We start from the raw sequence: 57,671 nt of genomic DNA, 5'->3' as shown, positions 1-57,671 counted from the left end.
ACCGTTAAGCTCGATCCCGACCGATTGCTCGCTCTGGGACTGACCGCCGCGGAAGTTTCCGACCTTGTGAGAAACCGCAACATCACTCAACCCGGCGGTCGTGCGACGCTCGGTGGATCCGAGCAAGTCATTCGTACCGTGGGAAGCGTTCCGGACGTCGCGGCCCTGAAGGAGATGCGCCTCGCCTTCAGCGACGGCCGCAGCGTCAAGCTGTCCGAAATCGCAACCGTCGAGCGCTCATGGGCCGAACCGCGACAGAGGTCCCGGTTCAATGATCGGGAAGTCGTTGGCTTCAGCGTCTACCGCGCCGTCGGGACCGGAGAGTTTGCAGTGACCCGAGCCGTCAGGAAGCGAATGGCCGAATTCGGCGCTGGGCACGCTGGCGTTCGGATCCTGGAAGTGACGTCCTCGACCGATGCGGTCATCGAGGGATACGACGCCGCCATCGAGGCGCTCCTGTTGGGAGCGTTGCTCGCAGTTCTGGTCGTATGGATCTTCCTGCGGGATATTCGGGCGACCTTGATCTCGAGTGCTGCGCTACCGTTGTCGTTGATGCCGACCTTCGCGGTGATGTATGCGCTGAACCAATCGCTGAACAACATCACTCTTCTGGCGATTGCCCTGGTCGTCGGCATTCTTGTCGACGACGCCATCGTGGAAATCGAGAACATCGTCCGGCATATTCGGCAGTCCGGAAAGACCGTTTACGAGGCCGCCATCGATGCGGCCGACGAGATTGGCCTGGCCGTGGTTGCGACGACGTTCGCCATCATCGTGGTTTTCGCGCCGGTCGGCCTGATGCCGGGCATTCCAGGGCAGTTCTTCAAGGCTTTCTCGATCGCCGTTTGCAGTTCTGTCTTCTTCTCTCTCGTGGTCGCTCGCCTGCTTACGCCATTGATGGCGGCCTTTCTCCTGAAGACGACCGGAAAAGAGCATCCCGAGCCGGCGTGGGTGCGGTACTATGCCTTGGTGTTGACCTGGACGCTGCGCTATCGATGGATCACCATCGTCGCCGGTGTCATAGTCTTCGTCGCGTCATTATCTCTCATTCCGTCCCTTCCGACCGACTTCATGCCAGCGGCCGATCGAAGCCGCACGATCCTCAGCGTAGAGTTGGTGCCGGGTGCGACGTTGCAGGAAACGGACGCTGCCACGCAAAGGGTCGCGTTCCTGCTGAGGGCGAGACCAGAAGTCGCTTCCGTCTATGCCGCCGTCGGAACCGAGACCTCGACGCTTTCCGGCCCGGGAGACCTGTCGACCTCGGTAGGAGAGGTCAGAAGATCGACCGTTACGATCAATCTCGTTCCGAGAGCCGAGCGAACCCTCTCCCAACAGGCGTTCGAAGCCTCGATCGGCCGTCAACTGTCGATCATTCCGGGCGTCCGGATCCGCCTCGGCGAGGACGGGTCCTCCGGCGCGAAAATCCAGGTATCCTTGTTGAGCGATGATGCCGCAGCACTTGCCGATGCGGCACGCCGATTGGCCCAGGATATGCGCGCAACTCCTGGATTCCAACGCGCGAGAGTCACAAGCAGTTTCGCCAAGCCTGAGCTCCGGATAACGCCTAAGGCGGACAAGGCCGCTCTCCTCGGAGTTTCCACGACTGCGATCGCCAAGACTGTCAATGTCGCCACCGTAGGCGATATCGACCAGAACCTGTCGAAGTTCTGCCTGGGCGCGCGGCAGATTCCGGTTCGCATTTTGCTGAACGACGCTGCTCGCTCCGACATGGCTGGCCTGTCGATGCTGCAGGTGCCGACCTTCGAGAAGCCGGTGCCTCTGTCGTCTGTCGCCGACATCAGCTTCGGCTCAGGTCCGCTCCAGATCGAGCGGACCGATCGCACCAGAAGCGAGACGGTCGAAGCGGAATTAAGTGGCTTGACGGTCGGCGAGGCGGAAGACCTGGTCGCCCGGATGCCTTCGATCAAGCGGCTGCCGGCAGGGGTATTTTACAAGCTTGCGGGCGATTCCGAACGCATGCAGGAGCTGTTCGACGGGTTCAAGCTCGCGGTCGGGTCGGCCATCGTTCTGCTCTTCGTCGTCCTCGCGCTGCTCTTCAACGGGTTCGTTCAGCCGGTAACCATTCTCACCGCGCTGCCGCTGTCGGTCGGAGGGGCTCTCGGCTCGTTGCTGATGACGCAAATGTCGATCTCCCTGCCGGTCATGATCGGGCTGCTCATGCTCATGGGAATTGCGGCGAAGAACTCGATTCTTCTCGTCGAGTACGCGATCGTCGCCAGACGCGATGGCGGCGTTGATCGCACGCAGGCTTTGTTGGACGCGGCCCGGAAACGAGCTCGGCCGATCGTCATGACCACGATAGCGATGAGCGCCGGCATGCTGCCCATAGCTTTGGGCATGGGAGCGGATGCCGAGAGGAGGGCGCCTATGGCGATCGCCGTGATCGGGGGATTGTTCAGCTCGACCCTTCTCAGTCTGATGTACGTGCCTGCCTTTTACACGGTGATGGACGATCTCCAGCGTTGGTTGGGAAAGGTCTTTCAGGCAGACGTTGCGCGAACCGGTGAGGTCGTTCGAAGCGCGCCGTGACGTCGCGGCGTGCCGGCTTCGTGCATCAAGCGATCAAGCGCATCCGCGTCAAGGCGAGGATGCCGATCTCGCCACCGCGTTGCGGCGATCCAAACCCGGCGGACTGCTTGCAGAGCTATGGGCGTGAACGGCTTGCATCCATTTGCGCGCTTGGAATATGAAGTGGGTGCTGCTTATAGTGCCGCACTCGACAAGGCAGCCATTTTGCGGTGCAACGCCGGGAGGAAGGAACTGATGTCGACGGCCCTGCGCATCGCTCATGGCGCTTTCGGCAGGGTCGCTCTGCTCGACATGGATCGTTCGCTGGTCCGCCACGCTCATCATCATTGCCACGTCCTGCTCAAGGTCGAGGGGGCCGATACGCAGTTCATGGTCGGCGACCAGGTCACGCCGCTGACGGACACCGCCGCTGTGCTGGTCGACGGCTGGAAGCCGCATGCCTATGTGCATGACGTCAACCGTCCGCGCACCCTGATCATGGCGCTCTATATCGAGCCGGAATGGCTGAAGGAGTTCCGCCCCGGTTGGGCCGCGAGCGGCGCGCCCGGCTTCTTCGAGCGGCCCTCGGGCGAGGTGTCGCCGCGCATCCGCCAGCTCACGCTGCATCTGGCGGCTGAAATGATGGCCAATCCGGATGCGGTGCGGACCCACGAGCAGACGCTGTCGGACCTGATGATCGCGGTGATCGAGCGCTTTACGCCCTGGCGCAGCTTTCCGACCTCGATCCGCGGCATGAGCGCGGTGAGCTGCGACTGGCGCATCCGCCGCGCGATGGATGCGATGCGCGGGCAGGATTCCTATGGCGGCGTCGATCAGTTCGTGAAGGGCGCAGGGCTCTCGCGCGCGCAATTCTTCCGCCTGTTCGAGACCTCGCTCGGCGTCTCGCCAAAGATCTATCTCAACGTGGTCCGCATGGAACGTGCGCTCGACGCTGTCATGCGCGAGGACACGCCGCTCGGCGAGCTCAGCGAGCGTTTTGGCTTTCCGGAGCCGGCGCATTTCACGCGCTTCTTCCGCGACCATGCCGGCGTCAGCCCGCGCGAGTTTCGCAACGTCTCGCGTCTCGCTGGTTGAGTCTCGCGGGCTGATATTGCGCTGCACGCGCTCGAATGAGACGATTTGGTAAGTCGTGAGAGCGGGCGGTATGGCCCGCGCAGCCCCTGTCCTGACAAGTGTCACCGCCGCGTCAAAGAACGCGTCGCGAGGTATGCCGGGACATGTTGCAGGCGGTCAGATCCGCAGATCCGGGACGAGGCGATCAGCCGTGGGTCGGGCGCTCGATCGAGCGCGTCGAGGACGCCGCGCTGCTCTCCGGCCGTGGTCGCTTCATCGACGATCTCGGTGTTGCGCCCGGCACGCTGCACGCGACCATCCTGCGCTCGCCGCATGCGCATGCCGATATTCTCTCGATCGATGCTGAAGCTGCAAAACGCCTGCCGGGCGTTGCGGCGGTTCTGACCGGCAGCGATGTCAAGGCGGTCACGACAAGCCTCGTCGTCGGCGTGAAGGCGCCGGTCGAATGCTGGCCGATCGCCATGGACCGCGTGCGTTATGTCGGCGAGCCGGTTGCCGTGGTCGTCGCGACGGATCGCGCGCATGCCGAGGATGCGGCCGAGATCATCAACGTCGAATATCGACCGCGCGGCGCCGTCGTCGATCCGCTGGGTGCGCTGGCGCCTGATGCTCCCGTGCTGCATGACGGCTTTCCCGGCAATCTCGCCAGCGATCGTTCCTTCCGCTATGGCGATCCAGAAAGTGTCTTTGCGGAGGCTCTGCATCGCTTCTCGATCGACATCCGCTATCCCCGTAATTCCTGCACGCCGGTCGAGACCTATGGCGTCGTCGCCTCGCATGATGCCGGCGAGGACGCCTATGAGGTGCTCGCCAATTTCCAGGGTCCGTTCAGCATTCACACCGTGATCGCGCGGGCGCTGAAAGTGCCGGGCAACCGCCTGCGGTTGCGCACGCCGCCGGATTCCGGCGGCAGCTTCGGCGTCAAGCAAGGCGTGTTTCCCTACATCGTGCTGATCGCCGCCGCCGCGCGTATCTCGGGCCGGCCGGTGAAGTGGATCGAGGACCGGCTCGAGCATCTCACCGCATCGGTGTCGGCGACCAACCGCGCGACGACGCTGTCGGCGGCGGTCACTGCGGATGGAAAGATCCTCGCGCTGGATTGGGACCAGGTCGAGGATTGCGGCGCGCATTTGCGCGCGCCCGAGCCGGCGACGCTCTATCGCATGCACGGCAATCTGACCGGGGCCTACGACATTCGTCACGTCAAGGTCCGCAACCGCGTCGTCGTCACCAACAAGACGCCGACCGGCCTCAACCGCGGCTTTGGCGGCCCGCAGGTCTATTTCGCGCTGGAGCGATTGGTTCAGACGATTGCGATTGGCCTCGGCCTCGATCCGCTCGATGTGATCAAGCGCAATCTGATCGGCGCTGGCGCATTTCCCTATCCTACGGCAACTGGCGCGTTACTCGACTCCGGCAATTATCAGGAAGCTGTCGCGCGCGCGGTCGAGCAGGGCCGGCTCGCGGAGCTGAAAGCGCGGCGCGACGCGGCGCGGGCGCAAGGGCGTCTCTACGGCATCGGCTTCACCGCGGTGGTCGAGCCCAGCGTCTCCAACATGGGTTACATCACGACCGTGCTGACGGCGGCCGAGCGCCGCAAGGCAGGTCCGAAGAACGGCGCGCAGGCGACGGCTACCGTTGGCCTTGATCCCGTTGGCAGCGTCACCGTCCATGTCGCCTCCGTGCCGCAGGGGCAGGGCCATCGCACCGTGCTGTCGCAGGTCGTGGCCGACGTGTTTGGTCTGCAGCCGAAGGACATCCGCGTCAACACCGAGATCGACACGGCCAAGGATGCCTGGTCGATCGCGTCCGGCAACTACGCCAGCCGCTTCGCCGCGGCCGTGGCGGGCACAGCAAAACTTGCGGCCGAGCGCGTCGCTGGCCGGCTCGCGCGCATTGCTGCGAGCCAGCTCAACGTCGAGGCCGCGGACATCGTCTTCGCAAAGGGTTTTGTGGCCTCAAAGCATAATCCCGAGAACCGGATCGCGTTCTCGCGCGTCGCTGCGCTCAGCCATTGGTCACCGGGCTCGCTCCCTGATGATGCCAGTCACACCATCCGCGAGACCGTGTTCTGGACGCCGCCGGAGCTGATGCCGCCCGACGATGAGGACCGCATCAACTCCTCGCTCTGCCACGGTTTCATCTTCGACTTCTGCGGCGTCGAGATCGATCCCGTCACGCTGGAGACGCGGATCGACCGCTACGTCACCATGCACGACTGCGGCACCATTTTGCATCCCGGCATGGTCAACGGCCAGATCCGCGGCGGCTTCACCCAGGCGCTCGGCGCCGCTCTCCTCGAGGAATATGCCTACGCCGAGGACGGCAGCTTCCTGACGGGAACGTTCGCCGACTATCTGCTGCCGACCACAACCGAGGTGCCGGAGCCCGAGATCTTCCACATGGAGACGCCGTCGCCATTCACGCCGCTCGGTGCCAAGGGCGTGGGCGAGGGCAATTGCATGTCGACGCCGGTGTGCCTCGCCAATGCGGTTGCGGATGCGCTCGGCGTCGCCGATATCACCTTGCCGCTGGTGCCGGCGCGGCTCGCCGAGCTGGTGCGCGGCGTCGAGCCGCCGCCTCCGGCGGGCGGCGCGACCTCGGCCCCCGTTCGTGACGGCGACAGGCGGCTGCGCGGCGAAGGACAGGCCACGGTGAAGGGCGCGCCGGAGCAGGTCTGGGCGATGCTGCTCGATCCGGCCACGCTGCAATCGGTCATTCCCGGCTGCCAGCGCGTCGACAAGGTCACCGACACGCATTTCCGCGCGGACGTCACGCTCGGCATCGGCCCCGTCACCGGCCGCTATCGCGCGGATGTCGAGCTGCTCGATCTCGACCCGCCACGCGCGGTCACCTTGCGCGGTGGGGCCACCGGCGCGCTCGGTTTCGGCAGCGCGGAGGGGCGCATCACGCTTGCGCCCGACGGCAATGGCGGAACAAGCCTGACCTACAGCTATGACGCCGCTATCGGCGGCAAGGTCGCCAGCATCGGCGGCCGTCTGCTTGATGGCGCGACACGCGTGATCATCGGCCAGTTTTTCACCGCGCTGGCCCGCAAGGCCGGCGGCGGCGGTGCTTCGGGTGGAGGCTTCTCGCTGTTCGCGCTGCTGGTAAAGGTCGCCGGCTTGTTCGGGGGGCGCCGATGAAGCCGCCCGCATTCGACTATCTCCGCGCCGAGAGCATCGGTGACGTCCTCGAAATCCTCGCGCAGCAGGGCGGCGATGCCCGCGTCCTTGCCGGCGGCCAGTCGCTGATGGCGATGCTCAACATGCGCCTCGCCAAGCCGAAGCTTCTCATCGACATCATGCGGATCAGGGAGCTGCGCCAGATCGAGCGGAAGGGCGATAGCATCGTCATCGGCGCCGGCGTGCGGCAGGCCGATCTGCTGGCCTGGCCGGGCCTCGCCGAGGCGCTGCCGCTCGTGGCGCTGGCGCTGCCCTGGGTCGGGCATATGCAGACCCGCAGCCGCGGCACCGTCTGCGGCTCGCTCGCGCATGCCGATCCCAGTGCCGAGATGCCGCTCGCGCTGGTCGCACTTGATGGCGAGGTGCTGTTGCGCAGCGCTAAACGACGCCGCCGCGTCGCGGCCAAAGATTTCTTTGCCGGCATGATGCTGACCGCGCGCGCCGATGACGAGCTGATCGAGGGCATCTCGCTGCCGGCGGTGAAGGGATTGCGCGTCGCCTTCCGCGAGGTCGCGCGCCGGCACGGCGACTTCGCCATTGTTGCCTGCGCTGCGATGAAGACGCCGACAGGCGTACGCCTCGCCGTTGGCGGCGTCGCGGATGTTCCGACCGCGCGCGACTGGCCGCGGCTGGAGGGAGGCGCGCTCGACGATGCCCTCAACGCCTTTGCCTGGGAGCTTGGCGCGCGCGACGACGTCCACGCCACGGCGCGCTATCGCCGTGACCTCGTGCGCATGATCGGCCGCGACCTGATCGGCGAGGTGCTGCAATGACGCGCCTCGAGGCAGATCGCCGCCATCCCGTCCGCTTCACGCTCAACGGCAAGCCCGTCGAGGCGGAGGCCGAGCCGCGCATGCTGCTGTCCGATTTCCTGCGTCACCAGCCGGGCGCGACCGGTACCCATGTCGGCTGCGAGCACGGCGTCTGCGGTGCCTGCACTGTCGTCGTCGACGGCATGCTGACACGGTCCTGTCTGACGCTCGCCGCGCAGGTCGATGGCTGCGAGCTCAAGACCGTCGAAGGCCTCGCACCGTCGGCCGACAGGCTCGGCGTGCTGCAGCAGGCGTTCCGTCGCAACCACGCGCTCCAGTGCGGCTTCTGCACCGCCGGCATTTTGATGTCGCTCGATCATTATCTCGCGAAGAACCCGGCGCCGACCGAGGCGGAGATCCGCGATCTCCTTAGCGGCCATATCTGCCGCTGCACCGGCTACACCCCGATCATCCAGGCGGCGCTGGATGCCGCCGCCGAGCTTGCTTCATCCAACAAAGAGACGTCCGATGCTTGATCTCGCCAGCAGCTTCATTGCCAGCGCCGCGCGCGATCCTCACGCCGTTGCCCTGGTCGACGGCGAACTCCGCCTGACCTACCGGCAATGGTACGACAGAATTTCTGCCCTCGTCGCCTCGTTCGACCGCCTTCGCCTCAAGCCCGCCGATCACGTCGTCACGTTGCTGCAGAACCGCTGGGAAGCGGCGACGCTGCACTGGGCCTGCCAGTTCGCAGGCCTCGTGATCACGCCGATCAACTGGCGCGCCAAGGCCGACGAGCTCGACTATTGCATCGAGAATGCCGAGGCCTGCGCGGTCTTCCATCAGGACATCTCCGCCGAGGCCGTGCAGGGCTCGGCGCTGGCAGGCAAGCTGCTGCGCGTGTCCGTCGATCCCGGCACGGGCGATGCAACCAGCTTCGCCGATCTGATCAGGGACCGCGTCCCCGATGCCGAGCCGCGCGTCGGAGCCGATGCCTGGTCGATCATGCTCTATACGTCAGGCACGACGTCGCGTCCCAAGGGCGTGCCGCGGCGGCATCGCGCCGAACGCGCCGCCGCGATCGCCCATGTCGCGCAAAATCTCTACGGCCGAGGTGAGCGCACGCTCGGCGTGATGCCGCTCTATCACACCATGGGCGTCCGCTCGCTGCTGGCGATGTCGTTGATCGGCGGCACGTTCATCTGCCTGCCGCGCTATGACAGTCGCCAGGCGCTGGCGCTGATCGAGAAGGAAGCGATCACCAATCTTTATCTGGTGCCGACGCTTTATCACGATCTCGTCCATCACGAGGCCTTTGCCGGGACCAACGTCTCCAGCGTGCGCAAGCTCGGCTTCGCCGGCGCGTCGATGACCGATGGCCTGCTGAAGAAGCTGAACGAGGCGTTCAAGCCAAGCCTGTTCGTCAATCACTATGGCAGCTCCGAGATCTACACCTTTACGATCGACCAGAACGCGGCCGCAAAGCCCGGCTCGGCCGGCAAGGCGGGGCTCAACCAGCACGTCAAGGTCGTGCGCATCGGCGCGAAGTCGGTGGCGGAGCTTGCCGCCGTCGGCGAGGAGGGCGAGATCATCGCCACGCTCAAAGGCGACGAGGCCTTCGAAGGCTATTGGCGCCGTCCCGAAGCGGACGCCAAGTCGTTGCGCGAAGGCTGGTATTTCACCGGCGATACCGGCTTCGTCGATCCCGACGGCGATCTGTTCGTCACCGGCCGGGTCGACGACATGATCATCACCGGCGGCGAAAACGTCTCGCCGGTCGAGATCGAGAGTTGCCTGTCGCTGCATCCAGCCGTGGACGAGGTCGCGGTCGTCGGCGTCGCGGACGAGAAATGGGGCAAGGTCGTCGCCGCCTTCGTCAAGCGCAACCGCGCGGTGTCTGAAGTCGAGCTGGAGCAGTTCTGCCGCACTTCGGGCCTTGCCAATTTCAAGCGGCCGCGCCGCTACGTCTTCGTCGACGCGATCCCGAAATCGCCGGTCGGAAAGCTGCTGCGGCGACTGCTCGTCGCCGGAGAATACGAGGCCGAGCGCCTGCCGCCGTCGGACGCGGCCTGATCATCATCCATTCAACAGAAGGAAGCACAGATGCCGTCACCCTACACATTCGCCGATCCCCGGCTCGCAAATCTCGACGGGTTCAAGGTCGAGATCGACGAGGCGCATGAGCGCGCCGACATCATCCTGGGACGTCCACCCTACAACGTCGTGGCGATGCCGCAGCGCGACCAGCTGCGCCTGACCTTCGAGACGCTTGACGAGGATCCGCGCGTGCGCGTCATCGTCGTCCGCGGCGAGGGCGAGCATTTCTCCAGCGGCGGCAATATCGGCGGCTTCATGGCGGCGAGCCCGGAGCACGTCTCCAAGCTCGCCTGGAACATCGCGGCGCCGGCGCGTTGCGCAAAACCCGTGATCGTCGCCAATCGCGGCTATTGCTTCGGCGTCGGTTTCGAGCTGTCGCTCGCCTGCGACTTCCGCATCGCATCCGAGACCACGCAATACGCGCTGCCGGAGCAGAAGCTCGGTCAGATTCCGGGCTCGGGCGGTTCGGCCCGCCTGCAGAAGATGGTCGGAATCACCCGCACCAAGGACATCGTGATGCGCTCCAAGCGTATCTCGGCCAAGCAGGCCTATGAGTGGGGCATCGCCACCGAATGCGTGCCCGATGCCGAGCTCGAGAAGGCGACCGACAGACTGGTGGACGAGCTCCGCACCTTCTCTGCACTGGCGCAGCGCACCGCCAAGAAGCTGCTCAACGACACCGAGGATTCGACGCTGGCGATCGCCATCGAGCTCGAAGGCCATTGCTACAGCCGCCTGCGCCAGTCGGAGGACTTCAAGGAGGGCGTCGAGGCCTTCAACGCCAAGCGTCCGCCGAAATTCGTCGGCCGCTGATACGCGATGCAACGAACTGCCGTGGTTCGCAATGGCGCGGACCGCGGCATTACTCAAGCGGGGAGGTAGGACAAAATGGCTGAGATGGATATGCCGGCCGCAGGTGCGCAAGCATCGGCCGATAACAAGCAGATGGTCAACGCGATCATCGCATCGGTGCTCGGATGGGCGCTCGATCTGTTTGATTTGTTCATTCTGCTCTACGTGGCGCCGGTCGTTGGCGCGCTGTTCTTTCCGTCGAGCAATGCGGCGCTGTCGCTCGCCGCAGTGTACGGCTCGTTCGCCGTCACGCTCCTGATGCGGCCGCTCGGCTCGGCAGTGTTCGGGCACTATGCCGACGTGCATGGGCGCAAGCAGGCGATGCTGATCGCCATTGTCGGCGTCGGCCTCAGTACCGCGGCGTTCGGCCTGCTGCCGACCATCGCGCAGGCCGGAATTATCGCGCCGATCATCTTCCTGATCCTGCGTCTGGTACAGGGTGTGTTCGTCGGCGGCGTCGTGGCCTCGACCCACACGATCGGGACGGAATCGGTGCCGGCGCAATGGCGTGGCGCGATGTCGGGCCTGGTAGGCGGCGGTGGCGCCGGCATCGGCGCGTTGCTCGCATCCTTCGTCTTCCTGATCACGTCCTCGGTCTTTCCCGGCGATGCCTTCGCCGTGTGGGGCTGGCGCTTCATGTTCTTCTCGGGGCTGCTGAGCTCGCTGCTCGGCTGGTTCATCTTCAGGAACCTCGAGGAATCGCCGTACTTCAAGGAGCTCAAGTCCCAGCAGGGCAACAAGCAGGCGAAGGTGTCGAAAGCGCCGGTCAAGGACGTGTTTTCGGGCGAGTATCGCGGCGTCCTGCTGGTCAATCTGCTCATCACCTTCGGCGGCGGCGCCGGCTACTACCTGACCTCGGGCTACCTGCCGAGCTTCCTGAAGGTGATCAACGCGGTGCCGAACCAGACCTCGTCGCTGATCCTGATGGGCGCGAGCGTCTCGGCGTTCTTCTCGGCTGTGCTGATCGGCGCGCTGAGCGACTGGATCGGCCGCAAGAAGACCTTTCTGCTGATCGGCACGCTGGCGGCCGTGCTGCTGCCGCTGTGCTATCTCAACCTCGCGGCGACCAAGGACACGACTGAGATCACGCTTCTTGCGCTCGCCATCGCCTTCATCGGCAATGCCGGCTATGCGCCGGTGCTGATCTTCCTGAACGAGCGTTTCCCGACCGCGCTGCGCGCGAGCGGCACGGGCCTGTCCTGGAACATCGGCTTCGCGCTAGGCGGCATGATGCCGACCTTCGTTTCGCTGGTGAGCGGCAGCCCGGCGCAGATCCCGCTGTCGCTGGCCTGGTTTGCGGTCGGCGTCTTCGCGATCTATCTGATCGGGGCGATCGTGATCCCCGAGACCAAAGGGGACTTTCGCTGACCAAGTCGACGCGGCCACTTTGTGGCCGCGTCGATTCATCGAACTGCGGGGCGAGATGGGCTGGCTCAGTCGCAGCCGCAATGGCTCCGGCCAGTTTGGCAAACGCGCAGCCTACCGTGCGCGCGGGCGCTCTCCATCTGTTGGAGCGTAGGATCATCGGTCCCGTCGCGATATAGAGCTTCATCCCGTCGCGTAGTCCGGTATTGCTCTCTTTCTCGATGGCCGGCATCCTCGCACCCATGATGCGGAAAAGCGATCCCCAAAACGTCCAAGGCAGAAGGAGGCATTCGATGAAGATGATCAAAGGGCCTGCGATATTCCTGGCTCAGTTCGCTGCCGACGCGGCGCCGTTCAACTCGCTCGATGCGATGTGCGGATGGGCGGCATCCCTGGGCTACAAGGGGATTCAGATTCCGAGTTGGGATGGGCGGCTGTTCGACCTGAACAAGGCCTCGGAGTCTCAGACCTATGCCGACGAGGTGAAGGGCATTGCGGCTCGCCACGGCCTTGCCATCACCGAGCTTTCGACCCATCTGCAAGGTCAGCTCGTCGCCGTTCACCCGGCCTATGACGCGGCATTCGACGGCTTCGCCGCGCCGGGGGTGCGTGGCAACCCCAAGGCCCGCACGGAATGGGCCGTCGATCAGGTCAAGCGCGCCATCCTGGCGTCCAGGCGGCTCGGGCTGACTGCCCAGGCGACTTTCTCCGGCGCGCTGGCCTGGCCCTATGTCTATCCCTGGCCACAGCGTCCCGCCGGCCTGATCGAGACCGCCTTCGACGAGCTCGCCAGGCGCTGGCGGCCCATCCTCGACCATGCCGACGAGCACGGCGTCGATCTCGCCTATGAGATCCACCCGGGCGAGGACCTCCACGACGGTGTTTCCTACGAAATGTTCCTGGAGCGGGTGAACAACCATCCGCGCGCGAACCTGCTCTACGATCCCTCGCACTTCGTGCTGCAGCAGCTCGACTATCTCGACTACATCGATATCTACCATCAGCGGATCAAGGCGTTTCACGTCAAGGACGCCGAGTTCAATCCGACCGGCCGCCAGGGCGTCTATGGCGGATTCCAGAGCTGGGTCGACCGTGCCGGCCGCTTCCGCTCGCTTGGCGATGGCCAGGTCGATTTCGGCGCCATCTTCTCCAAGCTCACGCAATACGACTACGACAGCTGGGCGGTGCTCGAGTGGGAGTGTGCCCTGAAACATCCCGAGCAAGGCGCGGCCGAGGGCGCCGAGTTCATCCGAAACCACATCATCCGGGTGACGGAGAAGGCCTTCGACGATTTCGCAGGCAGCGGCACCGACGCGGCTGCCAACCGCAAGATGCTCGGCATCTCCTGAAGAGAGGGTGCAACATGGCTATCGAAGCAAGCAATGACACCGGCGGCCATCGTCGTATCCGCCTCGGCATGGTCGGCGGTGGCCAGGGTGCCTTCATCGGTGCCGTCCACCGCATTGCCGCGCGCATCGACGACCAGTTCGAGCTGGTCGCCGGCGCGCTCGCGTCGGATCCGGTTCGAGCCAAAGCCTCCGCAAAGGAGCTCGGCATCGCTGATGGCCGTGCCTATGGCTCTTTCGAGGAGATGGCGCGGGCAGAAGCGGCGAGAGCGGACGGCATCGAGGCGGTCTCGATCGTGACGCCCAATCACATGCACAGCCCGGTCGCGAAAGCTTTCCTTGACGCCGGCATCCACGTCATCTGCGACAAGCCGCTGACGACAACGGTTGCGGAGGCCGAGGAACTGGTGGCGCTGGTCAGGAAGACGGGCAGGATCTTCGTCGTCACGCACAACTACACCGGCTATCCCATGGTCCGGCAAGCGCGCGCGATGATCGCAAATGGCGAACTCGGCGAGATCCGTCTCGTCAAGGTCGAGTATCTGCAGGATTGGCTGACCGAGCCATTGGAAACCACCGGCCAGAAGCAGGCGGCATGGCGCACGGACCCGGCCCGGTCCGGAGCCGGCGGATGCATCGGCGACATCGGCACCCATGCCTACAATCTGGCCTGCTTCGTCACCGGGCTCGCGCTCGACGAATTGCTCGCGCAATTGTCGACCTTCGTCGAGGGGCGGCGGCTCGATGACGATGTGCAGATTCTGCTCAGGTGGAAGGGCGGCGCGAAGGGCATGCTGTGGGCGAGCCAGGTTGCCGTCGGCAACGAGAACGGGCTCACGCTGCGCGTCTACGGCAGCAAAGGCGGTCTCGAATGGGCGCAGGAGAATCCGAACCATCTCTGGTTCACGCCGTACGGCCGGCCGAAGCAGCTCCTGACGCGCGGTGGGGCCGGCACATTGGCCGACGCCGCCCGCGTCAGCCGTATCCCCTCGGGTCACCCTGAAGGCTACCTCGAAGGTTTCGCGACGATCTATTCCGAAGCAGCGCGCGCCATCCGCGCGGCACAGGCCGGCCAAAAGCCGGATCCTGAGGTGATCTTCCCAACCGTCGAGGATGGTCTGGCAGGGGTGCAGTTCATCGATGCTGCTGTGAAGTCCGCAACAAGCAAGGGCGCTTGGATTCGAATGACGTAGCTGCAGTGCCTTGGGGGCGTGCCTTGGGGCGCGGCACCGATGGCAACTCCAATGCCCGCTCCGTGACTGAACCCAGTGCATCGAAACGCTGGTCGGGCTCCTAACGCCCGATCTTGTCTTGGTCGACCAGGATGTCAGCGTCTTCGGCAACGTACGAGGCATGCCTGAAGTCCCGTATCCTGGCGACTTTGCCCGACGCCCAGCCGAGCAGGATGAAGTATTTGGGCTTTGAACCGGGGATCGCCGCGGGATCGAGCACCAGGACGGCCGGCTGGCCTTCGACGAGGCCCGGTACGAGGTGCCAGTCATTGATTGTTGCGTAGTTGCCGAAGTACCGGGACACCTCGGCCTTGCCGGTCAGTCGGGTCCTGTTGACCAGATCGAGCTTGACGTCCTCGGCGATCATGGCGCGTATCGCATCGAAATCCCGTGCATTGAAATGGTCGACATAATTGGCCAGCCGCGTGCGGTCGGCTGCCGACAGACGCGGAGGCGGCGCATCGTCGGGTTCCTCTGCAAGCTCGCGCAACTGCGTGCGCCCGCGATGCAGCGCAGCCTTTACTGCGGGCAGGCTCAAGTCCATGACATCGCAGATCTCCTGAAGCGAGCAGCCGAGCACGTCCATCAGGATCACGCTTGCGCGTTGGCCAACCGGCAGGCGCATGAAAGTGCGCAGGCTGGTCGCTGCGATTTGGCGGCTTGCGACCGTGTCGATCTCGTCAACGATCATGTCCACCTCCTGAAGCGAATGCAGTGCCTCTTGCCGGTTGCGCCGGCGCAGGAAATCGAGCGCCGTATTGTGAGCAATCCGGAACAGCCAGCCCTCCGGATTGCGGATCGGGCCGGCCGTAGGGGCCGCCTCCACGGCCTTGATCAGCGCGTCCTGCAGTACGTCTTCTCCGTCGATGGCGGATCCGACCATACGCGCGCAATAGCGGTGCAGCCGCGGCCGGATAGCCACCAGGAGCGCCGGAATGTCGTGGGCCGCGCCTTCCCGAGCTGAGTTCATCATGCCTCCACCACGAGCCCTATGGCTCCGCCAGCACGCGATAATTGCCGACGACAATAGCACCGTTGCGCACCGGCGGCTCGGCGCAGCGGTCGCGCAAACCGCTCTGAAAGGCCTGAAAGGCCGCAAGCTTCGGCAGCGGTGACGAGCCGTCGTCGGCCGTGGTTTCGACGATGTGGATGAAGGTGTTGTCCTCGAGCCGCAGCGTCAAGTAACGCACCCCCTCCGGGTGCGCCGCCTTCAGCTCGGCAAACACCGCCTCGACCAGCTCGGCATTCTTGTCGGCCATGTCGGCCTTGGTCCTGTAGCGGATCACGTTTCGTTTCATCGTTGTCTCCTCATCTCACCGCAGCACGAACTTGCGGCTTCTCGATCAATAGGACGTCTGGCTGGGTCCAAAGGATGCGGCCCGCACAAGTTTTTTTCAGCCAGCATCCTTGGGCTCTCCTGCTTCGTCCTCTCCGCGACGGCGCCGTTCCGGCCCCAAGATGGAGATTGATGAGATGCAAGACGCTCCCACTCCCGCGGAGAAGACCTGGGTACTCGCCCTGACCTCGCTTGCCTCGTTCATGATGGCGCTGGATGCGATGGTACTTACGACGGCGTTCGCAGGTATCCGCATCGAGTTCTCGAGCTCGGTCGAGACACTGCAATGGACTGTTAACGCCTATAATCTCGCTTTCGCCGTGCTGCTGCTGTCCGGAGCCGCGCTCGGCGACCGGTTCGGGCGGCGCAGGATGTTTGCTGGCGGCATCGCGCTGTTCACACTTGCCTCGGCCGCTTGCGCGCTGGCGCCGACGATCGGTTGGTTGATCGCGGCGCGTGCCGCGCAGGGGGCTGGAGCGGCGCTGGTGATGCCGCTTGCGATGGCGATCCTGAGTGGAACGTTCGGGCGGGAGGAGCGCGCCAAGGCGCTCGGCGTCTTGTCAGGGATTACCGGCTTTGCATTGATCATCGGGCCCGCGATCGGCGGCCTTCTCACAGAGCAGCTTGGCTGGCGCTCCATCTTCTGGATCAACCTGCCGATCGGCGCGTTCGCGGCCACATTGGTGCGGGCGCGTTTGCGCGAGAGCTTTGGACCTGCGGCAACACTCGACGTCACCGGGCTGACACTGGTCGCGGTTGCCGCTTTGGCCTGGGTCTGGAGCCTCATGCGCGGCAACAATGTTGGCTGGACCAGCGCGGAAGTCGTAGGTTCGATGATCGTTGGTCTCGTCTTCGCGATCGCATTCCTGATCTGGGAAGCGCGCGTCGCTGCGCCGATGGTGCCGCTCCGGCTGTTCGTGTCGCGGTCGTTCTCGGCGGCGCTCTCGCTGAGCTTCTTGTTCTATGCTGCGATGTATGGCGTCGTATTCCTGCTGCCGCAGTTCCTGCAAGTGACCCTGCATTTCGGCGCCTTCGGGGGCGGCGTGCGCCTGCTGCCATGGACGGCGACGTTGTTTGTGACCGCTCCGATCGCGGGCGCCGTGGTCGGCAAGTTTGGCGAGCGGCCGCTCGTCGTGACGGGACTGATCATGCAGGCGATCGGGCTTGGTTGGATCGCCTTCATCGCTTCGCCCGATGTCGCCTACGGCGCGCTGATTGCTCCGCTGGTGATCGCCGGCGTTGGGGTGTCCATGGCGATGCCCGCGGCGCAGAACGCCATCCTGAGCTCGGTTTCATTGGCTGAAATGGCGAAGGCTTCGGGCATCTTCAACATGGGCCGATTTCTCGGCGGCATGTTCGGGATTGCGGCGCTGGTTGCCACTTTCTCGGCGAATGGCGCAATGGACAGCGCGGCTCGTTTCGCCGACGGTTTCGAGGCAGCGATGACATTGGCGGCGCTGTTGTCGCTGGTCGGCGCGTGGATCGGCCTATTGCTGCCGGCCAGGAAACCGGTATCCACCGCGGCGGCGCCGCAAATGGTATCGAGAGCGCCGGGACGTTGATCCCCGATCAGCTGATCGATGCAAGTCCGTGTGCCGAGATGCGGCCGCGCTGTTGCGTCGCGCCCGGTCGTGGAGCCGTCACGCCTCGGGCTGCCAGCCGGCGGTCGCGGAGATGGCGCGCGCATGGAGGATCAGCGCGGTTGCGGTCGGGCCTTTCAGGTCGTCGTCGAGAATGCCGATCGGCCCCATCATCGTGATGGCGGCGATCATGAGCCCGGCCTGATCGAAGATCGGTGCGGATAGGGAGGTGAAGTTCGGCAGCAGCGCATCACGACAGCGGCTGATGCCGTCGCGCCGGATTGCGGCCATCATCTGTTCCACCTCGATCTTGGTGGTTGGCGCATCATCCATCCGCGGCTTGCGCGAGCGCTCCTCCTTGAGCTCTTGATCGAGCATCTCACCCGTCAGCGAGCGCGGCAGATGTGCGAGAAAGTTGCGTCCCAACGCGGACCGCAGCAGGCCGAGGACGCTTCCGACCCGCAGCTCGATGATGGGGCGGCTGGCCCCGCCCTCGACGCGATAGATGATGGTGGGACCGCGATTACCCCAAACGCCGAGAAACACCGTGTGGCCGATGGTCGTCGCGAGTTCGGTCATGGCCGGCCGTGCGACGGCAAAGACGTCGAACTGCTCGATCGCCGCCATGCCGAGCTTCAACGCATAGGGCCCGAGGGCGTAGCAGCCGGTGTCGGTCTCCTGGCGGACGATGCCCACCGCCTGGAAGCTCACGAGATAATAGTGGACGTTCGCGGCCGACATTCCGGTGTTGGCCGCGATCATCTTCAGCGGCACCGGCCGCAGTTCGGTCCGGAGGTAATCGAGAATTCTGAAGCCGATCTCGATCGACTGGATGCCGCGCCGGCCGGGGCGTTCTGGCGTGGTGTTCTTGCTGGATTTGGCCCCGCGTGCGGAGGCTTTCGCCGGATCCGGCGGACGGGGGCGGCGCGATTTCTTCACTGAATGTCCTTGTAAATCAGTTCGTTAAGTCGGGGGCGCTCCGATGCAATACGGCACATTTGATAAGATCATATGCATATGATCAAATAAAAACTAGACGGATCGCAAATACAAGCCGCTCGCGTGCGCAACTGAGGGTTCGATGCTCTTCGATATGGGACAGCTTCCGGCGGATATCCGCTACAAGATCCTGACCGCGACGGTGACGCCGCGACCGATCGCGTGGGTCACCACGCGATCCCGGAACGGGGCCGCCAATGCCGCGCCGTTCAGCTTCTTCACCGTGCTGGGCCACGAGCCGCCGACGGTCGTGCTCGGTCTGCTGCGCCATCCGAAACGAGGCTTGAAGGACACGGCGCAGAATATCGTCGAGACGGGCGAGTTCGTCGTTCACCTGGTGCCGCATCGGATGGCTGAAGCGATGAACGCGACCGCCGTCGATGCTCCGGCCGAGATCGACGAGATCGAGCTCGCGGGGCTGGAGACGCTTCCTTCCCAAATGGTCTCGCCTCCGCTCCTCAAGGGCTGCCCCGTCGCGTTCGAATGCCGCTCCCTCGTTGTTCAGGAAACCGGGCCGCGGCAAATCGCGGTGATCGGCGAGATCGTCTGTGCGCACATCGCCGAGCAGTTCGTGATCGATGCACGGCGAGGGCATATCGACACGATCGGCCTCGACCTCATCGCCCGCATGCACGGCTCCGGCTGGTATGCGAGGCCTCGCGACCTCTTCCAGCTGGCGCGTCCGGCGCCGATCGAATAGCGGCCGCCGGCGTTCAGAGCTGCAAACGTCCCGTCCGAGAGGAGCCGATTGACATCGAATTGTTATATGTCTAAAAATATGCAAATTCATACATTATGCAGACCCCGCGAATGGACACGCGTCAGCTGAGGCTCAGGGTGCAGTCGGTCTCGGCGGAAACGCCGACGATACGAAGCCTCGTGTTCGACGTGGAGGGCGGCGCGGCACCGCGATGGCGGGCAGGGGCGCATATTCGTGTTTCGCTGCCGAGCGGGGGAGACCGGCCTTACTCCCTGATGGCCCTGCCGGGCCTGCCGGAAGGCCAGCTTGCGCTCGGGGTTCTGCGCGAGCGGATGTCGAGCGGCGGCTCGGCCTTCATGCATGCGCTCAAGGTCGGCGACGTCGTGACCGCCTCGGTGCCGGTCAACAATTTCCCGCTGCACGAGGACGCATCGCCCGCGCTTCTGTTCGCCGGCGGCATCGGCATCACGCCGATCCTGTCGATGGCGGCCGAGCTCGAAGCGCGGGGAGCGACCTACCGTCTCCATTATGCCGGGCGGGCACCGGGCGCGTTGGCGTTCCTGCCGCAGCTCGAGGCCTTCTGCGCGCGCGCGCTCTCGATCCATTACGACAGCGACGCCTCGTGTCTCGACATCGCCGCGGCGCTACACGCCTCGCCTGCGAGCTCCCACGTCTATGTCTGCGGTCCCGCAGGGATGATCGATGCGGTGAAGGCCGCCGCTCACGCCGGCGGCATCGCCGCCGATCGCATCCACTACGAGCTCTTCAAGGCCGAGACCTCGAGCGAGCCGAACCGTGCCTTCGAAGTCGAGCTCAAGTCGACGGGAGAGGTCATCGCCGTCGCGGCCGACCAGAGCATCATCGAGGCGCTGGAAGCTGCCGGCCACGAGGTTCTCTCCGACTGCCGGCGCGGCGATTGCGGCATCTGCCAGTGCGGCGTGATCTCCGGTGTCCCGGATCATCGCGACGTCATTCTCAGCGACGACGAGAAGGCGTCGAACACGGTGATGCAGATCTGCGTCTCGCGCGCGAAATCGGACCGACTGGTGCTGGATCTCTAGGACAAGGACTTAAGACACCATGGGCAAGCACGCAAGTGACAGGCGCTCGATCGCGGCGCTGGTACGCGAGGCCGAGGTGCACCGCGACGTCTACGTCGACCCCGAGATCTTCGATCTCGAGATGGAGCATCTGTTTCCCAACAGCTGGATCTATGTCGGCCATGCCAGCCAGCTGGGCAAGCCCGGCGACTTCATCACTGCCACGATCGGCCGGCAACCGGTGCTGGCGAGCCGCCACACCGACGGCCAGGTCCATGTCTTCTACAACCGCTGCCCGCACAAGGGCGTCAAGATCGCCTCGGAGCCCTGCGGCAATACCGGCAAGTTCTTTCGCTGTCCCTACCATGCATGGTCGTTCAAGACCGACGGATCGCTGCTCGCGATTCCCTTAAAGAAGGGCTATGAGGCGACCGGCTTCGGCGACACCCAGGCCAATGAAGGCTTGTCGCGCGTGAGGAACGTCGCGATCTATCGCGACTTCATCTTCGCGCGGCTGAGTGAGCGCGGCCTGTCCTTCGGGGACTATTTCGGCGAAAGCCTCTCGACGATCGACAACATGGTCGACCGCTCGCCGGAGGGCAAGCTCGCGGTGATGGCGGCACCGATCCGCTACATGCACACCTGCAATTGGAAGATGCTGGTCGAGAACCAGACCGACACCTGCCATCCCATGGTCGCGCACGAGAGCTCGGCCGGCACCGCCGTCAAGGTCTGGAAGCGCGAGCAGGGCGATTCGACCGAGACGCCCATGGCGGTTCAGCTCTACGGGCCGTTCATGAGCCCGTACGAATTCTACGAGCAGAGCGGCATCAGGATCTGGCCCAACGGCCACGGCCACACCGGCGTCGCCAATTCGATCCACTCCAATTATTCCGACGTCGACGGCTATCTCGATCAGATGGTCGCCGCCTATGGCGAGACGCGGGCGCACGAAATCCTCGGCGAGGTCAGGCACAACACCGTCTATTTCCCGAACATCATGGTCAAGGGCGCCGTGCAGATCCTGCGCAACTTCATTCCGATCGCGGTCGACAGGACTTTGGTCGAGAGCTGGGTCTACCGCCTGGTCGGCGCACCCGACAAGCTCTACGAGCGTGCCCTGATGTACAACCGCTTCATCAACGCGCCGACCTCCATCGTCGGGCACGACGACCTCGAAATGTACGAGCGGGCGCAGGAAGGCCTCAAGTCCAACGGCAATCAATGGATCAATCTGCGCCGTCTCTACGTAGCAGGCGAACAGCCGGACGTCACCGCCGTGATCAACGGCACGTCCGAGCGGCAGATGCGCAACCAGTTCCATGCCTGGGCCAAATTCATGACGATGGGCATGGACGAGCACACCGAGGCGGCGCAATGATCGACGACAAGGCCATCATCGATTTCATCTATCGGGAGGCCGAGCTTCTCGACACGATGCAGTGGCAGAGCTGGCTCGATCTGTTTCACCCGGAAGGGCGCTATTGGATGCCGCTCGAATGGCAGCAACAGGATCCGGTGCTGCAGCCATCGCTGATGTACGAGGACCTGTTGCTGCTCAAGGTCCGGGTCGAGCGCCTCGCCGGCGAGCGCACCTTCAGCCAGAAGCCGAAGAGCCGATGCCACCATCTGCTCCAGGCCCCCAGGATCGTCGCCTGCGACGTCGCGGCGGGCGTGTTCAAGGCACGAACGTCCTATATCTACACCGAGACCCGCGGCGACCTGCTGGAGCGCTATTCGGGATGGGCATCGCACGACCTTGTCAAGGTCGGCGACGGCCTGAAGATCAAGCTCAAGCGCCTCGATCTCGTCAATTTCGACGCGCCGTTCGGCAACATCCAGCTCTTCATGTGAGTGCGCCTTGATCGCTGCAGCGACAGTCCATGCCCGCTTTCGCCAGACCGCGCTCCGCCGCGGCGAGGCCGGCTTCCTCAACGTGCTGCCGGAGACAGCCGGCATCTATGGCATCCCGGCCGGCGAGATCTCCTACCGCACAATGCTCGATCGGATCGAGGCCCGCCGCCAGGCGTTCGCAGAAAGCGGTTATGGCGAAGGCCACAGGGTGGGGCTCCTGCTCCAGAACCGGCCGGTGTTCATCGAGCTGTGGTTCGCGTTGAATGCGCTCGGCGTCTCCGTGGTGCCGATCAACCCTGATTTGCGCATGAGCGAGCTCGAATACATCATCGCGCATTCCGAGATGAACGCCGCCTTCGTGCTCGCCGAACGCCGTACTGAGGTGGAGACGGCGGCGCGCCAGGCGGGCCGGCCGATTCCTGTCGTGACCGATGACGGCGACGTTCCCGCGCCCTATGACGGTACGCGGCCGCCGCGGCCGGCGGACGGCGCAACGGAATGCGCGCTGCTCTACACGTCGGGCACGACGGGCCAGCCGAAGGGCTGCGTCCTCACCAACGAATACTTCCTGCACAGCGGAAACTGGTATCGCGACGCCGGCGGGCTGATCGACCTGAAGCCGGATGTCGAGCGCATGATCACGCCGCTGCCGCTGTTCCACATGAACGCGATGGCGGTCTCGCTGATGGCGATGGTTTCGGTCGGCGGCTGCCTGACCATGCTCGATCGTTTTCACCCGCGCAGCTGGTGGAGCTCGGTGCGGCAGAGCCGGGCCACGTGCCTGCATTATCTCGGCGTCATGCCGTCGATGCTGATGAGCGCCGCGCCCTCGCAAGAGGATCGGCAGCACGCGGTTCGCTTCGGCTTCGGCGCGGGTGTCGACAAGCTGCTTCACGCTCCGTTCGAGGCGCGCTTCGGCTTCCCCCTGCTCGAGGCCTGGGCGATGACCGAGACCGGCAGCGGCGGCGTGATCGCCGCCAATGTCGAGCCGCGCAAGGTCGGCACCAGCTGCTTCGGCCGCCCGGCTCCGGAGATCCACATTCGCATCGTCGATGACGGCGGGGATGACGTGCCGGCCGGGACGCCGGGGGAGCTGCTGGTGCGGCGGGCCGGCGCGGATCCGCGCTACGGCTTCTTCCGGGAGTACCTCAAGAACCCCGAGGCGACCGCGGAGGCCTGGGCCGGAGGCTGGCTGCATACCGGCGATATCGTGTCGCGCGATGCGGACGGCGATTTGCATTTCGTCGATCGCAAGAAGAACGTCATCCGCCGCTCCGGCGAGAATATCGCCGCGGTCGAGGTCGAATCCGTGCTCAATCGGCATCCGCAGGTTCGGCAGGCCGCCGTCGCCGCGACGCCGGACCCCCTGCGCGGCGACGAAGTGGCGGCCGTCATCATCGCCGAGCAGGCCGGCGCCGACCGCGCGCTCGCCGAGCAGATCGTCCGCTGGAGCCTGGAGCAAATGGCCTATTACAAGGCGCCCGGCTGGATCTGCTTCGTCGATACCCTGCCGCTGACCGCGACCGAGAAGATCCAGCGCGGCGGCTTGAAGGATTTCGTCGCCAGGCTGATGCAGGACGGCGCCTTCTTCGATCTGCGCGATCTGAAGCGGCGGCAGGTCTGACGAAACGCAGGGATAACCGAGCATGAGCCAGGTCCGCACCACCCTCATCACCGGCGGCAACTCCGGAATCGGCGAAGCGCTGGCGAAGAGCCTCGTGGACAAGGGCCAGCGCGTGGTCTCGGTCGGGCTGCACAGGCCGGACTGGACACACGATCTGCTCACGGCCTATTGCGCGGACCTGACCAGCCTCGAGCAGACGCGGGAAGTTGCCCGGGAGATCGCCTCCAATCATGCGATCGATCGCCTCGTGCACAATGCCGGAATCATCCTGCCGAACCTGTTGCCCAATGCAAAGCCCGAAGACATCCTGGCGCTGGCGCAGCTGCATCTCGGCGCGCCCATGCTCCTGACCCAGGCCGCGCTGGAGGGAATGAGATCGCGCCGTTTCGGCCGCATCGTGTTCGTCAGCTCGCGCGCGGCGATGGGCGCCATGACGCGCTCGGCCTATTCCGCCACCAAGGCCGGCGTGCACGGCATGGCCCGGACATGGGCGCTGGAGCTTGCGTCCAGCGGCATTACCGTGAACGTCGTCGCGCCGGGCCCGATCCTGACCGCCAATTTCTGGGGCATCATCCCCAAGGATTCCGAGCGGCAGGAAACAATGGCGCGTAACGTCCCGGTCGGCCGGCTCGGCGCACGCGAGGACGTCGCGCACGCGATCGAATTCTTTCTCGACGAACGCTCCGACTTCGTCACCGGGCAGGTGCTCTATGTCTGCGGCGGCACCAGCCTCGTTGGCCTCGGCCCATGACGCGTATCAATGACGCGTATCAATGACGCGCATCAAATGATGCGCATCGGATGACCCGCGTCAGATCTGGTTCTGCTTGACGTTTTCCATCATCTTGGCCAGCACGCGCGCGCAAGTCTCGATCTCGTCGGGATCGATCCCGGCGGTCAGGCGCTCGTAGTTCTTTGCCATGATCGGCCAGATCTTGCGCAGCAACGCTTCGCCCTCAGTGGTCAATGCCACGACCCGGCGGCGCTGGTCCTCCTCCGCGATCTCGCGCTTGACGAGACCGGCGGACACCATGGATTCGACCATGCGGCTCGCCGTCGATTGCTCGGTCACGGCGAGCACGGCGATCTCGTTGACCGTGAGCGTCTTGTAGATGAACAGCACCGACAGCGTCCGAAACACGACGTTGTTGATGCCATGCTCGGTGAGATCGCGGTTCTGATCCAGGTTCCAGCGATTGGCCAGCCGATTAAACAGATAGGGAATGTAGGCGTAGAGCTGATCTCTCGACCTTGGCGGGCCGGATCTCCACCTGCTCCTGGATTCTCTTGCCATTAGCTTTTTCGACTTTGCTTCTTGCTGGGGGTTCGTATTTTGGCCGAAAGCGAGCGTAGCACCGACAGCGCCGCGTCGAGTTCCTTGGCCGAGATGTTCTCGAATTTTTGGCCGAGATGCTTTTTGTGCACGTCGGCGGCCTTCCTGAACAAAGCTTCGCCTTTCGGTGTGAGGCGCACGATGAACGACCTGCGGTCCTCACTCGACATTTCCCTGCTGATGAGATCGTCAGCGAGGAGGCGCTGCACCAGGCCCGAGACGTTGCCGCCTGATACCTTCAGGTTCTGCGACAATTGTCCGAGCGCAAGGCCGTTCCTGTCGCGGTCGAGCTGGGCCAGGACGTCGAATTTCGCCAGCGACAAGCCGAACTCGGCGCCGAGGAGGGAATTCAACGACGCGAAGATGTCTCCGTGCAGCGACAACAGCTGCAGCCAGAGCCGGGTCTCGATCTGCCCGAGGGGAACGATATTTTCTTTGAGTGCTGCCGGCATCGCATGACCAGGAGGGCGGGTTGGTCTGACGGAGATATTCCAAAGCTCTTTTCGGAGGTGATCGGGCCCCGATTAGCGCACCGGTCAGCGCAGTCAAGCCGCCCGGTTCTGACCAGCGTCGGTTGAACCGCAATCCTTCGCCGACGCCGGTCTCATCAGGCGAAGCTCTTGATGGTCTGGATGACGCCGTCGAGCTCCTTGCCGGGGCCGTCCTTGAGCGCCGCTTCGCGCAGGCGCCGGGCCCAATCGGCGGCGTCCTCGCGCTGTGCAACCAGCTTGATCGTCGCCAGCGTCCGGTCGAACTTCGACAGGCCGCGGCTGTGGGTATCGGAATAGCCCTTCACCAGCCGGCGGCATTGCAGGATCTCGACGCCGAGCTGGTAGTTGGTCCTGATAGCCTCGGTGGCGGCCTTGAGCCATTCGTCGCGATGCGCCGTCTCGATCGCATGGCGCCGTGAGCGGCGGCGCATGCCGCGAAGCCCGCCGACGGCATAGAGCACGAGAAACCAGGGCAGCGAATAGGTCCGCACCCGTCGTCCCCTGTTGATGCGGCGATCGAGCCAGCCCATCAGGCGCGGCTTGGTGTCGAGCCAACGTCCAAAGGACACCGGCAGCATTCCCATGATCTCCTCGAGGCGAGGGTGCATGAACTCGGTGGTTTGGAGCACCTGGCCTTGCACCAGCTCCAGCTCGCCCTCGATCCGCGCGCGGCGACTGGTGCGCGTCTTCAGGTCGGCAACGCGGATGACGTCGTCATAGGTCATGGCATTGGCGAGGTATTTTGCGGCCGTTTGGGTGAAGGCAAAGCTTCTGTCGATGCCGCCGGCACCACGATCGGCCGCGTGCAGCGCACCGAGAACGTCGAGATATTCGGCGCCGTAGGCGATGTCCTGGAAATCCACCACCTTTTTCAGGCCGGCCTGCGCCAGCGACAGCGCCGAGTCCGGCAGCTCCTGTTTCGCTCGTTCGAGCAGCTTGGCCAGCTCTGCATCCAGCGTCGCAGGCGCGCGGCTCTTCTCGCTCTCCTCGGCTCGCGGGAGCTCGACGGCCTCCGGCGCGCCGGCCCGGGTGCGATCGAAAGCGGCTTCGAAAGTCTCGACGCTGGCCTTGGCGCCTTTCCCGCCGGCGCGGATCACCGACAGATAGCTGTCGCGGTCGAACGGCAGCACGCCGGTGGCCGCGAGCGCGCCGAACATCGCGGCCGAAATCACGCTCCCGTGCGCAATCGCCAGCGCGTTCATGTCGAAGATGATCTCGGTCTTGGCGGCGACGCCGATCGCGCCGGTGACGGCGCCGGGATCGGCAACGCCGTTGCCCGGCGCGATCTTCTCGCCGATGGCAAATGACCGGTGGTTGGACGCGATCAGCGTGGTGCGGTCCGGCGTCACCAGGCCGCGCAGGATCGAGCGCCCCGCCTCCATGAATTCGGCTGCCATCACCACGTCGACATCGCCGGGCGTCGGCATCAGCGAGAGGATCGGCTTGCGCCCATCGAGGGGCGGCATCGTTTCGATGTAGTAGATGGTCGCACCGGTGCGCTGCGCGACGCCGGGCACCGAAGTCGATTGCGCGACCCAGCCATGGTTCTCCGCAAGCTGGACGATCCAGTCGGTCAGCACGCCGCCGCCCTGACCGCCCATGGCCAGGATCGCGATCGAGATCGGGCGTTCGGTCGCTTCGCCGGCCGCGGGAAGCGCCAGCCGAACCGTCTCGTCCCTCATGCAAGGACCCTCATGCCAGGGCCCCGAATGTCGGCCGCCGGCGATCGCGCCGTCGCTGCAGCCAGCCGATCACCGCCATGGCGATCCTCGACTTGAGCATGTCCCAGCGCGTCGGATTGTGAATGACGTCGGCGCGATAGAACGAGGGGCACAGCACGGCGGCCTCGGCGACCTCGCCGCAATTGCCGCAGCCGACGCAGGAATTGTCGATCGCGGCGACCGGATCGTCGCGCAGGGGATCGTCGAGCTGCTTCACCGAGAGCGACGGGCAGCCGGACAGGCGAATGCAGGCGTGGTCGCCGGTGCAGACGTCCTCGTCGACGCCGAAGCGTTCCTTGACGATCCGCTCCCCGTCCTTGATCGCCTTGCTCGCTTGCGGCTTCACGCGGCGCTGCTTGTTCAGCATGCATTCGGAAGAGGCGACGATGACCTTGGGACCTTCCTCCCTGGTCGTCAGCGCTTCTTTCAACGTGTCGCGCATCCTGGCGACGTCATAGGTGCGGTCGATCTGCCGGACCCATTGACCGCCGATGCCCTTCACGGCCTGCACGATCGAATTGTTGGTCTTGCGACGTTTGTTGAGAGCGCGCGAGGACAGGATGTCCTGTCCGCCGGTCGCCGAGGTGTAGAAATTGTCCACGATGACGAACACGCCGTCATGCTTGTTGAAAACGGCGTTGCCGATGCCGCTGGTCAGCCCGTTGTGCCAGAAGCCGCCGTCACCCATCACCGCGATCGAGCGTTTGTCGGCCTTGACGTTGAAGGCCGAGGTCGAGGCTGGACCGAGGCCGAAGCCCATCGTGGTTGCGCCGATGTTGAAAGGCGGCAGGATGGAGAACAGATGGCAACCGATGTCGGCCGAGACATGGTGCTGGCCGAGCTCCTCCTCGACGAGCTTCATGGCCGCGAAGATCGGTCGTTCCGGGCAGCCGGTGCACAGCCCGGGCGGGCGCGCCGGCACGACCTGCTTGAGCTTCTCGACCGCCGGATGGCTCAGCACGGGAGCGGCGTCCGGCGCCGGCGGCCGGTTGCCGAGCAGGCGCGGCTCCGTCTTCTCCAGGAACTCCCTGACGCCGCCGAGCAGGACCTGCGCGGTGTAGTCGCCGCCCATCGGCAGCACGTCCTTGCCGTGGACGCGCGCCTGGATGTCCTTGCGCCGCAGAACGGTGTTGATCGCCTGCTCCAGATATTCCGGCTGACCCTCCTCGACGATCAGGACCGCGTCCTTGTCGATGCAGAAGTCCGCCACCTCGGCCTCGATCACCGGATAGGTGACGTTCATGACATAGAGCGGGACTTGCGTGTTGCCGTAGGCGTCCGAGAGACCGAGATATTGCAGCGCGCGGATGACGTTGTTGTACATGCCGCCCTGCATGACGATGCCGACCTTGCCCCGTGCCGGTCCCATCCGTTCGTTCAGCTTGTTGTCCCGGATGAAGCCGATCGCGGCCGGCATGCGTGTCTTGATCTTCTCCTGCTCGTGCTCGTAGGCCGCCGGCGGCAACACGATGCGATTGACGTCGCGCTTGGGATTGTTGAGCGCGTCCTTGATGGTGTGCGCCGGCCTGGCGTTGTCCTTGCAGGCAAAGCTGCCATGCATGTGGCAGGCGCGGACGCGGACCTCGAGCATCACGGGTGTGTTCGAGGCTTCCGACAGCTCGAAACCCTTCTCGATCAGGTTGACGATGCATTCATGGTCGGGACGCGGGTCGAGCAGCCACATCTGCGATTTCATGGCAAAGGCGTGGGTCCGCTCCTGCATGATGGAGGAGCCTTCGCCATAATCCTCGCCGACGATGATCATGGTGCCGCCAGTGACGCCGCCCGAGGCGAGATTGGCGAGTGCATCGGACGCGACATTGGTGCCGACCGTCGACTTCCAGGCCACGGCGCCGCGCAGCGGATACATCACGGAGGCCGAGAGCATGGCGGCGGCCGCCGCCTCGTTCGCCGAGCTCTGGAACACGACGCCGAGATCGTCGAGCACGTCCTTGGCGTCGGCCAGCACGTCCATCAGGTGCGAGATCGGCGAGCCCTGATAGCCGCCGACATAGGCGACGCCTGATTGCAGCAGCGCCTTGGTGATCGCGAGGATGCCTTCGCCGCGAAAGGTGTCGCCGGCGCCGAGCCGAAGATCCTCGACCTCGCGCGCGAAAGACCGTTCAGCCATTGCGTCCTCCAGAAATATGCATTACCATACTTTTACATGTAAAGTAAGTCAACGCCCGGGCATGCCGCCGTCGTGATAAGGAAGCGGTCGTGACCGACGACAGGGCATCGATCGCACGATACCACGACACAGCACCTGGAGGATGAGATGCGGGAAAACGTGATCGGCCGCGCCAACGTCGAGGACACTCCGGAACTGAAGGCTTATTACAAGGACCTCGAGCGATACGAAGCTGGCGCCTTATGGACCGTCGCCAACAAGATCGAGCCGTGGCAGCCGCAATCGGCGTCCGTTCCCGTGCTCTGGCGCTACGAGGATCTGCGCGAGCATGTGCTGCGGTCGGTCGAGCTGGTGTCGCCGGAGAAGGCCGGTCGCCGCGTCATCTATCTCAACAATCCCGGTCGTCGCGAGGTGTCGGCTGCCGTCGGCTGGCTCTACTCGGGCCTGCAGGTCATGCATCCCGGTGAGGTCGCCACGGCACATGCGCACTCGGCCTCGGCGCTGCGCTTCATCATGGAAGGTTCGGGAGCCTACACCATCGTCGACGGTCACAAGATGACCCTGGGGGCCCGCGACTTCGTGCTCACGCCGAACGGCACCTGGCATGAGCACGGCGTCGACGCCGGCGGCTCGGTGTGCATCTGGCAGGACGGGCTCGACATTCCTCTCGTCAACGCGCTCGAGGCAAATTTCTTCGTGGTGCATCCGAAGGTCCAGCAGGAGGAATCCGGCTATCCGGTCGACGACATGACCAGGACCTGGGGCAATCCGGGCCTTCGCCCGGTGAACGCGCCCTGGTCGAAGGGCTATTCGCCGATGTTCAAATATGAGTGGGAGCCGACCTACGAGGCCTTGAACAAATATGCCGCGGCAACCGACGGATCGCCTTACGACGGCATTCTCATGAACTACGTCAATCCGGTCACCGGCGGCCACGTGATGCAGACGATCGGCGCCAGCATGCAGTTGCTGCGGCCGGGCGAGACGACGAAATCGCATCGGCATACCGGAAGCTTCATCTACCAGGTCGCGAAGGGGCAGGGCTATTCCGTCATCGGCGGCAAACGCTTCGAATGGCGGGAGCGCGATATCTTCTGCGTTCCGTCCTGGGCCTGGCACGAACATGGCAATATCTCGAAGAGCGAGGACGCCTGCCTGTTCTGCTTCAACGACCTGCCGGTCATCGAAGGGCTCGGTTTCTATCGCGAGGAGGCCTATGGCGACAATGCGGGCCATCAGCCGGTGGACGCCTGACCGCCTCATTCGCCCAGGATTTCGACAGACGGATCAAGCTTCCATGCGTCTCGTAACCTATACTCTCGGCGCCGCCGGCGCCCGCCTTGGTGTTCTCGTCAACGGATTGGTCGTCGATGTCGAGCGCCTCGGCGCATCATTCGGCCTGGAATGGCCGAACGACATGATCTCCTTCATCGACAATAACGCGACCTTGCTGCCGGCGCTTAAGAGTGGCCTGGAAAGCGCCAATGGACGCCTGCCGGCCGGCGCCGCGGTTCCGCTCGAGGACGTGAAGCTGCAGGCGCCGATCCCGCGGCCGCGCAAGAACATCTTCGGCATCGGGCTGAACTATCGCGCCCATGTCGCCGAGTCCGCCAAGAGCCTGGACACCGACAAGGATTTGCCGAAACAGCCGGTCGTCTTCTCCAAGCCGCCGACCTCCGTGATCGGCCCGGGCGCGGCGATCCAGCACAATGCGAAGATGACGCAGCAACTCGACTGGGAGGTCGAGCTTGCCGTCATCATCGGCAAGACCGCGACGCGGATCGTGCCCGAGAAGGCGATGGACCACGTGTTCGGCTATTCGGTGATGATCGACATCTCCGCGCGCGACAACCGCCGGGCCGGTCAGTGGATCTTCTCCAAAGGCATGGACACCTATGCGCCGTTCGGCCCCTGCATCGTGACTGCGGACGAGATTCCCGATCCGCATGATCTGCGGTTGTGGCTGACGAAAAACGGGGTCGTGAAGCAGGATTCCAACACCAAATACATGATCTTCGACATCCCGGTTTTGATCTCGGACATTTCGTCGGGCATGACGCTGGAGCCCGGCGACATCATCGCGACCGGTACGCCGGAAGGTGTGGGCGCGGGCATGAGCCCGCAGGAATGGCTGTGGCCGGGCGACGTGGTGGAAGCCGGGGTCGACGGCGTCGGTGTCATCCGGCATCCGGTCGTTGCGATCTGATGAGCGAGTTCTCCTTCGAGCGCAGGCTGCGGTTCGCAGACTGCGACCCTTCCGGAATCGCTTACTTCCCCTCCTATCTGAACATGTTGAACGGGGTGGTCGAGGATTTCTGGGGCGACATCGGATTTCCTTGGCCCGAATTGATCGGAAGCCGGAAGATCGGCGCACCGACGGTGCATCTGACCTGCGATTTTTCGCGGCCGTCGATGTTCGGCGATCTCCTGACCTTCAAGCTGCGCATCGGCAAGGTCGGAAGGGCCTCGCTCCACTTGGCGCACGTGGTCTCCGGTGCAGACGGCACGCGCTGGCGCGCCGGCCAGATTCTTGCTGCGACGTCGCTGGAAAATCATCATGCGATTCCCTGGCCCGATGACATTCGCGGCGCGCTCGAGCGACATCTTCACGCCGACGAGGGAACGCAGGCGGTATCGTCATGATTTCGCTGTTCGTGACATTCTCCGATCCGGCAGGCGAGCGGCGGCTCGATCCGGAGGACATGGCCGTCGCGGCCGAATTGGCTGGGTCGATCCCGGCGGTGACCGAGGCCTTGCTGTTCACGCCGCTGGAGCAGTCGGTCGATCATCCCTACAAGGCCGACGGCGCTGGTCCGGCGCTTGCGCTTCAGCTGCGGTTTGACGATCTGTTCGCATGCGAGGCGGCGATGAACGGCGGCGGCAACCTCGCCAGCCTCGTGGCGGGCGACGGATTGCCGAGCCTCACCGGACTGGAGGTCACGCACCAGGTGATGCTCACGCGCGCCTTTCCCGTCGACGTCGCCGCGCATCCGGAAGGCGCCGGCACGCCGTGCAGCTATCTGGTTCACTATCCCGGGCCTGCCGAAGACATGAACGCCTGGCATTTGCACTATCTCGAGCATCACCCGGCGATCATGCGGACCTTCCCGGATGTCCGCCAGATCGAGATCTATACGCGGATCGATTGGGTCGACCGGTTGCCGTCGCGGCGGGTCGAGCACATGCAGCGCAACAAGCTGGTGTTCGACAGCCCGGCCGCGCTCGCACGCGCCCTGAGCTCCGACGTCATCGCGCGCATGCGCGCCGACTTCGTCCAGTTCCCGCCATTTGCGGGCGGCAACAAGCATTTTCCGATGCTGACGCGGACGATCAGGCGCTAGCGGTGCGGCTCATAACGTGCGGCTAATGCACGCGGACAATAGACGTGTCGATCGTCTGCACGGCAGCATCGGCTTAGTGGCAAACCACTCGTAGTCCGTGAGTTCGTAGCGCATGATTCGGCCCCTTCCTTTGGGGGCCTTGAATCATGGCTCGGCTGTCAGCCTCGACAGGTCGCTAAGCACCCGGAAGCAGACCTATTATGCTCACCTTGAGTTTTGACGTTCATGACCCGAAGCGGACGTTTCCGACGCTGCAGCGCGATACAGACAAGGCCCAACGGATACCATATACTCGCGAGCGGTCTCTGGCTGGAGCAGCTCATGAGACGACGCGAATTCATCACATTACTCAGCACCACGGCTGCGATGTGGCCGCGCATAGCGCGCGCGCAACGGCAGGGGCGCATCCCCAAAGTTGGGGTCCTCTGGCATGCCGCGAACATCGAAGAAGAAACTCCGTACTATCAGTCCCTGACTGAGGGTTTTAGAAAGCAGGGCTATGTAGACGGACAGAACATAACGCTAGAACATCGCTTTCCTGATGAAGTGCCCGAGGCTTTCGACAGGATGGCAGCCGAACTCGTATCTTTAAAGTGTGATGTATTGATTGGAGCTGGGGCAGCTGCGCCGTACCTGAAGAGGGCGACAAGGACCATTCCAATAGTGTTTGTTTTTGGCTTTGACCCTATCGGAGCCGGCCTGATCGAAAACTTTGCGCGCCCCGGCGGGAATGTTACCGGATTGTCGAACTTTTCCGTCCAGCTAAGTGCGAAGCGGTTGCAGTATCTCAAGGAAATTGTCCCGACGGTTACGCGCGTTGGATTGCTGATCAACCCAAATGTTAAAATATCGAGCCTCTATGTTCAGGAGGCGATCGAAGCCGGAATCAAGCTCGGCGTTCATACCCAAGGTTTCGAGGTGCGCTCGCTCAGCGATTTCGAACCCGCATTTGACGCGATGGTAAAGGTTGGCATGCAAGGAGTCGTCGCGAACGGAGAAAGCCTGATCTTTCAGGCTAGGAGAGTGATCGCAAATCTAGCACTGGCACGTAATCTGCCGAACTGCGGCTACGTAAGAGAGCTTCTTGAAGCAGGTGGTCTTATCTCCTATGGAGTTGACCAGCGTGCGATGGCTCGCCGTGCGGCGGTTTACGTTGATCGAATTTTGAAGGGTGAAAAGCCCGCCGAATTGCCCGTAGAGCAACCGACCAGATTTGAGCTGCTCATCAACCTAAAAACCGCCAAGGCACTCGGTGTGACCGTGCCTCCTACGTTGCTCGCCAGCGCCGACGAGCTGATCGACTAACTTTACGCTGCAAGTGCGATAGGCCGTTGTTGGCTTAGCAGAACCACGCCGATCCCGGTGTGATGTCGCGGATCGCCAGTAGAGCGGACGCGGGGCCGCTTTAGGTGCGACGGCAGCTTCTGACTCAAGGCAGACATTCCGCAAGTCCCGGGAAGCGCGAACACAAACTTGTAGTCACCGATCCAATCGTTTCGTGCCCTCACCCCGCGCCGAGCGCGGTTGGCATGGACGTTGAAGCACATTGGCGGCACGACAGACCGCAGAGGCGATCTATTTCAGATAGCCGACGTAGTAGATGCCGACCACGTTTTGCGAGGCATCCCGGATAGGCTTGTAGCCTGTGACGTAGGGCTTGCCGAGGATGTCGACCTCGCCATAGAAAGCGTCGCCCTTCCTGATGGACTCGATCGCCTTGCCCTTGGGATCCAAAATAGTTCCGATCGCTCGGGAGCCATCATCTTTCTTCACGTTAGTCGCGACCCGAACATACTCGTCACCGCTTCTGACGAAAATTGTGGCCGTGCCCTGCGCTTTCCTCACGACCTCGTCGACCAGGTCGAAACTATTGTTCATCTTTGCCGAACCAAAATAAATGACAGGTACCTCCTTGCCTGCAACGGGTTCAGTACCTTCGACCCTTGGCGGACCAAGCTGGGCCGCGATCGACACCAAGAGGTCCATGGCCGCCTTGATTCTCGGGTCCTGAGGTTCGGTTGGCTGAGCCAAAACTGACGTGGTCCAGGTGAGACACGCGGCGGCAAACATGCGGATTGCGGTTTGCTTGAGTTGCATGAGGTCTCCTCCTTTCCTGGAAAGGCAGCGATACCTCTGGATGACTCGGATCTGGGGCTCTTGCGCACAAAGTGCGTCGTCAGTTCGCATTGCGAGCCGCATGGCGACTCATACAAACGTATCCGCTACCGATGTGAACCTTGCGGGAATCTCAACTCCCGTCGGATATCCCTCTTTGTTCAGCGCACTGATCCCAAAGTTCAGGCGATGAGGCAAAAAGTCGCGCGCCGGAGGTAAAGGTGGTTGGAAATGAGTCAGCGCTTCTAACCCGAAGGGCAACCATTGGCCCATTGCTTCCATTAGGGCGTAGCGGTGAGTTGTCCGGAGACGGGGGAAACCGGACGCTCCCGACCGCTGGTCAAAACGGAGCTTTTGATCCAATTCGGAGCTGGACGGGCGCCACTGCGGTTCAACTACGGAAGTCCTTTGGTCGCCGTAAAGGGATTGAACCCGCGTTCTGCAAGAGCAGCCCACGAAGCAGCGCCAAGATGTGGCAATCGGAAATAGAGTCGTGGCTTGGCCGGATCGGTATCCAGCATGAACCCGGTCGGTAGCGCTCGGACACTTGTGGCATAGAACCCGCCATCCGGCGACCTCTGGGATTCGATGACAGCGACCAACGATTTTGCCTCCGCAGTCCTGCCGAGCAATTTCAGCAAGAGAGCCATTTGGCTTGTCCCTTCGGTCCACACACCATCTCGGTCTTCACCGTAGGCGTTCCGCAGCCGTCCATCATGCCAGCTCCGGTCGTTGTCGATGGCCCAGAGAATCGCCGCGCCGATGCGACGTGCTTTGTCTTGCTCACCGCAACCGACCAATGCGATGGCGGCCACCGCATTGTCATAGAGGCATGCGGCGCCATGCAGAGGCCCCGAGTTCACGGTCGGATAGCTGGGCAAGAACAACGGCCCTGGCGGTGCCTTATCGATGAGACCAGCGAGGTACCCGCATGCAGACGCTTCTGGTGTTGCCAGAGCCCGTGGTGGAGTGGCGACCACAAGGATTATGAGAGTCGTTAGGATGCATACCAAGGAAGTTATTCGGGCCACTTGTCGTTCTCCGGGTGGCGGCTGATCTTATACCCATCGGCGATGTCTGGAAGTGGCCCCGTTGCAGAACAAGCTCCTGGGCTCTCCAACGGTCGGCTTTTGATCCTAAGCGGAAGTCGTCCAAAGATTCAGGCGTCTTTTCCGGACGCACGAGATCGTGTACTCTTTAAATAGCTGTCGTCGCAGGCGGGAATGCCGAATTCCTCGCGGGACTGAACGGACAGCAGTCGTGCCATCGGCAGCATTGCACTCGAAAAACCGACTTCCTTTTTCGCCGGTCCTTCAGCATTCGCATTCCAACGCGGGTGCGCGCAAGGCGCGCCCGGATGCTTTGAATCTGAAGCGCGGGCCCCAGAGCGTGCCTGCGAGGAAGGAGATCTCCATGGCTGACCACCCCACTATTTCGACTGTATATGACCTGGCATCGCCGACCCTGCCGACCCTGCAGACCACGGCGGTCACTCGCCGCTCGCTCCTCGGCGGGGCCGGCATCGCAGTTGGCGCCGCCGTGCTTGCGTCTCCGCCGGGTATGTCCGGAGTAGCCCCGGCCGCGGCGCAGACCGTGGGCGTGGGCATGGAGGCGCGACCGCTCGACGCGGCGTTCAAGCGCCGCGCCTTCGAAGTCCGAGCGGCCTGCGCGAGCAATAACGAGAAAATTCCCATCCCGCCCCACCCGGCGAATGGCGATGAGGCGCGCTACACCAACAAGATCGGTTCCGATACGCGGGGCCTGCCGCACGACAAACGCGGCGAAGTGGAACAAGCTGCTTGGCAGGCTTTCTATATTGCTTGCCAGTCGGGCGATCCCGCTGATTTCGAGAAAATCCCGCTCGGCGGCACGCGCAAACTGGTCAATCCGGTAGGCACGCTGGCCGTCAGCCTGAGCGGCATGAACCCTACTCAGATTGCGCTACCGCCGGCGCCGGCCCTTGCAAGTGCGGAGCGCGGCGGCGAGGCGGTCGAGGTATACTGGCAATCCCTGCTTCGTGATGTTCCGCTTACCGAGTTGCGCGACGACACCTCCAACCGCGACGTGCTTGCAGCGACCGAGGAAATCAACAAGCTTGCGGATTTCCGCGGGCCGAAGTCTGGTGGTCGGGTCACACCCGGGACGCTGTTCCGTGCCAATGCGCTTTACTTCGACCCGACTGACCCGAAGGGTCGCTCCGTCACGCCTCTGGGTGTTTTGGACGGCCCGCTGATCTCGCAATTCCTGCTCCGGGACGTGCCCAACGCCGCACAGTGGGTCAGTGCTCAAATTCGCACCCCGTCGCCCGCCAACGAATTCCTGACCGAATATGAGGAGTGGCTGGCGATCCAGAATGGCACTCCACCGAAACGCAGGCTGCAGTTCGACACGACACCGCGATACGTAGCGACAGGAAGAGATCTCGCCGAGTATGTCCACAGTGGTCCTGCATTTGGGTGGGCGGCAGCACTGCTCCTTGCAACACCCGGCGGTGGGACGGACCAACGCTACTCCGGGATGTATCCACCGGCCGAGCCCGCGTCCTACCCATCGAACCCGTATCGAAAATCGAAAACCCAAAACCCTGGAGCTGCCACCTTCGGGTTGCCCTATCTGCAGGCACTAGTCGCTATGGGGATCAATAACTCCGCCCGCGTGTCCTACTGGCAGAAGTATTTCGTGCACCGGGCTGTACGACCGGAAGCCTATGGCGGTCTGGCCCACCATCGCCTCGCCAATGGCGTGAGCGACTACCCGTTGCACGATAACTTCCTGAGATCGGAAGCCCTCGATCGCAGCAAAGGCAGATACGGCACCTATCTTTTGTCACAAACCTATCCGGAGGCCGCACCCTTCCATTCCAGCTATCCCGGCGGTGCCACGAGCGTTGGTGCCGTCGCAGCTACCCTATTGAAGGCATTTTTCGACGAGAGCCGCGTCATCGCCAACCCGGTGCAGCCCGATCCGGCCGACCCGACGAAACTGGTGCCCTATAACGGGCCGCCGCTCACGGTGGGTGGAGAGTTGAACAAGCTCGCGGCGAATTACGGTTTCGGACGGAATTGGGCGGGCATCCACTGGCGTTCCGACGCCTCCGCCTCAATGGCGATCGGCGAAGAAGTGGCTATCGGCATGCTGCGGGACGAGCGCATGACCCTCCGCGAACCTTTCGACGGCTTTTCCTTCACGCGCTTCGACGGCAGCCGCGTGACGATCTGATAGCAGTCGGGCGACGCCCCCTGCCGTGGGGCGCCGCCCCGGTCCTGTGCAGAGTAGTGGAAGCGTTTATGCCCGACAGCCTATTGGTGGGAGCTGAGCGCGGCGCCTGCTCAATCAACGAGGACCCAAGCCGGGGGCGACTCTCGTTCTGATCATCTTATGATGCGTGGTTGACCTGACCCGTGAACCGCAAACTTTCAATGACCGGAGCAGCCCACCAAATGCTTGCTTACCAACAATCTTAAAGACAGCGAAATTGCTCGGCATCGAGATTCCGGCATCCTTTCTCGACTGTGCCGACGCGGTGATCGAGTAGGCACAGTCCACTTCCGGAATTGGCCCATCGTGTCACATTGCATCGCCGCACCAACTCGGTAGCTTTCGGGACGAAGCCGACATCAAAGGGTGAGCAAGATCGGCCGGACCGGTCGCGTTTGACCCGAAACGCACATCGCGGCCGCACCTGGCGTCACCCTGGGTTCCCCCAGTCGCGCCGGTACTTACGGGTGGGCGGCAGCCAAATTCTCCACCGAATTTCGCTAGCCTGACGCGGAATGAGGTGCGACACTCGCGCCGCGCGGTTTGTCACGCAGTAGGCCACCATGGCTGACATCCCGGCCACTCACTATGTCAAAAGTGACGACGTCCATATTGCCTATCAGGTGATGGGCGACGGTCCGCGCGACCTGCTGTTCGTCCCAGGTTTTGTCTCCAATGTCGAAGCGCTCTGGCAATCGCCGGCACGCGCTTCCTTTTTCCGCAAGCTTGCAACGTTTGCGCGGGTCATCACGTTCGACAAGCGCGGCACCGGAATGTCCGATCGCGGTTCCCAGATCTTCACGCTTGAACAGCGGATGCACGACGTGCAGGCGGTGCTGGACCAGGTTGGTTCTCAGCGGGCCACCTTGTTTGGCGTGTCCGAGGGCGGTCCGATGTCGCTGCTCTATGCAGCTACGTATCCCGAACGCACGTCAGCTCTGGTGCTTTGTGGCACTTATGCGCGACGCTCGTGGGCCCCTGACTACGCATTCGCGTGGACCGATGCGCAGTGGAGCGCTTTCCTCGATGACATTGAGCACCATTGGGGTTCGGCAGATGCGATGAGTTTGCTGATGTGGGCGCCTAGCCTCGCTGGCAATAAGCAGGCACTTGAGCAAACCGCCGCCTACTTCAGGGCCTCGGCAAGCCCAGGCGCGGCATCGGCGATCATGCGCATGAACCGGGAGATCGATGTCAGGGACATCCTGCCCGTGACGCGTGTGCCGACCTTGATTTTGCATCGCACCGATGAGCGCGTCATTGACGTGAAGCATGCGCGCTACATGGCGCAGCAGATTCCTTGCGCCAAACTGATTGAGCTCAGCGGTCAGGACCATATGGTCTGGGTTGGCGATCAGGATGCAATTATCAATGAGGTCGAAGAGTTCGTCACCGGGCATCGGCAAGCAGCGGAGCCGGACAGGGTGCTTGCAACTGTGCTGTTTGTCGACATTGCGGGATCGACGGAGCGCGCGGCCGCTCTCGGCGACGGCGCCTGGCGCGTGCTGCTGGATGCGTTCTATGCCAAAGCTCGGGGCGTGCTCGGTCAGTATCGCGGCCGCGAAGTCAATACCGCCGGCGACGGTTTCCTTGCCACGTTCGATGGCCCTGCGCGCGCTGTGCGTTGCGCGAGCGCAATCGGCGACGCGGTGCGCCCACTCGATCTGAAGGTCCGTTGCGGTTTGCATACCGGCGAGTGCGAATTCGTCGCTCACGATATTGTTGGCATTGCCGTGCATATTGGTGCACGTGTGGCGGCGCTAGCTGCCCCGGGTGAAGTTCTGGTCTCACAGACGGTTCGCGATCTCGTGGCAGGCTCCGGATTGACGTTTGAGGAGCGCGGCCGCCACATTCTCAAAGGCGTGCCCGACAAATGGCGTCTGTTCCGTGCGGTAACGACCTAGCACGTCTTCACCCGCCATGCGGTCAACGCACCGCTTCCGAGAGCTGAGCGGAATAGCATCGCGGATCTGCCCAGGTCAGCCTTTGACCCAAACCGGAAGTCGGGCTGCGCCGCATCAGATGAGATGCCACGGCTCAAAACCCGCTCAACCATCGGCTTACATTTTTCATACCATCGGCTTATTCTTTGGGTGTGCGAAGATGCCTTCCTGCGAAGGGAGGACACCGTGAGAGGTTTGGCAACTTGCGCTATCGCTTCGAGGAATTCGCATTTGACATCGACCGGCGCGAACTGCATCGCGGGGCACAGGTCGTTTCCATTACACCACAGGTGTTCGATTTGCTCGAATACCTGATCCGAAATAGAGAGCGCGTCGTCAGCAAGGACGACCTTATCAACGCCGTTTGGAAAGGTCGCATTGTGTCCGATGCTGCGCTTACGACTCGCCTGAATGCTGTCCGCGCGGCCATCGGCGATACCGGCGAGGAGCAGCGCCTCATCAAGACGTTTCCGCGCAAGGGATTCCGTTTCGTCGGACAGGTGCAGGAGACGCGAGAAGTTGCGGGCCCGGATCCGGGCGATGCGCCCGAGAGCGCTCTTGCGCTCCCCGACAAGCCCTCCATCGCGGTATTGCCGTTCGATAACATGAGCGGCGATCCCGAGCAGGAATATTTTGCGGACGGAATGGTTGAGGAGATCATCACCGCGCTCTCGCGGTTCAAATCGTTGTTCGTGATCGCTCGCAATTCTAGCTTCACCTTCAAAGGTCGAGCCGTCGATATTAAGGAAGTCGGGCGCAGACTTGGCGTGCGCTACGTCCTTGAGGGGTCGGTGCGCAAGGCGTCAGGCAAAGTTCGCATCACTGGGCAGTTGGTTGATGCGGTGACAGGCGCGCACATTTGGGTGGACAGGTTCGAGCGCGGCCTGACTGATGTTTTCGTTCTTCAGGACGAAGTCACAGTTGCGGTCGTCTCAGCCATTCACCCGAAATTACTTCAAACAGAAATTGCGGAGGCGGCGCGGCGACGACCGAAGAACCTCACCGCGTATGATCTCTATCTTCGAGCCGCGCAACAGTACTACCCAATGACCCGTGAAGGGGTGGCCGAAGCGATCAGGCTGGCTCGTCGGGCTTTGGAGCTAGATCCTCGGTTCGGCGTTGTCGCTGCTCTGGCAGGTCTCTGTCACATGAACAACGTCCTTTTTGGCTATGCTGACGATCCTGATTTCGAGCGCGAGGAAGCAATCCGGCTTTCTCGCTATGCATTGAGCGTCGACGATGATGATCCAGACACGTTAGCAATGGCTGCCGCAACCTCGGCATTCATGGTCAGCGATAGTGAACGTGAGATCGAAATGGCAGAGCGGGCGGTCAAGCTCAATCCAAATTCACATCACGCATGGAATGGCCGAGGTTGGGTCTATACAATTGCAGTTCAGCCGGAGGAAGCGGTCCGCAGCTTTGAACGTGCTATCCGCTTGAGCCCGGTAGACCCGCTGCTATACCGGCCGTTTACTGGGATGGGGGTGGCCTTAATTGAGCTTCGGCGCTTTGACGAGGCAATCGTCGCTGGAAAGAAGGCCCTTCGTCAGAACCCCTATTCGTCGGCTTACCGCTGTCTCGCCGCCGCTTTCGCCCATCTCGGACGCGACGCAGAGGCGCGTGAGTGGGCGGCGCATGTGCTTAAAGTCGATCCCGCCTTTACAATATCTGCGTGGATCGCCCGGGGCGGGCAATCACGCTGGAAGCTGTATACCGAGGGTCTTCGCAAAGCCGGGTTACCCGAATAAGCTCGGTGCGCGGGTGCCGACGAGGTGATCGAACAGAAACCCTTGTTGCTGCGGTGCATGAGTCCGGAAATGGCCCATCTGGGAAGTTGCGCTGGGTCTCACGGAGGTCCGCTTGTCGGCGTCCCGTCTTTTGAAGTGCTAGACTTCGACCATCGCTGCTCGCCCGCGCCGACGAGGTGATCGAATGAGGGCGTAGTTTGCTGCGGTCGGCACTTTTCGGACCTGCCGTGTCACCTGACGATTTACGCTTCCGAGGTAGACTGGACATCTCTGCTACGACGTCAGACTTCCGAAAGTGAGCCATAGCGTTCATTTGTGATCGCTCGGAATGTCTCGAAGCTGCTATTAACGCTCGACCTGGCAGACCGAACGCCTTCCGTGCAGCGATACGGTGATCGCATGAGACGATTTGCCGTTACAGTGTCCGCGCTTCTGGTTGTGCTGCTGTTCTTCGGGTCGGCAGCCACAGCTCAATCGGTGCGAAGAGTGGCGCGGATCGGCATGCTTTGCGTCCCTGCTTGCAAGGTTCCCTATATTGAGGCGTTTTCGGACGAGCTTCAAAAGATTGGCTGGGTCGAGGGCACGACCATTGCGACTGAGCGGAAAGACCCGGATTATCACCTCGACAAGCTTCCGGCGCTCGCGGCCGACCTCGTGCGGTCGAGACCCGATCTAATCGTTGCCTTCACTCCTTTTGCCGCCCGCGCTGCCAAGAACGCCACCCCCGACATACCAATTGTAATAATTCTGGTCGCCGATCCGGTCGGTATGGGACTTGCGTCAAGTCTTGCCCGTCCTGGCGGAAACCTTACGGGCGTCGCTACGATGGATCGGACCGATTTTGGTGGGAAGTTTCTTGGTATTCTTCGAGAGGTTTTGCCACAGGCCAAACGCGTGGGAGTTTTCCTCAACACCTCAAACGAGATGCATCGGCTGGTGTTTCCGGAGACGCCAACCGCGGCCGCCAAGCTCGGCTTTCAGCTCGACGTAATCGATGTGCACGAAGTGGGGGAAGTGCCTCGCGCTGTTGCCGCCGCAAAAACCCGGGGAGCCGAGGCCTTGGACATATTTAGTGACCCAGTCTTTCCTCCGAACCGTGTGGCGGATCTCGCAGTACAAGCCGGTTTACCATCGATCTCCTTCGACGCCGGCTTTGCGCGAGCGGGCGGATTGATTTCCTACGGGCCGGACTTTCCTGCCTTGGCTCGAATTGGGGCTCACTATGTGGACCGAATTCTGAGGGGCGCCAAAACGGCCGAGCTTCCTATCGAGCAACCCACCAAATACCTGCTTGTCGTTAATCTCAAGACAGCGAAATCGCTCGGTATCGAAATCCCAGCTTCCCTTCTCGCGCGCGCGGACGAGGTGATTGAATAAGGCTTGTCACTTCCGGTGTTGGCCCATCGCTTCCGTTATGCCGACGCGGCGAGATGTCCGGCCTCGGGGGCAAAGCGGAAGCGCCCCACCAGTGGTCAAAACGGCGCGTTGACCCAAGCGGACATCAGCGGCAGCCGCGATTCTCGCTCCTTTCACCCCTTCCAGAACAAGTTCCACTCGGTAAAATGGCCTCGTCACCCCGGAGGCGGAATGGCAGGGCCAGCGAAAACGGGCGGCAAGAGGAGCGCGGGAGAGACGCGCAAAGCCGGCTTCGCAAAGGGCCGCACCCGCTCTTGGGCCAAACGGCCACCCCGGTCTAAACCTTCCACCTCATTGGAGATCGAGCTAAAGGACGCCCGCGAGCAGCAGGCGGCGACGGCCGAGATATTGAAGGTCATTGCTAATTCGCCGTCCGACGTGCAGCCGGTGTTGGACGCAATCGCGGAAAGCGCCAACAAGCTTGTCGGGGCGCACGGGACTACCGTGCTCCGTATCATTGGAGATATGGTTGAATTAGCTGCGTTCACGCCAGTCAGTAAAGAGGCTGACACGGTGCTTCGCTCGTCATTCCCGCATCCGATCGCGGGGAATCCTCATTACGAAAAAATGTGTCGCGGCGAAATTGCGGAAGCCGCTGACACGGAGGTCGCTCATTCCCCACTGCGGGAAATTGCGCGGGCGCGCGGCTATCGAAGCAGGCTTCTCGTGCCGCTCAAGCACGACAGCGGAGTTGTTGGAGCGATCAGCGTTACACGTAAGGAGCCCGGTGCGTTTTCCGCTCATCACGTGCAGCTACTGCAAACGTTCGCCGATCAGGCCGTCATCGCGATTCGGAATGTGCGGCTGTTCAACGAGACAAAAGAGGCGCTTGAACGGCAGACCGCGACGTCGGAAGTGCTGGAGATCATCAGCTCATCCCCGGGCGACCTTTCGCCGGTGTTTGACAAGATGCTTGAGAACGCAACTCGCGTTTGCGGGGCCGAGTTTGGATCTATGAATCTTTTGGAAGGCGATATGCTGCGGCAGGTGGCGCTGTACAATGCGCCTTCTTCGTTTGCGGCCGCACGAATGAACAAGGCCTTTCGGATTCATCCGCGAACCTCACTCGCTGACGCCATTCGCGGCAAGCAAGTGGTTCAGGTTGAGGACATGCGTAAGCATCCGGCTTATCTTGAGCGCAATCCGTCATCGGTTGAGTTGACCGAACTTGCTGGTGCCCGAACGATCGTTGTCGTGCCAATGCTACGGCAGGATGAAGTGATCGGGGTGATCACTGTTTACCGCCAAGAGGTGCGCTCTTTCAATGACAAACAGATTGAGCTGCTGACCAACTTCGCCAGCCAAGCGGTAATTGCGATCGAGAATACCCGGCTGCTTCGGGAATTACGCCAGCGCACCGATGATCTCAGCGAATCCCTGCAGCAGCAGACGGCCACCGCCGACGTGCTGAAGGCCATCAGCCGCTCGGCCTTCGATCTCCAGACCGTGCTGGATGCGCTGCTTTCATCTGCCTGTCGATTGTGCGAGGCAGACATCGCAACAATAAGGTATCGGGATCAGGACGACGGTGATTTTCGGCTCGCTGCCACGTTCGGCGCCAAGCCCGAATGGATCGAACAATTCGCTAGACACTCGAGGAAGCCGGGCCGGGAATCGATATTCGGGCGAACGATCGTCGATGGTCATACGGTGCATATACCCGACGTCCTAGCCGATCCTGAGCTCCAGCGCTCGGAAGCGCAAAAACTGATGGGATTCAGGGCGGCACTCGGCGTGCCGCTCACGCGCGAGCGGCAGACGTTCGGCGTCATCACTGTGTTCCGATTTGCCGTCGGCCCGTTCGAGGCAAGGCAGATCGAGCTGGTGCAGACCTTCGCCGACCAGGCCGTCATTGCCATTGAAAATGTCCGCCTGTTCGATGAGGTGCAAGCGCGTACCGAGGAACTGAGCGAATCCCTGCAGCAGCAGACCGCGGTCGGCGACGTCCTCAAGACCATCAGCCGCTCGACCTTCGAGCTGCAGCCGGTCCTGGACACTCTCGTCAACACCGCGGCCATCCTGTGCAGCGCCGACATGGCCTTTATCATGCGCCGGGCGGGCGACGAATACCGCGCCGGAGCCGCGGTGGGCTACACCGAGGCCTATATCGATTTCCTCACCAACAATCCGCTGGCCGTCAACCGCGGCACAGTGACCGGCCGCGCCGTGCTCGAGCGGCGTCCGGTCCAGATTCTGGATGTCGCGGCCGATCCCGAATACACTCTGCATGAGACGACCTCGCTGGCAGGCCAGCGCACCACGCTTGGCGTGCCATTGTTGCGCGAGAACGAACCGATCGGCGTCATCGTGCTGGCGCGCTCACGTGTCGAGGCGTTCTCACAAAAGCAGATCGACCTCGTCGCCACCTTTGCGGACCAGGCGGTGATCGCGATCGAGAACGTGCGCCTGTTTGACGAGGTGCGCCAGCGCACCGAGGACCTCAGCGAGTCGTTGAAGCAGCAGACCGCAACCGGCGAGGTCTTGAAGGTAATCGCTTCTTCGCCGACCGACGTGAATCCCGCCCTGCAGGCCATTGTCGAGAGCGCCTGCGCGTTCTGCGATGCTTATGATGCCGGCGTGCTGCTTCGGGTTGGCGACAATCTGCATTTCAGTGCGCATCACGGGCCGATACGGTCCGGTGGAGCGCCACGTCCGATCAGCAGGGACTGGGTAGTCGGACGCTCGGTGGTCGACAAGGTACCGGTGCAGGTGTCCGACTTTCAAGCGCCCGAGGCCGCGGAGTTTCCGGAGGGACAACGGATGTCGCGCGAACAGGGGCACCGCTGCACGCTCAGCGTACCCCTGCTGCGCGAGGGCGAGGCCATCGGCGCGATCGTACTGCGTCGGCTGGAACCGGTCGCATTCAGCCGCAAGCAGGTTGCGCTGCTGCAGACATTCGCCGACCAGGCCGTGATCGCCATCGGCAATGTGCGGCTGTTCGAGGAGGTACAGGCGCGAACACGGGAGCTCTCTGAGTCGCTGGAGCAGCAAACCGCAACCTCGGAGGTGCTGAGTGTCATCAGCCGGTCGGCGGGCGATCTCGCGCCCGTTTTCGATTCCATGCTAAGCAAGGCGATGCAGCTCTGCGGCGCCAATTTCGGCGTGCTGAATACTTACGACGGCGCTCGCTTCCACACGGAAGCCACGTACGGGCTTCCGCCCGCTTACGATGAATTCCGGCGCAGGCAGCCTTTAGAATACGGTCCGACCACGGCCCCCGCTCGTCTGTTGAGGGGCTACCCGTTCGTCGAAGTCAACGACCTGCTCGAGTCTGATGCTTATCGCAGCGGAGAGCCCAACCGCCGCGCGTTAGTTGACCTGGGGGGCGCCCGCTGCCTGCTCGCAGTGCCGCTAATGAAGGACGAGCGCGTCGTCGGTAACGTCCTCATCTTTCGCCAGGAGAACCGGCGATTTTCGCAGAAGCAGATCACGCTGCTGCAGCAGTTTGCGGCGCAGGCCGTGATTGCCATCGAGAATGCCCGCTTGCTTAATGAATTGCGCCAACGGACTGATGATTTGAGCGAATCCCTGCAGCAGCAGACGGCTACGGCTGATGTGCTCCAGGCCATCAGCTCATCGCCCGGCGATCTGGCGCCGGTATTCGACAAGATGCTTGAGAGCGCAACACGCGTCTGCGGCGCAGAGTTCGGCTCGATGCTGTTGGTTGAAGGCGGCGCGATGAGACCGGCGGCCCAATTCAACGTGCCGGCCGCATTTGCTGCCGCTCGAGGCGATCGTCTACTGACCCCGCATCCGAAAAGCGCCCTGGCCAGGGCGATAAGTACGAGGCAGGTGGTCCACGTTGCCGACATGCGAACAACGGAGGCGTATCTCGAGCGCTCCCCAGCGTCGATTGATCTCGTTGAACTTGGCGGAGCTCGGACCGTCGCTATTGTGCCGATGCTTCGCGACGAGGAGGTCATTGGCGCGATAACAGTCTATCGCAATCAGGTGCAGCTCTTCAGAGACAAGCAGATCGAGCTGCTAAGCAATTTTGCCAAGCAAGCCGTGATCGCCATTGAGAATGCGCGGCTGCTGAAGGAATTGCGCCAACGCACGGATGACCTTTCAAAGTCCCTCGACAACCTCCGCACTGCGCAGGGCCGCCTCGTGCAGACTGAAAAACTTGCCTCGCTGGGCCAACTCACCGCTGGCATTGCGCACGAGATCAAGAACCCGCTTAACTTCGTAAACAATTTCTCGGCGCTTTCGGCGGAGCTGACTGGCGAGTTGAGCGACCTGCTCAAGGATGCTGCGCTCCCGGACAAGATGCGGACGGAGGTGGAGGAGTTGACTCGGCTGTTGCATGACAACCTCGAAAAGGTCGTACAGCACGGCAAACGAGCCGACTCCATCGTCAAGAACATGCTGTTGCACTCGCGAGAGGGTTCTGGCGAGCGCCGGTCGGCGGAAGTCAACAGGCTCGTCGAGGAGAGCCTCAGCCTTGCTTATCATGGTGCGCGAGCGGAAAAGGCGGGGTTCAGCATAACCCTCAAGCATGACCTCGACCCGAATGCGGGTGCGCTCGATCTCTATCCGCAGGAAATGACCCGAGCGCTACTGAATCTCATTTCAAACGGCTTCTACGCAGCTACCAAGCGCAAGGCAGAGGCGGGCGATGAAACCTTTGAGCCGGTCCTCAGCGCAGCTACCAGAAATCTCGGCGAGGCCATCGAGATTCGCATACGAGACAACGGCACGGGTATTCCACCCGAAGTACGAGAAAAGATGTTCAATCCGTTTTTCACCACTAAACCGACCGGAGAGGGAACGGGACTTGGCCTCTCGATGACTCATGACATTATCGTCAAGCAACATGGCGGCCGGATCGATGTCGAGACCAAGCCCGGCGCATTCACCGAGTTCATCATCACCCTGCCGCGTGGCGACAGTGCTGCCGCTACATCGAAGCCGGAATGATTGCTTCTGGCGCATCTGCGAAGTTGCGCCTCGGCGGTCGGAAGTCCGCTCGTAGAGCCAGGGCGGACCGGATTTGCTCAACCTGAGTTCTTCGCATTTTGACCCGTAGCGGACATTTCAGGCAAGCGTGGCATGGGTCACAATTGTCTTAGTTTCATAGAAATTGTAATCTTCAGCCTATGTGGTGGCCTCAAGACGTCGGTGCCTTTTGGAGCATTTTATTCGGCATAGTTCTTTGTGCATGCATAGGCTATCAGGTTGTTTCTGGTCTCGCTAAAGAGTCGCTCCGGGTTCGCCGGATGCGGTCAGCCGACCTCGCGCTAAAGATGAGCTTATTTCTTTTACGTATGGACTGTACATCAGATCGCTAGGCACGACTTGCCAACTCGTCTGCAATTTGGGCGAGTCGTCGCGAATGGATTTGCCTTTTGACGACGCAAGCAGTCTCATCAGATCGATACAGTCGGCCTGCGAAAGTGGGAACGTCGTCAAGTTGAAGATTGGGCGTCTCTCTTGGACAACGGATGCCAGACCCAAACCTAAACGACCAGACCGACTTGTGGTAAAATTTAGCGGGCCACTGGGCTTCGGCCACGTCGGATTGAGCCGAAGGGAGGTTCTCTCTGCTTGTGAAGACTTTTCCGAAAGACATGGGTAGATATTTCTGATCTCGTCGACCGACAAGCCGACTTCCGCTTCTGGCCCATCTGGGAAGTTGCGCTGGGTCTCACGGAGGTCCGCTTGTCGCGGCAGAGCGGACCAGATTTGCTCAACCTGAGTTCTTCGCATTTTGACCCGTTGCGGACATTTGGACGCAGCGACCGGGCCGATTGTTCTCATCGGCGGCCCGTCTTTTGAAGTGCTAGACTTCGACATGCACGAGGCGTTTTCCATTGGGGGTTCCAATGAGACGGCGCGGTTTCATCACGCTTGTCGGCGGCGCGGTGGTGGCGCTGCCGCTCGCAGCGCTGGCCCAGAAACCGGGGCGGACCTATCGCCTGGGTTGCTTGTCTCCGCATCCTCGCGACATTCACTTTAACGTACGTTTTTTCGACAACCTCCGGCGCGCTGGTTTCATTGAAGGCCAAAACCTCACAATTGATTACCGCGCCTTTGCACCTCATATCGATCTGATTTCGCAACTTGCGGCGGAGCTGGTCATAGCCCAGCCCGATGTCATCTATGCTGCTGCACCCGAGGCAGTTGCCGCCGTACAGCAGGCGACCAAGAGCATTCCCATCGTTGGGATCACAGGCGATATGGTCGCGGAGGGCTTGGTAAAATCGTTCGCCCGGCCCAATGGCAATATCACGGGGATCAGCATTTTTTCCCCTGAGCTTAACGGCATGCGACAGGACATCCTGATCGACGCCGTGCCCGGGATTCGCCGCATCGCGGCTCTCGCCGATCCCAGCACAACAACTGAGGCGAAGGCTCACGCTTTGCAAGAGGCGGCGCGCGCACGCAACGTCGAGCTTTCAATCTATCGCGTCGCCAGGGCTGAGGAGATTGCAGCGACTATTGATAAGGCACAGGCATCGGGGGCCACGGCGCTGAATGTTCTTAATTCCGGGATGCTCGACGGCAATGGTCCGCTGATCATGGAACGAGTTGCAGCACTGCGCCTTCCAACCATGTATCAGTGGGGATTGCGGGCCGAGCAAGGTGGCTTTATCGGCTACGGCCCATCCCCCGATCACTTGGCAGACCTTACTGCTCGATTTGCGGCGAGCCTTTTGCGCGGCACGATGCCTGCCGATCTGCCGGTCGAACAGCCGACGAAATTCGAGCTGGTGATCAACCTCAAGACCGCTAAGGCGATGGGCGTTACGGTGCCCGAGTCTCTGTTGGCGCGCGCTGACAAGGTCATCGAGTGAGACGATGCTGTTTGCCGTGTTGCATGAGTCTGCACATGGCCCTTCTCGGAAGTCCGACAAGGTCCGCTTTCGCGCCGCTGTTGCGGGACAAGCCGACATCAGACGCACCTACTCTTAGCGACAGATCTTATGAGTACACACCCTCATCGCGCTTCAGCGGCCGGAGCGCTGCGAGGGTGGCATAATGCCATTGTTTTGCCCGACGGGTCAAATGCCTTTCGAAAAATCAGAAGACACTGCACCTCCGACGCCAAGCCGTTGATATTGCTGTCGCCGGCTACTGTGCATGGGGTTGTTTTTCGATTTTGTCTGGCGGCGTTAATGTCCGCCGAGATAGGCGGTGATCAGCCGGGGATCGTGGATGAGATCCTTGGCGGGCCCGGACTGCACGATCTCTCCGGTTTCCAGGACGTAACCGTAATCGGCCGTCTCCAGCGCGGCGCGGGCATTCTGCTCGACCAGCAGGATCGAAACGCCGAGATCGCGCAACGAGGCGATGGTGCGGAAGATCTCGCGCACGATCAGCGGCGCAAGACCGAGACTCGGCTCGTCCAGCATCAGCAGCTTGGGCCGCGCCATCAGCGCGCGTCCGAGCGCGAGCATCTGGCGTTCGCCGCCGGACAGCGTGCCGGCCGCCTGGCGCTGCCGCTCCTTCAGCCGCGGGAAGCGGTCGTAGACCTCGTCGAGCGTCTTCTCGACGCCGGACCGGTCGCGCAGGCTGTAGGAGCCCAGCAGGAGATTGTCGGCCACCGACATGTCGGAGAACAGCTCGCGCTTCTCCGGCACCAGGCACAATCTGCGCTCGACGCGGTCCTCGACCGAGAGCTTGCCGATCTCGCTGCCCTGGAAGACCATGCGGCCTTTCGACGACAGTAGTCCGATTGCCGCCATCAGCAGCGTGGTCTTGCCTGCACCGTTGGGGCCGATCACGGTGACGATCTGGCCCTCTTCGACCGACAGCGAGACGTTGCGGACCGCTTCGACATTGTCGTAGCAGACCGTGACGTCGGACAGGGAAAACATCGAGCTCACGCGACGCCTCCGAGATATGCTTCCTGCACCCGCGCATCGCTGCGGATCGCGGCCGGCGCGCCCTCGCAGAGCTTCGAGCCGAAATCCAGCACGACGATGCGATCGACCAGCGACATCACGAACTCCATGTCGTGCTCCACGATCAGGATGGTCAGGTGGTCCTCCCGCAGCGAGCGCAGCAGCTCGGCCAGCCTGAGCTTCTCCTGGCGACGCAGACCCGCAGCGGGCTCGTCGAGCACCAGCAGGGTCGGATCCGCGGCGAGCGCCCGCGCGATCTCCAGGATGCGTTGGTTTCCGAGCGGCAGATTGCCGGCGAGCTCGAACGGCTTGTCGCCGAGACCGACGCGTTCGAGCTGAAGCAACGCCTCGTGGCGGGCACTCGCTTCCTCGCGCCGGTTGAGGCGGAAGGCTCCGCCGAACAGGCCGGCGGCGGTGCGGCCGTAGGTGCCGAGCATCACGTTCTCCAAAAGGCTCATGCGCGGCCGCAGCTTGACGTGCTGGAACGTGCGCGCGATCCCGGCCTTGGCGATGCGGGACTGAGCGTCATGCGTGATCGCGCGCCCGGCGAACACGATCTCGCCCTTGTTGACCCTGAGCGCACCGGTGAGGCAGTTGAACATCGTGCTCTTGCCGGCACCGTTCGGGCCGATCACGGCGAGGATCTCACCCGCGCGGACCTCGAAGCTGACGTTGTTGACGGCGACCAGGCCTCCGAACCGGCGCTCGGCTCCGTCGACCTTCAGGAGAAGCTCGCCCGGCTTGGGTTGGGAACGGCGGGGCAGGGGCGGTGCCGGCGCCGGCCGCTCGCGCTTCAATTTCGGCAGGTAGCGTGCAAGATAGGGCACGATACCTTGGCGCGCCCATTGCAGGAACAGGATGAACAGCGCCGAGAACGCGACGATCTCGAGCTGCCCGGACGCACCCTTGGCGATCAAGGGCAGATAGTCCTGCACGCTGTTCTTCAGCAGGGTGACGATGGCGGCGCCGACGACGCCGCCGAGAAGGCTGCCGGCACCTCCGACCATCGACATCATCAGATATTCGATGCCCATGCCGGCATCGAATGGTCCCGGGCTGATGAACCGGCTCATATGGGCGTACAGCCATCCCGAGAGCGAGGCCAGGAACGCTGCGGTCACGAACGTCACCAGCTTGATGCGAAAGGCGTTGATGCCGAGGCTTTCGACCAGCGTATTGCCGCCGCGCAACGCGCGCATGGCGCGGCCGAGCCGCGAGTCCAGGAGATTGTAGCCGAGGAAGAGCACAACGGCGACGATCCCCCAGATCAGGAAGTAGATCTGCGCGCTGGAAACCAGGGCGAGCGATCCGAAGCTGATCGGCGGGATCGACGAGATGCCGTTGAAGCGGCCGAGCCCGTCCAAATTGCCGAACAGGAAGCCGATCGCCAGACCCCAGGCAACGGTGCTGAGCGAGAGGAAGTGCCCTTGCAGGCGGAGGGTGACGAGGCCGAGAACGGTCGCGACGCCGCATGTGAGCGCCACGCCGAACAACAGGCCGAGCCAGGGCGAATGGCCGTTCAACGCGGAGACCCAGGCGGTCGCGTAGGCCGCGACGCCGACGAAAGCGGCCTGTCCGAACGAGACGATGCCGCCAACCCCGGTCAGCAGCGCGAGCCCGATGGCGACCAGCGAATAGATCCCGATGTAGTTCATCAAGGTGATGCTGAACGGGCTGAGGACGAAGGGAGCCGCAGCGAGGCCCAACACGGCCGCGATGGCGGCGATCCGAACGTGAAGGCGCGTCATTCCTCGATCTCCTCCTCGGAATGCAGCGATGCGAGCGATCGCCAGATCAGGATCGGGATCAGCAGCGAGAACACGATGACATCCTTCAGCGCGCTGCTCTCGAAGGATGCGAAGCTTTCCAGGATGCCGACGCCGACGGCGCCGATCGCGGCCCCTGGATAGCTGGTCATGCCGCCGACGATCGCGCCGACGAACGCCTTGAGACCGATCAGGAAGCCGGAATCGTAGAAGACCGTGTTGACGGGTGCGATCAGGATGCCCGATACGCCGGCCATCAGCGAGCCGAGCAGGTAGGCGATCGTGCCCGCGCGCGCCGGGCGGATTCCCATCAGCCGCGAGCCGGTCCGGTTCACGGCGGTGGCGCGAAGCGATTTGCCGACCAGCGTGAAGTCGAAGAAGAGATAGAGCAGGCCGCTGAAGACCAGTGCCGCAATCACGATCAGCATGGTCTGGCCCGAGATCAGGACGCCGGCGAATTCCATCGAGAGCGAGGTCAGCGGCTCGGTTCGGACGCCTTCGGGACCGAAGAACAGCAGACCCAGCCCGACGAGCGCAAAATGCAGCGCCACCGACACCGTCAGCAGCAGCAGCACCGTGCCGTCCGCGATCGGGCGGAAAACGATGCGGTCGAGCAGCGGAGAGATCGGCGTGATCAGCATCAGTGCGAGCACGAGCCTGACGGCGAGGGGCGGGTCCATGCGCGTGGCCAGCCAGGCACAACCGACCACCGCAAGGGGGAGCACCAGATAGAAGAGAAGCGCGCGCGGGAGGAGGCGGAGTTCGCCCGAGCGCGCCAGCGAAGCTATCTCGATCAGGGTCGCAAGGCAGGCCAGCACCACCACCAGCGCGCCCGTTCCGGGGAAGCGCTTTGCGTCGAGGGCCGCGAGCGTCAGCGCAGTGAAGGCCGCAATGTCGCCGAAGGGGATGAACACGACCCGCGTCACCGTGAATATGAGGACGGTGCCGATCGCCACCAGCGCATAGATGGCGCCGGTGGCGATGCCGTCGATCGCAAGTATGGCTGCGATATCGCTCGTCATTGAGCCGCTGTTCCCCCGTTGATGGCCGATCGCTTTGTTACGGCACGTACTTCCAGGCGCCGCCGGTCAGCCGGACGACGACGAGGGAGCGCTCGTCGACGCCCGTCGCAGCGCCTTGCTTGAAATTGTAGACGGCATGCACCCCCGGCAGCTCCTTGGTGCTGAGGATGGCATCCCGGAGTGCGGCGCGGAATTCTATCGTCCCCGGCTTTGCCGACTTGAGCGCGCGCTCGGCCGCGTTGGCGAAGATCAGCCAGGCGTCGAAGGAGTAGGCCGAGAAGCCGTCGGTGGTCGGAATGTTGTGGGTCTTCTGGTACACGCTGCGGAAATCTAGCGCGATCTTCTTGGCAAAATGCTCGTCGGGTAGCTGTTCGGCGACGATCACGGGCCCCGCCGAGACTTGAATCCCCTCGGCCGCCTTGCCGCCCACGTTGACGAAATCCGGATTGACCAGCGCCACCGTGCCGTAGGTGTTTCCTTTGAAGCCGCGCTCGGCAAGGCTGAGCAGAGGAAGTGCGCCCTGCGTGCCGGAGCCGCCGTCGAGCACGGCGTCGGGCCGAGCGGCCATGACCTTGAGGATCTGCGCGGTGACGGAGGTGTCGGTGCGGGCATAGCGTTCGTTGGTCTGGATCTTGATGCCGTCGGCCGATTCCGCCGCCTTGGCGCCGTTGTAGACGAGGTCGCCCCACGCATCCGAGAAGCCGATATAGCCGATGTTCTTCATGCCATCGCGCTTCATGCGATCGGCGATGATCTTGACGAGCAGTGAAGCTGGCTGCGGCACCGAGACCACCCATTGCTCCGGCGTGTCGGGCAGCTTGACGATCGGTGAGACCGCGATCATCGGCACCTTCAGTTCGCTCGCGACGGCCGCCATCGCGATCGTCGAGGGCGCCGTTGCGGTGCCGATCAGCAGGTCGACCTTCTCCTCCTCCACGAGCTTGCGCGCGTTGCGCGTCGCCGCCGAGGGATCGGACCCGTCGTCGAGCTGGATCAGGCGGACGGTCTCGCCATTGACCGATTTCTTGTACTCGTAGGCGGCGTTGATGCCGCGCCCATAGGGGATGCCGATCGAGGAGCCGTTGCCGCTCAACGAGGTGACGAAGCCGATGGTGATGTCGGCCCGCGCCGCCGACGCGACGGTGATTCCAACTGCAACTGCCACTAAGGCCAGGGTCTTGCGCATTGCCTTCTCCTGCTTTGATACGCGTGCGAATGACGGGAAGCCGCCGGACCTCAATCGGGACTGACGGCAATCGGAAGCGCTATTGCGGCGCCGGAGGTCGGCGCGAATATGAAGACTTCGCCTGGTTGGCGGCGGCCTCATGCCACTGCCTGTGGACGGAGGAGCACGCCGCTGCGCAGCCCTGCACAGGACATCGCTGCCCATCGTTCAGCTCGGAAGACTGCCCACACGATCGAGTCGCTCAAGAGCGGTGTCCTGCAACATCATCGTTACGCCGCCAGAGCGGCAGGAATTAGTTAAAGCCTAAAGTATATCCGGCGAGCCCGTCAACAGCGCCTGGCGGCTCTCTGCAAAAAAATGCTGATGCATACAATTCCGGCAGTTGGCGGCGGATTCTTGGGCGCCGCGAGTGACAAAACCGGCAGCGACGGCCGCGGCGTGCCAGCTCGCCTCCTTGGGTGCGCCGCACACATTTGACGTGCAAATTAGTTTGTGATTGAAATATTGGGACCGGCGGCCCGGTGAGGAAGAGACGATGCGCATCTTCTGGCAAAGCTTCGTTGATGCGAGCGTGAACGCGCCTTACATGGCGCGGCTGTCGGAGTACCTCAACAGCATCGCGGCATCGGGTACGACGGTGCATGTCGAAGGCATATCCCCGCCCGATCGCGAATTTGGCCGGCTCGCCGAATTGCGCTGCGCCGTTCAGGCCATCGACAACGGCATCGCAGCGGAAGAGCAGGGCTTCGATGCATTCGTCATGGGCCACTTCCAGGATCCCGGTCTGTACGAGCTGCGTGCAACGCTCGATATTCCCGTGATCGGGGCCGGCGAGGCGACGCTGCTTGCTGCCTCGCAGCTTGGTCGGCGGCTCGGCCTCGTCACGCTCGATCCCGTTTTCGAGGTCTGGCACTATGAGCAGGCCGAACGCTACGGCCTCGACGGTCGCGTCGTTCACGTCACGGGCCTCGGCTGCAAGCCCGAGGATTTCGCGGATGCCTTCGCCGGCGATCAAGCCGCGCACGCCCGCATGGTCGACGATTTCGTCGCCTGTGCGTTGCCGCTCGTCGAGCGCGGTGCCGACGTCGTGATACCTGCTGGCGTGCTGCCGGGTCTGTTGATCGGGCGGGAGCACGGTCTCAAGGTCGGGCACGCCCCGGTGGTCAACTGCGCGGCGGTGGCGCTGAAGAGCGCCGAAATGTGGGTGCAGCTCAGGCGTCTCAACGGAACCGAGCCGAGCCGGGGTCCGAGCTTCAGGCGCGCCAGCGCGCTTGCCCGCGACGATTTCCGCGCGCTGCTCTCGCGTAACCGACGTTAGAGCCAGCTAGCGCGTTTGGAGAAGACCAACATGATGACGCCCGAGAAGATCCTGTACGACACCGAAGTCACCGCGACCGGCGGCCGCGACGGCAAGGCCGCGAGCGCGGATGGCCTGCTGTCGGTGTCGCTGTCGGTGCCGAAATCGCTCGGCGGCCCCGGCGGCGAGGGTACCAATCCGGAGCAGCTTTTTGCGGCGGGTTATGCCGCCTGTTTCCTCGGTGCGGTCAAACTTGTGGCGCGCACCAGGAAGGTGGTGCCGTCTGCGGAGCCCTCGGTCACGGCAAAGGTGGCGATGGGACCGGTGCCCGTCGGATACGCGCTGGCCGTCGAATTGAAGGTCGATCTGCCCGGCGTGGAGCGATCGGTGGCGGAGGCCGTCGTTGCCGGCGCGCACGAACGCTGCCCCTATTCGAACGCAACACGCGGCAATATCGACGTGAAGCTGACGGTGATCTGAGGCGAATGGACAAGGCGGACGATCGTTGACGCTCTCGCTTCGCACACCCTACGACGGCATCGTGATGGCGGCCCCCGTCACGATACCCTATGTGCGCTATTCGATCGACAGCGCTCAATGGTGGATCGGCCGTGCCTTGAGCGCACTCGTTGCGCAAGCGGGCATCAGGGCTTCGGAGATCGACGGATTGTGCGTCTCCAGCTTCACCTTGGGGACGGACAGCGGGGTCGGCCTGACGCAGCATTTCGGACTGTGCGTGCGATGGCTCGATACGATTCCGCTCGGCGGCGCCAGCGCCATCGCGGCGGTGCGAAAGGCGGCCCGCGCAGTTCAGGCGCGCGATGCCGACATCGTGGCGTGCGTCGCCGGCGACACCAACCACGTCGATTCCTTCCGCTTGACGCTCGAGAATTTCTCTCGCTTCAATCAGGATGCGGTCTATCCCTACGGCGCGGGCGGCGCAAATTCGAGCTTCGCTCTCATCGCCCGCAACTACATGCGGACCTTCGGCGTGAGCCGTGAGGACGTCGGCAGGATCGCGGTTGCCCAGCGCACGAACGCCTTGCGCAATCCGCACGCGCTGATGAAGTCGGCGCTGTCGATCGAGCAATATCTCGCCGCGCGCCCCATCTCCGATCCGATTCATCTGTTCGATTGCGTGATGCCTTGCGCCGGCGCCGAGGCATTCCTCGTGATGCGGGAGGACACCGCCGCTTCGCTGCGGCTGCCCGCGGCACGGCTGCTGTCGACAATCGAGCGGCACAATGCCTTTGCCGATGATCCGATGCAGGTTCGTGGCGGTTGGGCGATGGACGTCGGTGAGCTCTATGCGATGGCCGGCGTCAAGCCCGACGATCTCGACATCGTCCAGACCTACGACGACTATCCCGTCATCTCGATGATGCAGTTCGAGGATCTCGGCTTTTGCGAGAAGGGCGAGGGGGCCGAGTTCGTCCGCCAGCACGATCTCACCATCGACGGTGACTT

The 57,671-nt window shown here is 63.0% G+C and carries 44 protein-coding genes (2 of these 44 running past the window's edge); 31 read left to right on the top strand and 13 right to left on the bottom strand.

Annotated features, from left to right (window positions below):
• The 10 genes from ACNJYD_RS30510 to ACNJYD_RS30465 all read left to right on the top strand — a co-directional run.
• Nucleotides 1-2,550, top strand: partial view of an efflux RND transporter permease subunit gene (locus ACNJYD_RS30510; protein WP_439364184.1) — the 3' portion only. It extends 555 nt beyond the left edge of the window; the window shows 2,550 of its 3,105 coding nt (coding positions 556-3,105); its start codon lies off the left edge, out of view; it ends in the stop codon at nt 2,548-2,550.
• 234 nt (nt 2,551-2,784) lie between these two features.
• Entirely contained in the window at nt 2,785-3,624 is an 840-nt protein-coding gene (locus tag ACNJYD_RS30505) for a helix-turn-helix transcriptional regulator (RefSeq protein WP_212254360.1), read from the top strand.
• A 143-nt stretch (nt 3,625-3,767) separates the two neighbouring features.
• Nucleotides 3,768-6,770: a xanthine dehydrogenase family protein molybdopterin-binding subunit gene (locus ACNJYD_RS30500; protein WP_439364183.1), complete on the top strand. Its 3,003-nt coding sequence runs from the start codon at nt 3,768-3,770 to the stop codon at nt 6,768-6,770.
• A complete protein-coding gene (locus ACNJYD_RS30495; RefSeq protein WP_439364182.1) occupies nt 6,767-7,582 on the top strand; it encodes an FAD binding domain-containing protein in 816 nt (271 codons plus the stop codon). The genes ACNJYD_RS30500 and ACNJYD_RS30495 overlap by 4 nt, the downstream gene beginning before the upstream one ends.
• Nucleotides 7,579-8,097: a (2Fe-2S)-binding protein gene (locus ACNJYD_RS30490; RefSeq protein WP_439364181.1), complete on the top strand. Its 519-nt coding sequence runs from the start codon at nt 7,579-7,581 to the stop codon at nt 8,095-8,097. Before ACNJYD_RS30495 ends, ACNJYD_RS30490 begins: the two co-directional genes overlap by 4 nt.
• Nucleotides 8,090-9,634 carry an AMP-binding protein gene (locus ACNJYD_RS30485; RefSeq protein WP_439364180.1) on the top strand — a complete coding sequence of 515 codons (1,545 nt, stop codon included), beginning with the start codon at nt 8,090-8,092 and terminating at the stop codon, nt 9,632-9,634. Before ACNJYD_RS30490 ends, ACNJYD_RS30485 begins: the two co-directional genes overlap by 8 nt.
• Before the next feature lie 30 nt (nt 9,635-9,664).
• Nucleotides 9,665-10,471: an enoyl-CoA hydratase/isomerase family protein gene (locus ACNJYD_RS30480; RefSeq protein ID WP_439364179.1), complete on the top strand. Its 807-nt coding sequence runs from the start codon at nt 9,665-9,667 to the stop codon at nt 10,469-10,471.
• A 75-nt stretch (nt 10,472-10,546) separates the two neighbouring features.
• Entirely contained in the window at nt 10,547-11,878 is a 1,332-nt protein-coding gene (locus ACNJYD_RS30475; protein ID WP_439364178.1) for an MFS transporter, read from the top strand.
• Nucleotides 11,879-12,168: 290 nt separating this feature from the next.
• Nucleotides 12,169-13,224 carry a sugar phosphate isomerase/epimerase family protein gene (locus tag ACNJYD_RS30470; RefSeq protein ID WP_439364177.1) on the top strand — a complete coding sequence of 352 codons (1,056 nt, stop codon included), beginning with the start codon at nt 12,169-12,171 and terminating at the stop codon, nt 13,222-13,224.
• Nucleotides 13,225-13,238: 14 nt separating this feature from the next.
• On the top strand, nt 13,239-14,414 hold the full coding sequence (locus tag ACNJYD_RS30465; RefSeq protein ID WP_439364176.1) for a Gfo/Idh/MocA family protein: 1,176 nt from the start codon (nt 13,239-13,241) through the stop codon (nt 14,412-14,414).
• A gap of 100 nt (nt 14,415-14,514) precedes the next feature.
• Here ACNJYD_RS30465 and ACNJYD_RS30460 read toward each other — a convergent pair whose 3' ends face one another.
• Both ACNJYD_RS30460 and ACNJYD_RS30455 read right to left on the bottom strand, forming a co-directional pair.
• Nucleotides 14,515-15,426: a sigma-70 family RNA polymerase sigma factor gene (locus tag ACNJYD_RS30460; RefSeq protein WP_439364175.1), complete on the bottom strand. Its 912-nt coding sequence runs from the start codon at nt 15,424-15,426 to the stop codon at nt 14,515-14,517.
• Between the two features lie 16 nt (nt 15,427-15,442).
• Nucleotides 15,443-15,751 carry a hypothetical protein gene (locus tag ACNJYD_RS30455; RefSeq protein ID WP_439364174.1) on the bottom strand — a complete coding sequence of 103 codons (309 nt, stop codon included), beginning with the start codon at nt 15,749-15,751 and terminating at the stop codon, nt 15,443-15,445.
• Between the two features lie 175 nt (nt 15,752-15,926).
• Here ACNJYD_RS30455 and ACNJYD_RS30450 point away from each other — a divergent pair, with 175 nt between their 5' ends.
• Nucleotides 15,927-17,351: a DHA2 family efflux MFS transporter permease subunit gene (locus tag ACNJYD_RS30450; protein WP_439364173.1), complete on the top strand. Its 1,425-nt coding sequence runs from the start codon at nt 15,927-15,929 to the stop codon at nt 17,349-17,351.
• A 78-nt stretch (nt 17,352-17,429) separates the two neighbouring features.
• On the opposite strand, the gene ACNJYD_RS30445 is transcribed toward ACNJYD_RS30450, so the two are convergent.
• Complete coding sequence (locus ACNJYD_RS30445; protein WP_439364172.1) at nt 17,430-18,308, bottom strand: IclR family transcriptional regulator; 879 nt, start codon at nt 18,306-18,308, stop codon at nt 17,430-17,432.
• 142 nt (nt 18,309-18,450) lie between these two features.
• Here ACNJYD_RS30445 and ACNJYD_RS30440 point away from each other — a divergent pair, with 142 nt between their 5' ends.
• The 6 genes from ACNJYD_RS30440 to ACNJYD_RS30415 all read left to right on the top strand — a co-directional run bounded on the left by ACNJYD_RS30440 (nt 18,451) and on the right by ACNJYD_RS30415 (nt 24,337).
• Complete coding sequence (locus ACNJYD_RS30440; protein ID WP_439364171.1) at nt 18,451-19,068, top strand: flavin reductase family protein; 618 nt, start codon at nt 18,451-18,453, stop codon at nt 19,066-19,068.
• A 110-nt stretch (nt 19,069-19,178) separates the two neighbouring features.
• On the top strand, nt 19,179-20,129 hold the full coding sequence (locus ACNJYD_RS30435) for a PDR/VanB family oxidoreductase (RefSeq protein WP_439364170.1): 951 nt from the start codon (nt 19,179-19,181) through the stop codon (nt 20,127-20,129).
• A gap of 19 nt (nt 20,130-20,148) precedes the next feature.
• The gene (locus tag ACNJYD_RS30430) at nt 20,149-21,489 is read left to right on the top strand and encodes a Rieske 2Fe-2S domain-containing protein (RefSeq protein ID WP_439364169.1); all 1,341 of its coding nucleotides are present in this window, start codon (nt 20,149-20,151) and stop codon (nt 21,487-21,489) included.
• On the top strand, nt 21,486-21,962 hold the full coding sequence (locus ACNJYD_RS30425) for an aromatic-ring-hydroxylating dioxygenase subunit beta (protein WP_439364168.1): 477 nt from the start codon (nt 21,486-21,488) through the stop codon (nt 21,960-21,962). Before ACNJYD_RS30430 ends, ACNJYD_RS30425 begins: the two co-directional genes overlap by 4 nt.
• A 7-nt stretch (nt 21,963-21,969) precedes the next feature.
• The gene (locus tag ACNJYD_RS30420) at nt 21,970-23,586 is read left to right on the top strand and encodes an ATP-dependent acyl-CoA ligase (RefSeq protein ID WP_439364167.1); all 1,617 of its coding nucleotides are present in this window, start codon (nt 21,970-21,972) and stop codon (nt 23,584-23,586) included.
• Between the two features lie 22 nt (nt 23,587-23,608).
• Nucleotides 23,609-24,337 (top strand): SDR family NAD(P)-dependent oxidoreductase, encoded by a 729-nt coding sequence (locus ACNJYD_RS30415; RefSeq protein ID WP_439364166.1) that lies wholly within the window; start codon nt 23,609-23,611, stop codon nt 24,335-24,337.
• A gap of 60 nt (nt 24,338-24,397) precedes the next feature.
• Here the strand turns inward: ACNJYD_RS30415 and ACNJYD_RS30410 are convergent, their stop codons facing one another.
• The 4 genes from ACNJYD_RS30410 to ACNJYD_RS30395 form a co-directional block, all read right to left on the bottom strand.
• On the bottom strand, nt 24,398-24,880 hold the full coding sequence (locus tag ACNJYD_RS30410; protein WP_172789279.1) for a MarR family winged helix-turn-helix transcriptional regulator: 483 nt from the start codon (nt 24,878-24,880) through the stop codon (nt 24,398-24,400).
• Nucleotides 24,880-25,371, bottom strand: coding sequence for a MarR family winged helix-turn-helix transcriptional regulator (locus ACNJYD_RS30405; protein WP_172789280.1), 492 nt, complete (start codon nt 25,369-25,371; stop codon nt 24,880-24,882). The genes ACNJYD_RS30410 and ACNJYD_RS30405 overlap by 1 nt, the downstream gene beginning before the upstream one ends.
• 155 nt (nt 25,372-25,526) lie before the next feature.
• Nucleotides 25,527-27,092 carry an indolepyruvate oxidoreductase subunit beta family protein gene (locus tag ACNJYD_RS30400; protein ID WP_439364165.1) on the bottom strand — a complete coding sequence of 522 codons (1,566 nt, stop codon included), beginning with the start codon at nt 27,090-27,092 and terminating at the stop codon, nt 25,527-25,529.
• A gap of 10 nt (nt 27,093-27,102) precedes the next feature.
• The gene (locus ACNJYD_RS30395; protein ID WP_439364164.1) at nt 27,103-29,262 is read right to left on the bottom strand and encodes a thiamine pyrophosphate-dependent enzyme; all 2,160 of its coding nucleotides are present in this window, start codon (nt 29,260-29,262) and stop codon (nt 27,103-27,105) included.
• A gap of 147 nt (nt 29,263-29,409) precedes the next feature.
• On the opposite strand from ACNJYD_RS30395, the gene ACNJYD_RS30390 reads away from it, so the two are divergent.
• The 5 genes from ACNJYD_RS30390 to ACNJYD_RS30370 all read left to right on the top strand — a co-directional run bounded on the left by ACNJYD_RS30390 (nt 29,410) and on the right by ACNJYD_RS30370 (nt 33,908).
• A complete protein-coding gene (locus tag ACNJYD_RS30390; RefSeq protein ID WP_172789283.1) occupies nt 29,410-30,516 on the top strand; it encodes a cupin domain-containing protein in 1,107 nt (368 codons plus the stop codon).
• A gap of 43 nt (nt 30,517-30,559) precedes the next feature.
• A complete protein-coding gene (locus ACNJYD_RS30385) occupies nt 30,560-31,468 on the top strand; it encodes a fumarylacetoacetate hydrolase family protein (protein ID WP_212254382.1) in 909 nt (302 codons plus the stop codon).
• A complete protein-coding gene (locus ACNJYD_RS30380) occupies nt 31,468-31,905 on the top strand; it encodes an acyl-CoA thioesterase (protein ID WP_212254383.1) in 438 nt (145 codons plus the stop codon). The genes ACNJYD_RS30385 and ACNJYD_RS30380 overlap by 1 nt, the downstream gene beginning before the upstream one ends.
• Complete coding sequence (locus tag ACNJYD_RS30375; RefSeq protein WP_439364163.1) at nt 31,902-32,603, top strand: hypothetical protein; 702 nt, start codon at nt 31,902-31,904, stop codon at nt 32,601-32,603. The genes ACNJYD_RS30380 and ACNJYD_RS30375 overlap by 4 nt, the downstream gene beginning before the upstream one ends.
• Before the next feature lie 321 nt (nt 32,604-32,924).
• Complete coding sequence (locus ACNJYD_RS30370; protein ID WP_212254385.1) at nt 32,925-33,908, top strand: ABC transporter substrate-binding protein; 984 nt, start codon at nt 32,925-32,927, stop codon at nt 33,906-33,908.
• A 270-nt stretch (nt 33,909-34,178) separates the two neighbouring features.
• Here ACNJYD_RS30370 and ACNJYD_RS30365 read toward each other — a convergent pair whose 3' ends face one another.
• Together ACNJYD_RS30365 and ACNJYD_RS30360 are read right to left on the bottom strand one after the other, a co-directional pair.
• The gene (locus tag ACNJYD_RS30365) at nt 34,179-34,700 is read right to left on the bottom strand and encodes a Cache 3/Cache 2 fusion domain-containing protein (protein WP_246570592.1); all 522 of its coding nucleotides are present in this window, start codon (nt 34,698-34,700) and stop codon (nt 34,179-34,181) included.
• 413 nt (nt 34,701-35,113) lie between these two features.
• Nucleotides 35,114-35,533, bottom strand: coding sequence for a hypothetical protein (locus ACNJYD_RS30360; protein WP_349628373.1), 420 nt, complete (start codon nt 35,531-35,533; stop codon nt 35,114-35,116).
• A 598-nt stretch (nt 35,534-36,131) separates the two neighbouring features.
• On the opposite strand from ACNJYD_RS30360, the gene ACNJYD_RS30355 reads away from it, so the two are divergent.
• The 6 genes from ACNJYD_RS30355 to ACNJYD_RS30330 all read left to right on the top strand — a co-directional run bounded on the left by ACNJYD_RS30355 (nt 36,132) and on the right by ACNJYD_RS30330 (nt 49,883).
• Complete coding sequence (locus ACNJYD_RS30355; RefSeq protein ID WP_212254387.1) at nt 36,132-37,937, top strand: vanadium-dependent haloperoxidase; 1,806 nt, start codon at nt 36,132-36,134, stop codon at nt 37,935-37,937.
• Between the two features lie 602 nt (nt 37,938-38,539).
• Nucleotides 38,540-39,880: an adenylate/guanylate cyclase domain-containing protein gene (locus tag ACNJYD_RS30350; protein ID WP_036046399.1), complete on the top strand. Its 1,341-nt coding sequence runs from the start codon at nt 38,540-38,542 to the stop codon at nt 39,878-39,880.
• A gap of 242 nt (nt 39,881-40,122) precedes the next feature.
• Nucleotides 40,123-41,670 carry a winged helix-turn-helix domain-containing tetratricopeptide repeat protein gene (locus ACNJYD_RS30345; RefSeq protein ID WP_212254388.1) on the top strand — a complete coding sequence of 516 codons (1,548 nt, stop codon included), beginning with the start codon at nt 40,123-40,125 and terminating at the stop codon, nt 41,668-41,670.
• Nucleotides 41,671-42,069: 399 nt separating this feature from the next.
• Entirely contained in the window at nt 42,070-43,047 is a 978-nt protein-coding gene (locus ACNJYD_RS30340; RefSeq protein WP_212254389.1) for an ABC transporter substrate-binding protein, read from the top strand.
• Nucleotides 43,048-43,257: 210 nt separating this feature from the next.
• On the top strand, nt 43,258-48,006 hold the full coding sequence (locus ACNJYD_RS30335) for a GAF domain-containing protein (protein WP_439364162.1): 4,749 nt from the start codon (nt 43,258-43,260) through the stop codon (nt 48,004-48,006).
• Nucleotides 48,007-48,911: 905 nt separating this feature from the next.
• Nucleotides 48,912-49,883 (top strand): ABC transporter substrate-binding protein, encoded by a 972-nt coding sequence (locus ACNJYD_RS30330; RefSeq protein WP_439364161.1) that lies wholly within the window; start codon nt 48,912-48,914, stop codon nt 49,881-49,883.
• A 318-nt stretch (nt 49,884-50,201) separates the two neighbouring features.
• On the opposite strand, the gene ACNJYD_RS30325 is transcribed toward ACNJYD_RS30330, so the two are convergent.
• Genes ACNJYD_RS30325 through ACNJYD_RS30310 form a run of 4 tightly spaced genes read right to left on the bottom strand, consistent with a single transcriptional unit; the run spans nt 50,202 to nt 54,907 of the window.
• Nucleotides 50,202-50,915 carry an ABC transporter ATP-binding protein gene (locus ACNJYD_RS30325; protein ID WP_172789524.1) on the bottom strand — a complete coding sequence of 238 codons (714 nt, stop codon included), beginning with the start codon at nt 50,913-50,915 and terminating at the stop codon, nt 50,202-50,204.
• Complete coding sequence (locus ACNJYD_RS30320) at nt 50,912-52,681, bottom strand: branched-chain amino acid ABC transporter ATP-binding protein/permease (protein WP_212254392.1); 1,770 nt, start codon at nt 52,679-52,681, stop codon at nt 50,912-50,914. Before ACNJYD_RS30320 ends, ACNJYD_RS30325 begins: the two co-directional genes overlap by 4 nt.
• On the bottom strand, nt 52,678-53,721 hold the full coding sequence (locus ACNJYD_RS30315; protein ID WP_212254393.1) for a branched-chain amino acid ABC transporter permease: 1,044 nt from the start codon (nt 53,719-53,721) through the stop codon (nt 52,678-52,680). The genes ACNJYD_RS30320 and ACNJYD_RS30315 overlap by 4 nt, the downstream gene beginning before the upstream one ends.
• Nucleotides 53,722-53,758: 37 nt before the next feature.
• Nucleotides 53,759-54,907 (bottom strand): ABC transporter substrate-binding protein, encoded by a 1,149-nt coding sequence (locus ACNJYD_RS30310; protein WP_212254394.1) that lies wholly within the window; start codon nt 54,905-54,907, stop codon nt 53,759-53,761.
• Between the two features lie 535 nt (nt 54,908-55,442).
• Here ACNJYD_RS30310 and ACNJYD_RS30305 point away from each other — a divergent pair.
• The 3 genes in view from ACNJYD_RS30305 to ACNJYD_RS30295 are tightly spaced (at most 30 nt apart) and all read left to right on the top strand, a layout consistent with a single transcriptional unit that may run on beyond the window.
• Nucleotides 55,443-56,225: an aspartate/glutamate racemase family protein gene (locus ACNJYD_RS30305; RefSeq protein ID WP_212254395.1), complete on the top strand. Its 783-nt coding sequence runs from the start codon at nt 55,443-55,445 to the stop codon at nt 56,223-56,225.
• A gap of 30 nt (nt 56,226-56,255) precedes the next feature.
• On the top strand, nt 56,256-56,684 hold the full coding sequence (locus ACNJYD_RS30300) for an organic hydroperoxide resistance protein (protein WP_349628375.1): 429 nt from the start codon (nt 56,256-56,258) through the stop codon (nt 56,682-56,684).
• A 25-nt stretch (nt 56,685-56,709) separates the two neighbouring features.
• On the top strand, nt 56,710-57,671 hold the 5' portion of the coding sequence (locus ACNJYD_RS30295; RefSeq protein WP_212254396.1) for a thiolase family protein. It continues 217 nt past the right edge of the window; the window shows 962 of its 1,179 coding nt (coding positions 1-962); its start codon is at nt 56,710-56,712; its stop codon lies beyond the right edge, outside the window.

Origin of the sequence: Bradyrhizobium sp. SPXBL-02 (genome assembly GCF_051853065.1) — a bacterium.
Taxonomy (GTDB): domain Bacteria; phylum Pseudomonadota; class Alphaproteobacteria; order Rhizobiales; family Xanthobacteraceae; genus Bradyrhizobium.
This window is presented reverse-complemented; position numbering and strand designations above follow the sequence as displayed.

Coding starts and splice junctions, on each gene's coding strand:
- ACNJYD_RS30505 (WP_212254360.1), top strand. CDS start 2,785: ATGTCGACGGCCCTGCGCATCGCTCATGGCGCTTTCGGCAGGGTCGCT.
- ACNJYD_RS30455 (WP_439364174.1), bottom strand. CDS start 15,751: ATGAAACGAAACGTGATCCGCTACAGGACCAAGGCCGACATGGCCGAC.
- ACNJYD_RS30460 (WP_439364175.1), bottom strand. CDS start 15,426: ATGATGAACTCAGCTCGGGAAGGCGCGGCCCACGACATTCCGGCGCTC.
- ACNJYD_RS30330 (WP_439364161.1), top strand. CDS start 48,912: ATGAGACGGCGCGGTTTCATCACGCTTGTCGGCGGCGCGGTGGTGGCG.
- ACNJYD_RS30490 (WP_439364181.1), top strand. CDS start 7,579: ATGACGCGCCTCGAGGCAGATCGCCGCCATCCCGTCCGCTTCACGCTC.
- ACNJYD_RS30340 (WP_212254389.1), top strand. CDS start 42,070: ATGAGACGATTTGCCGTTACAGTGTCCGCGCTTCTGGTTGTGCTGCTG.
- ACNJYD_RS30465 (WP_439364176.1), top strand. CDS start 13,239: ATGGCTATCGAAGCAAGCAATGACACCGGCGGCCATCGTCGTATCCGC.
- ACNJYD_RS30425 (WP_439364168.1), top strand. CDS start 21,486: ATGATCGACGACAAGGCCATCATCGATTTCATCTATCGGGAGGCCGAG.
- ACNJYD_RS30320 (WP_212254392.1), bottom strand. CDS start 52,681: ATGACGCGCCTTCACGTTCGGATCGCCGCCATCGCGGCCGTGTTGGGC.
- ACNJYD_RS30375 (WP_439364163.1), top strand. CDS start 31,902: ATGATTTCGCTGTTCGTGACATTCTCCGATCCGGCAGGCGAGCGGCGG.
- ACNJYD_RS30430 (WP_439364169.1), top strand. CDS start 20,149: ATGGGCAAGCACGCAAGTGACAGGCGCTCGATCGCGGCGCTGGTACGC.
- ACNJYD_RS30400 (WP_439364165.1), bottom strand. CDS start 27,092: ATGAGGGACGAGACGGTTCGGCTGGCGCTTCCCGCGGCCGGCGAAGCG.
- ACNJYD_RS30470 (WP_439364177.1), top strand. CDS start 12,169: ATGAAGATGATCAAAGGGCCTGCGATATTCCTGGCTCAGTTCGCTGCC.
- ACNJYD_RS30450 (WP_439364173.1), top strand. CDS start 15,927: ATGCAAGACGCTCCCACTCCCGCGGAGAAGACCTGGGTACTCGCCCTG.
- ACNJYD_RS30410 (WP_172789279.1), bottom strand. CDS start 24,880: ATGGCAAGAGAATCCAGGAGCAGGTGGAGATCCGGCCCGCCAAGGTCG.
- ACNJYD_RS30475 (WP_439364178.1), top strand. CDS start 10,547: ATGGCTGAGATGGATATGCCGGCCGCAGGTGCGCAAGCATCGGCCGAT.
- ACNJYD_RS30380 (WP_212254383.1), top strand. CDS start 31,468: ATGAGCGAGTTCTCCTTCGAGCGCAGGCTGCGGTTCGCAGACTGCGAC.
- ACNJYD_RS30495 (WP_439364182.1), top strand. CDS start 6,767: ATGAAGCCGCCCGCATTCGACTATCTCCGCGCCGAGAGCATCGGTGAC.
- ACNJYD_RS30415 (WP_439364166.1), top strand. CDS start 23,609: ATGAGCCAGGTCCGCACCACCCTCATCACCGGCGGCAACTCCGGAATC.
- ACNJYD_RS30305 (WP_212254395.1), top strand. CDS start 55,443: ATGCGCATCTTCTGGCAAAGCTTCGTTGATGCGAGCGTGAACGCGCCT.
- ACNJYD_RS30335 (WP_439364162.1), top strand. CDS start 43,258: ATGGCAGGGCCAGCGAAAACGGGCGGCAAGAGGAGCGCGGGAGAGACG.
- ACNJYD_RS30390 (WP_172789283.1), top strand. CDS start 29,410: ATGCGGGAAAACGTGATCGGCCGCGCCAACGTCGAGGACACTCCGGAA.
- ACNJYD_RS30370 (WP_212254385.1), top strand. CDS start 32,925: ATGAGACGACGCGAATTCATCACATTACTCAGCACCACGGCTGCGATG.
- ACNJYD_RS30440 (WP_439364171.1), top strand. CDS start 18,451: ATGCTCTTCGATATGGGACAGCTTCCGGCGGATATCCGCTACAAGATC.
- ACNJYD_RS30405 (WP_172789280.1), bottom strand. CDS start 25,371: ATGCCGGCAGCACTCAAAGAAAATATCGTTCCCCTCGGGCAGATCGAG.
- ACNJYD_RS30350 (WP_036046399.1), top strand. CDS start 38,540: ATGGCTGACATCCCGGCCACTCACTATGTCAAAAGTGACGACGTCCAT.
- ACNJYD_RS30480 (WP_439364179.1), top strand. CDS start 9,665: ATGCCGTCACCCTACACATTCGCCGATCCCCGGCTCGCAAATCTCGAC.
- ACNJYD_RS30315 (WP_212254393.1), bottom strand. CDS start 53,721: ATGACGAGCGATATCGCAGCCATACTTGCGATCGACGGCATCGCCACC.
- ACNJYD_RS30385 (WP_212254382.1), top strand. CDS start 30,560: ATGCGTCTCGTAACCTATACTCTCGGCGCCGCCGGCGCCCGCCTTGGT.
- ACNJYD_RS30395 (WP_439364164.1), bottom strand. CDS start 29,262: ATGGCTGAACGGTCTTTCGCGCGCGAGGTCGAGGATCTTCGGCTCGGC.
- ACNJYD_RS30485 (WP_439364180.1), top strand. CDS start 8,090: ATGCTTGATCTCGCCAGCAGCTTCATTGCCAGCGCCGCGCGCGATCCT.
- ACNJYD_RS30355 (WP_212254387.1), top strand. CDS start 36,132: ATGGCTGACCACCCCACTATTTCGACTGTATATGACCTGGCATCGCCG.
- ACNJYD_RS30300 (WP_349628375.1), top strand. CDS start 56,256: ATGATGACGCCCGAGAAGATCCTGTACGACACCGAAGTCACCGCGACC.
- ACNJYD_RS30435 (WP_439364170.1), top strand. CDS start 19,179: ATGGACACGCGTCAGCTGAGGCTCAGGGTGCAGTCGGTCTCGGCGGAA.
- ACNJYD_RS30365 (WP_246570592.1), bottom strand. CDS start 34,700: ATGCAACTCAAGCAAACCGCAATCCGCATGTTTGCCGCCGCGTGTCTC.
- ACNJYD_RS30500 (WP_439364183.1), top strand. CDS start 3,768: ATGTTGCAGGCGGTCAGATCCGCAGATCCGGGACGAGGCGATCAGCCG.
- ACNJYD_RS30310 (WP_212254394.1), bottom strand. CDS start 54,907: ATGCGCAAGACCCTGGCCTTAGTGGCAGTTGCAGTTGGAATCACCGTC.